The sequence below is a fragment of the Parabacteroides sp. AF39-10AC genome (genome assembly GCF_003635405.1).
In the GTDB taxonomy this organism is placed as follows: Bacteria; Bacteroidota; Bacteroidia; order Bacteroidales; family Tannerellaceae; genus Parabacteroides; species Parabacteroides distasonis.
Genome location: NZ_QTLP01000004.1, coordinates 115343 through 173013, shown reverse-complemented (window position 1 = coordinate 173013; position 57671 = coordinate 115343). Strand labels below are relative to the sequence as shown.

The window sequence follows — 57671 nt, the reverse complement described above, 5'->3', positions numbered from 1 at the left end:
AGGCTTGACTTTCGAACATGCCATCATCGACGCATCCGCCGCCTTCTCACACGGACAAGTCTACGTTGCCTTGAGCCGTTGCAAGACATTGGAAGGAATGGTATTGAGTAGCCCGATCACTCGAAACGCCATGATTAGCGATGAGAAGATATTAAGTTATACCTCTTCCCTCTCGGAGCGTCAACCGTGTGAAGACCAACTGCGTCAAGCCCAACAACAGTATTATTTGAGATTGGCAACCGAGCTATTCGACTTCAATCCCGTACAACAAAAGTTGCAATATACATCTTACGCAGCATACACCCATCTGCAAAAACTATACCCGGAATTAAGCAACCAATATCCCCGGGTACGGGATTATTTCCGTTCGGATATAGTAGAAGTAGGCGAACGTTTCTGCCAGCAACTCACCCGTATGATCTCCAGCACGAATCTCTATGATACGGACGAGCATATACAAGACCGCATCCGAAAAGGTTGCGCTTACTTTCTGGAAAAGATCGAGACCTATTGCCTCCCTTTGATAGAGGCTTCCGACGTGGAGATCGACAATAAAGAGGCCCGTAAGGCATTTACATCCGCATTAAAAGCTTTCAGCGATGAGCTTACGATCAAGGTCGCTACATTAAAAGCCTGCCAAGATGGTTTTCGTCTCATCGACTATCTATCCGCCAAGGCTAAAGCGAACATTGAGGAGTCGGCTGTTGCCAGCAAGCGGAAATCGACGCGGAAATCGACGGAAGCGGAAAAGATCCCCGTCTCCACGGATGTCTTACATCCTGAGCTATATGCCCGTTTGAAACAATGGAGATACGAGCTTGCCGTAGAAAAGGAGTTGCCTCCTTACACGATCTTGCAACAGAAAGCCTTAATTGGCGTTTGCAACACTTTGCCCACGAACTCGAAAGAACTGTTGAAGATACCCGGAATCGGCAAAAAGATCATAGAGAACTACGGTGAGACCCTATTAGAAATCGTATCTTCCTACTCACCTTCCACGCATGGGAACGGGCTGTGAGATACGGAGACAACTCACGATAGCGGCGACTAAAGCGAAACCGACCGCTACATACATACAAACCGGCATACTATCGGTCGCAGAGGTAACACTAAAGATCAAAGCGACAAATGTCGTCCCCAGCGTTTGCCCCAACAGTCGTGCCGTACCTTGCATACCGTTCGCCCCACCACTCCGGGAACGAGGGGCGGCCGATATCATCGTACTATTATTCGGGGTCTGGAACAGGCCGAAACCCATACCGCAAAGCATCAATCGCCAAGCGATATCCATATTGGTGGGTTGCTCCGGCAATAAAGCCAATAGAAGAAGTCCGGTCGCATACACCACCATCCCGATACCGCCTAACAATCCGGGATGATATTTCTCGATCAGCCTCCCGGCCACCGGAGCGATCAAGATCGTCGCTACCGGCCAAGGAGTCAACAGCAGCCCCGTCTCCACCTCATTTCTTCCGGCTACATTTTGCAAATAAAAAGGTAATGATACCATCGCCAACAACTGTGCCGTAAATGAAGTAATCGAGGATAATACGGACAAGGCGAATATCGGAATCCGCATCAAGTCCAATGGCAATATCGGAACCTCCTGCCGTAGTTGCCTGCGGATAAAAAATGTTCCGATCACCAATAGAAGAAGAACCTGTAAAGCGATCATTCTCCAGTTCTCATGATGGGCGATGCCTTCCAACGAATAAATCAGCAATCCGAAAGTCAAGGCATTCGAGATTCCACCGATCTTATCAAACTTTCGTTTCGGCCCATCCTTGCAAGGATTTTGAGGCAAAAGAAAATAACCCGTTATAATCGCGCAAATCCCTAAAGGTACGTTGATAGCGAACAACCAATTCCAAGAAGCGACTGATAAAATAGCGCCCGCCAACGACGGCCCGGCAGCAATCGATACCGCCACGACCATGGCATTGATACTCATTCCCCGCCCTATATATTGAGGAGGATAAATAATACGAAGTAAAGCGGTCGTCACGCTCATGATAGCCGAGGCTCCGATCCCTTGCAATATTCTCGCGACCGTCAACATGGCGAAAGACGAGGATAAGGCACAGAATAATGACGTTGAGCAGAATATTGTCGTCCCGATCAAGAAAATCCGCTTATATCCATAAATATCTCCCAAAGCGGAGAATGATAAAAGAGACATCGTAATCGTCAGCTGATAAGCGTTGACAATCCAGATCGTGGAGGAAGGGGATGTCCCGAATTCACGGGACAAGGTAGGAAGCGCCACGTTGACAATCGTACCGTCCAACACGGACATGGTCAATGCCAACGCAACCGCTATTACTGCCCAATAACGCCTCGGTATAAATCGTATCATATTACATTATTTCTTCAAATCGAAACCCAGCATCATGCCATCGTACTCACTCGCCAACTTATTGATGGCTTTCAAGGTCGTATTGCTAGATATAGAAGAAACCGTGCTCAAGAACTTCAGTAATTTATCCGCGTTAAAAAGCAATGTCAACTCATTACCAGAAAGGATGACATGGGCGGTAAGCGTAGAAACGGTCAGCTTCTTATTACCCACCGTATACCGTAACGTCACCGTTTTATCTTCCGGACTCACCGAGTAAGTACCTTTCAGGCTTCCCCTTTTCAATGCGCTCGTAAACGTACTATCCGAATTAAAGACATAATTAAATACACCTTCCACGATACCTACTTTCTCGCAATATTCCTTCATTTTCTTCTCTGCCTCGGTAGCCGCCAAGCTTCCCGCTACATTCTTCAAGGCATTATCACCTTCCAGTCGCAAGGCAGGATTCACATACATCCAAGTTCCCTGTAAATTCTCGAAAGTCACGGCTTTCCCTCCGGTGACAGAAGTCACGGCGTTCTTTACGGCAGATGAATTTAAGATATCTTTCAAGGACTGTCCCTTCATGTTTCCGGGAATCAACAAAAGGCCGCATACGGCCATCCACATACATAGTAACTTTTTCATCTCTTTGTTTTTTACTCAATTAGAAAAATCGGCCAAAGATACGAATATTATTCATACATTTGTTTTAAATAACTTTATACAAACATACCATGAGAAAGCAAGTCGTACGTATTTGTATGTTACTGGCCTGCGCCTTTGGCTTTATGCAAGGGCAAGCCAGCATCCAGCCTTCTATCGTAAAAGCTACGATAGACGAGCTAATAGCCAAGGACGCTAAGAATCAAGCAGGAATCACGAAGGGTGTCGAGCAAGTAGCCCGCCTCTGGCAAACCTCCGATGGGGATGAGCAAGCGTTTCAAACCTTCTGCCGGGAGAATTATCTATCCGATCCCGCCGAAAAAGACCAAGTTTTCCTCAAGATCAGCGAGTATCTTGAAGGTATCAATGGCAATTTCAACGAGATGGTACTCTGTCTGCAACGAAATTTGAACCTAGATACCGGACCTCTACACGCCATCGACGAGAAATTCGGGTCCTACAGCCCCAGTTCCCACCTAATGGACGATCTATACGCCAACAAGATCGGCTTCATCATCGCCCTCAACTTTCCCCAACTTACTCTCAAGGAGAAAGAGGCGTTAGGTGATGACCGTAAAGCATGGGCCTACGCCCGTCTGGGCGATATGTTTACGGAACGGATACCGGCGGAAGTAAAGCAAGCCGCCGCCGATACGGAAAGTGACGCAGATATTTACATCGCGGATTATAATATCTATATGGGGCATTTACTAACTCCTAAAGGAAAAACCATTTTCCCCTCCGACATGCGCTTACTTTGCCATTGGAACCTTCGCGACGAGATCAAGGCCAATTATAACAAAGGAAAAGAGGGATTGGAAAAACAACGGATGGTATATGAGGTCATGAAGCGAATCATCTCGCAAGAAATCCCGAAAGAGGTGATCAACTCGGATCGTTACGAATGGAACCCGTACGCCAATACGTTATCCCAAGCTGGAAATGAACTAGAAGGTACCCCTGAAAGCCCGGCCCGCTATCAGAAAATGTTGAATAATTTCAACGCCATGCAGCGTATAGACAAATATACGGGAAACACTTATATAGACCGTAAGTTCACGGAAGATATGGAAATAGATGTCAACGATGTAGAAGCCCTGTTCGATCAGTTCCTTTCCGCCCCCGAACTAAAGGAAGTGGGGAAAATCATCACCAAACGCCTCGGACGCAAACTGGAAGCCTACGATATATGGTACGATGGCTTCAAGGCCCGTAGCAATCTGGACGAGAACAAGCTAAACGAGCAAACCCGTACCCTGTATCCCGATGCGGTAACGATGGAAAAGAAGCTACCGGAAATCTTACAGAAACTAGGATTCAGCCCCGATCGTGCCCAATATCTGGCGGATAAGATCGCAGTCGATCCCGCCCGTGGTTCCGGTCATGCGTGGGGAGCCTCCATGAAAGGCCAGCGTTCCCGTTTACGTACCCGTATTCCTTCACAAGGGATGGATTACAAAGGATATAATATCGCCATCCATGAGTTTGGGCACAACGTAGAGCAAACGATCTCATTATATGATGTCGATTATTATATGCTCAACGGAGTTCCCAATACGGCTTTCACCGAAGCGCTGGCCTTTGTCTTCCAGAAAAGAGACCTTGAGTTACTGGGCATAAAAGACGAGAATCCGGAAAAAGAAAAGATGGATATCTTGGATAAGATATGGAGCATGTATGAGATTTGCGGTGTTTCCATGCTGGATATCTCCGTATGGAAATGGATGTACGCACATCCTAACGCTACCGCCGGGGAATTGCAGGAGGCCGTGATCCGTCTTTCCAAGGAAATCTGGAATAAGTATTACGCTCCGGTATTCGGTGTGAAAGACGAGACCGTTCTAGCGATTTACTCCCATATGATCGGTTATCCGCTCTACCTTTCCGCCTACGCTTTCGGACAGATTATCGAGTTCCAACTTGAGAACTACCTCAACGGCAAGGATTTCGCGAATGAGGTTAGCCGTATCTTCAAGCAAGGCCGCCTCACCCCGAATGTGTGGATCAAGCAAGCTACCGGCAACGATCTTACCGTAGATCCGATGTTGGAAGCACTCCGTAAGGTATTAAAAGACTAAACTACAGACTAAAAGAAAAGCCATCCCGATACCGAGATGGCTTTCTTTATTTATATCAAGAAACTTCCGATTATAACTTGTCGTTAGAACCAAGAACGTTGATAATCTTGTGTTTGTAAAGTTTCTCCATGTTATCACGAGCCGGGCCCAGATATTTACGAGGATCGAATTCAGCCGGTTTCTCAGCGAAAGTCTTGCGGATAGCGGCAGTCATCGCCAAACGAGAGTCTGAGTCGATATTGATCTTACATACAGAAGATTTAGCAGCCTTACGCAACCACTCTTCAGGAATACCGATAGCAGCCTTCAAAGCGCCACCGAATTTGTTGATAGTCTCAACCTCTTCCTGAGGAACAGAAGAAGAACCGTGAAGAACGATAGGGAATCCCGGAAGTTTCTCCATAACAGCGTCCAAAACATCGAATGCCAATGGAGGAGGAACCATCTTACCTGTAACAGGGTCGATCGTACATTGCTCCGGAGTGAACTTATAAGCACCGTGAGAAGTACCGATTGAGATAGCCAAAGAATCGCAGCCCGTACGAGTAGCGAAGTCGATAACTTCCTCAGGATTGGTATAAGTGTGGTGGTCTGAAGAAACCTCATCCTCAACACCTGCCAATACACCAAGCTCGCCTTCTACAGTTACATCGAATTGATGAGCGTACTCAACAACTTTCTTAGTCAAAGCGATGTTCTCTTCATAAGGAAGGTGAGAACCGTCGATCATTACAGATGAGAAGCCAGAGTCGATACAGCTCTTGCAAGTCTCAAACGTATCACCATGGTCTAAGTGAAGAACGATCTGAGGATTCGGGCAACCTAATTCCTTAGCATATTCAACAGCACCCTGTGCCATGTAACGAAGCAAAGTAGCGTTTGCGTACTGGCGAGCGCCCTTTGAAACTTGCAAAATAACCGGAGATTTTGTCTCTACAGCAGCCTTGATGATAGCCTGCATCTGTTCCATGTTATTGAAGTTGAAAGCAGGAATAGCATATCCGCCCTTGATAGCCTTAGCGAACATTTCTTTTGTGTTCACCAAGCCCAAATCTTTGTAATTTACCATAGTTGTTATTATGTTATTACGTTAATGATTAAAAACTTGCACAAAGATAATCAAGATTCACGACAAATGATGCTTCAAAGCATATAAAATAACACAAAATCAACGCTCTTGAAAAAAATAATACGATTTTCTTTGTTTGTTTGTGGCAAACCCTTACCTTTGCAAGCCAAAATACCGGTTACCAAATATATACAGAGTATAAATTAAAATAGATAATAAAGCAATGAAAAAAGGTATTCATCCTGAAAATTATCGTCCTGTAGTATTTAAGGACATGTCAAACGATGATGTATTCATCACTCGTTCTACTATTAACGCTAAAGAGACGATCGAGATCGACGGCGTAACTTATCCGTTGGTAAAGGTCGAGATCTCTAACACTTCTCACCCGTTCTACACTGGTAAGTCTAAGTTGGTCGATACAGCCGGACGTGTTGATAAGTTCATGAGCCGTTATGGTAACCGTAACAAGAAATAAGATTTCTTTCTTTAAGAAATAAAAAAAGGTCACGATTTGTATCGTGGCCTTTTTTTGTATCTTTGCCGGAGTTAACATATGAAATATCATGGCAAAAACGAAAGAACAATTACTAAACATCTTGGCCCAGTTCCAGTTGGACGAGAAAGTAGTTTCCGCTGAACCATTCGGAAACGGACACATTAATGATACATTGAAAGTGACCAACGAGAAAGGGGAGATCAAATACGTGCTACAGCGTATCAACCATTTAATCTTCACCAATGTGGATATGCTGCAAAATAACATCCATGTGGTTACCACTCATATCCGCAAGAAGCTGGAGGAAAAAGGTGAAACGGATATCGACCGTAAGGTATTAACCTTCTTGCCGACTAAAGACGGGAAAAAATATTATTTCGACGGAGATAGTTATTGGCGGGTATGCCTATTCATCCCTCGCAGCAAAAGCTATGAGGAAGTAACTCCTGAGCTTTCTTATGAGGCTGGCAAAGCGTTCGGTGATTTCCAGACCATGTTGTCCGATATACCCGAGGGTACGCTGGGCGAGACCATCCCGGATTTCCATAATATGGAGTTCCGCTTGCGACAATTCCATGAGGCTGTAGCCGCTAATCCGGCAGGCCGGTTGGAAGAGGTGAAAGATTTGGTAGAGGAGATCGAGAAACGTGCCGAAGCGATGTGCATTCAAGAACGCCTGTACCGTGAGGGCCAATTGAAGAAACGCACGAACCATTGCGATACAAAAGTTAACAATATGATGTTTGACGCTGATAACGACAAGGTGCTTTGCGTGATCGACTTGGACACCGTGATGCCGGGTTTCGTCCTTTCCGATATCGGCGACTTTATCCGTACCGGAGCCAATACGGGTGCCGAGGACGATGAGAATCTGGATAACGTAAACGTTAATATGGAGATATTCAAAGCCTATACCCGTGGATATATGGAAAAAGCCAAGGCGTTCTTAACTCCTACCGAGATCAAATTGCTACCTTACGGTGGACGCTTATTGACTTATATGCAGACCGTTCGTTTCTTAACCGATTATATCAACGGCGATACCTATTACAAGATCCATAGCCCGAAACATAACTTAATCCGTACAAAAGCCCAATTCAAGCTACTTCAAAGCCTAGAAGCCCATGCGGAAGAGATGGATCAGTTCATGAATCAATGGTTATAATATAAAGTAACTGAGAAATATAAAAACGGGCGGGGTGACTCATCGATTCATCCCGCCCATTCTTTTTATTTCGTCCAATAATCCAACACCGTAACCGCCGATGCCTTCCCTCCTAACACCTTGCCAAACGCTTTATGCGCCGGATGTACCAAATAGGCGTCCCGATCCGCATCCGAATGAAAAGTCAAGAAAAAGCAATGAGTCAAGCCCTGTTGCAATCCCTCCGGACTACAATCTGTTCCCCACTCATATCCTTTGATCAAATCGATTTGAGAAGGCAACTTACTAAAGGCATCCTCAACCTCTTTCACCTGCGCCTCAGACACATCCGGCTTAAAACCGAACATAACAACATGGCGAAGAACTTTCTCCGGCTTTTGATCACTCGAATAGCTTACCATTAATACAGAAAATACGATAATCGCAAGGATAAATAATACAGATACTACTTTCTTCATGATATTCAAGATTAGATTTCTATTGCTTTGTTATACGGCCCAAAGATAGTATAAAATCCAGTACAGCTTGCCCAAAACCTCCGTATCCTTTAGTCCTTTCCATCCCTATCTTTAGACTTTTCCTCTAGAGACATCCATCATCTATCAACTGTTGGACGATCATGCAACGGCTGGTAGAAGATCGTGCAACAGTTGGTAGATGATCATGCAACGGCTGTTGCATGATGAATACAAGCAGACAAAAAGGCTAACACCTGTAAGGATACAGCCTTAGCCTACAAGGGAAAAACCTCAAACCATAAAGGGATTATTTCAACTAAACCAAATCTTAAACCTTGTCAATCCATCCGCGTAAGAGCGGAGAGAGAATCGGCAATCATGTTTTAACAGTACCTCACGGATAAAGATCAAGCCGATACCTTGTCCGTTCGGTTTCGTAGAGAAGAACGGACTGAATAGTTTAGTTTCCGTTTCCTTGTCGATGCCCTTGCCCGTATCGGCTATCTCCAAGCAGGTGGGACGCACAGTCGTCCGGATATAAATCTTTCCATCCCGCTCGATGGATTCGGCGGCATTCTTGATAATATTGACCAAGACTTGCTCGAATAATGAATTATCCAAATTCACGACTGGAGATTCCTCGCTCAGATCCATAACAATCTCGATATTCCGGTTCTGGCAAACCGTCTCCATAAAGCGTTTACAAGCGGACACCACTTGGTTCAATTCTTGCGGACGACTTTGGGGTTCGGGTATACGCACCACATCTGCGAAATTGGTGATGAAATGGCTCATGCTATAGCAGCGTTCTATGGAGACCCGCAAAACCTCGCAGACATCCTCCATATCTTCCATCCCGCTGAAAGTAGACTCCAACGTATCCAAGGTAGAGGTGATACCCGCGGTCGTATTATTCACCTCATGAGAGATCATACGTATCACTTTCTCATACGCTTTCTTCTCGGCCTTGAACACCTCTTGGGTCAACGTCTCTATCAAATAAAACTGGTGGTGAAAGCCCCGGTCCACGAATGAAGAATGCGTACATTTATAAATATTAGCGTCGTTCAACCGGACGGTTTGCGCTTGATACATCGGAACCCGTACCAATTCTTCCGCCAAGGGAGAATCTAGTTGAAGAAAACGTTTTCCCACCATATCCTCCGAGCTTTGCGCGCCAAACAATTTACATGCGGCCGGGTTCATGGATAGAATCTCCTCATCCAAGTTCAAGATGATCACTCCCATCGGAGAGGCGTTGACCAGCAAGTCCAAGAAATGGTTTTGCTCCCGGAGGTGCAAACGCTCATTCTTCAACTGCTCCATCATCTTATTAAACACATCGACCACCCGGTCCGCCTCCGTTTGCCCGACCTTTCCCAAGCGGGAACTAAAGTCTTGCTCTTTCAACAACTCCATACCGTTACCGATGATATGCAAGGGCTTTATGATACGGCGATAAAAGACAAATAAATAGATGATCGTAAGCAAGACCAAGGCTTCTACCGCGAAAAACATCCGGATAGAAGACGTATAAAAGACATAATAAGTCACCACCGCCAATATAGTCAACAGCAGCGTCGTCAATATCCAGAATAGTCCTTTCAGCCTCATCCTCGCCTCTTCTTATTTATCGATCGGGATTCCGTATTTCTCTAATCTCCGGTACAAGGCGGCACGACTGATTCCCAGCGCCGTAGCGACATGCGATAAATTCCCTCCATGCGCTTCCAAGGAGCGTAAGATGGTTTGCTTCTCCAACTCATCCAAGGTCAAGCCCTCCAAAGAAGACGGAATCGTTGATTTAGAGCCGGATGTATTCATGCAATGAACCTCGAAATCAGCGGCATCCAAAAGCGTCTTACCCGACACAAGGATCGTCCGCTCCACCAAGTTCTTCAACTCACGGATATTACCGAGAAAAGGAAGACGGCTTAAATAGGTCTGGGCATCCGATGAGAACTCCACCCTCGGTAGCCCATTGACCTCCGATTGCTTATCCGCGAAATATCGGGCCAGCAATGGGATATCCTCCCTTCGCTCACGCAAGGCGGGTAAATGCACCGTGATCAAATTGATCCGGTAAAAAAGATCCTCACGGAACGTACGGTCCGCCACCATCGATCGTAAATCCCGGTTCGTAGCGCTTACGACCCGTATATCCACCTTCCGGGGGCGGCTATCCCCCAAGACCTCAAAGGTCTGGTCTTGCAATACCCGAAGCAGCTTTACTTGGCAAGACAGTTCCAAATCGCCGATCTCATCCAAGAAGATCGTGCCTTTGTTCGCCATCTCGAAACGCCCTACCCGATCCATGTACGCGTCCGTAAAAGCCCCCTTCTTATGTCCGAACATCTCGCTCTCAAAAAGACTTTGGGAAAGTCCGCCTAGGTTTACCTTTACGAAAGCCTCTTTCGACCGGGGGCTATTCGCATGGATCGCTTCCGCTATCAGCTCTTTACCCGTACCGCTCTCGCCGGTAATCAAAACAGAGGCGTTTGTCGGGGCGATACGCGAGACCGTCCCCAATACATCCATCAAAGCGGCACTTTGCCCCACGATCTTATCAAAATGAAATTTATGGTCGGCATCCGAACGGTTCAAGGGAGCGTTTGTCTCTTTCTTCTGCTCGCTCAATTCCAAGGCGGTCCGGATCGATTTCAATAATACCAAGTTATTCCAAGGCTTCGTGATAAAATCGAAGGCTCCGGCTTGCATTCCCTGCACTGCCAAAGAGATCGATCCCCAAGCGGTCATCAAGATCACAGGTACATCGGGACGAAAGATCTTCACCTGTCTCAATAATTGAATCCCCTCCTCGCCCGTGGTAGTCAGCGTGAAGTTCATATCCATCAAGATCAGCTCCGGCGCCGTGGCACGGACCACCTCCAAGGCCTCCTTCGGCCCCGGAACCGCCTCCGACCGGAAACCCGCACGTTTTAGCAGGAATGTAAGCGAGGAACGAACAGCCGCATCATCATCTATTATCAGTATCATATAATCAATTTATCGTTTCACGATTTCCTCGAAATCGGCATCTAATGTACGATTATTCAAGAAATCATACAATGTTATACTACGGATGTTATAAAAATAACGCCAGTAATAATACAGTTCTTGGATATGCTTTTGCTTCGCATCATCCTTCGAACTCTGGGCGTCATTCAAGTCTAGGATATCGATCTTTCCGATCATGAAAGTCTCGATCGAGGTCTTGTAGCGCTTTTCCGCCAACGTGTCCACCTCGGCGGCTATCTCCAATTGAGCGGCCTGATTGTTGAAATTCTCCACCAAGAGGAAGATATCTTGATTAAAATCCATTTGCTCCTGACGGATCTTGGAAAGTACGACATCCCGATTCGATTCGGCTACTTTTACCTTACCTTTTCGTTTTCCCCAGTCCAAGATAGGAATCGAAAGCCCGACCTCTACGATCTGGTTATCTTTCAATGGATTGTAAGCTCCTCGCATGGACATATCCTTACCGGTATAACCCACGGAGGCAAACAGGTTAATACTTCGACGGTTTCCCTTGGCGGTCGCCACATCATAATCCGCTTCCAACTGGCGGCGCATGATATTCTTTGAGAACGAGTTATTTTCTTGAGCCTTCTCCAATACCGCCTGATAATCCATACGGACCCCTTCTATCGCCTCGGGAAGAACAGGCTCGATCACGTCTTGCTCGCTCATCCCTAAAAAGGAACGGAGCTTGAACATCATCGCGTTATAATTGGATTGAGCCTCGGTTAGCTTACCTTTCGCTTGCAAGGCCGACTGTTTCAAACGCATCAACTCGCTCTCCGAGATATGCCCGATCTTACGCTTCGCTACCGCTATGTCATAGAGTTTATTGGCGTTCAGCAAGTTCTGATTACAGATATCCAGATTATCTTCCGCCAACAGTAAGTTGAAGTAATTCGTGATGGTAGCGATCGTTACATTCTCCACGTTCTCCATATAAGCGGCCTTAGCCTCTTGGTAACGAACAGGCTCGATACGACGTTTCCATTTTTGGTCATTCACGCCGAAGATCGGTTGCGTCAATGTCAAACTAACAGGTACGCTCATAAACTCGTTGTAAGCGCCACTACCTAGCTGACGGGTAAAATCCAAAGAGGTATTCAAGGCGATCTTACCTCCGGTCAAGGCTATGTTCTGGGCGATAGAGATCTCTCCATTTAAGCCTAAGGCATTGTTTTGCACATAGGTATAAGAACCATCCGATTGCTGGTACTTCGAGTATTGCTTGCTATATGAAGGCAGAGTCCCCGTAAATATCACTTCCGGCAACTGATCCGCCCGATGCGTACGGAATTCCCAATAGGCCGTTCGCAACTCATTGAGCGCCACGGCAGCGTCTACGGATTGAAGCTGTGCGATCTGGATCGCTTGCCGCAGGGTTATTCGAACTTTATTCGTATTGTCTTGGGCACATACTCCCGAAATCCCCGCCCACAGACAACACATCGCTATATAGATCCTTCTCATCTTAGTATAAGTTTTTTTATCCTGCCTAAGGCAAAAGGCATGCCAAAAACATATACTATTGATAATCCGACAAATAGAAATATTTAAAGTGTTCGATAATGAACAGTGTGTCCGTTTTTGGATACTTATCTTTGAATGAGTTGATTATTGACGATCGATTTATAGACCTCTTCCCGTAAAGGGCGCGACACCGGTATTTTATGCTCCCCAATGATTAATAGATTTCCTTCTATCGCTTGTACATAAGAAAGATTCACGATGAAAGAGCGGTGCACTTGCATAAAAATTTGTGCCGGCAACGTTTCCAATATACTCTTTTTTGTCCGGTCAATTCCGGGTCAAAGGACTCCTCGAACTGTAAGCGTTTCGTCATACGAAGTCGCTGGAATTGAATATATGTTCGCAAATAATCAATCTCCTCTTCGATCGTCACTTTCGTATTTATATCATATAATTGATAACGGAGTAAGTCCGAAAGTAACTCTACAGCCTCAATCGCTTCCTCATTTTCCTCATCAATCAAGAAATAGATCGTATTCAAGGCATTAAACAGGAAATGGGGATGGTATTGCATCTTCAGCAGCTTCAATTGCGTTTCCAATTGATCTACTTTCATTTTCTCCAATTGGACGATTTTCTCCGAATAGCGTTTGGCTAATATATTATTACGGATCAAGAAATAGTATAGGAGAAAGATCGGCACAGCTACCGCATTGATCATTAACGCCTCTCCCCACCGATAGGTCGTTCCATTTATAGAATAGATCACGATATATAAGCCGATATTGAGCACGACTAAATTAAACAAGACCACCCATAGATATTCCCGGAACACCGGGCGGGACCTCCGCTCTTTATTCCTATCTAAAAAAGTATTAGCCAAGTAATTAAAAAACAAATAAGATAAGCTAACGCCGATCAATATAATAGTAAGGGCCTTGATACGCCCGATCCACGCATCCACTCCCAGTTCCCACATGCGAACACCATAAGCGACATCCGTAACAATCCACAGGCAACAGATCGCCAATATCGCCATTAGCAACGGACTTAGAAAGTTATATTTTATCTTCATATCTGATTTCAAGCCATAAATTTATTCTTTTACTTTGATCTATGCTCGTATCACGGGCACTTTTTTAATCAACGAAGTTATCGTTCCAGATAAAAACCAACAAGTAATCTTGACGAATTGCGGAATATGAAAGGTGAATATCCTGTTTGTTCGTCAGGATATGCGATAAAGGCAAAAAATACCTATATTTGCCCTCCTCAATAAGAGATGCTATAAAAATGAAGAATGACGGTTTCACATTTCGAAAGAGAGCCAGAAGCTTTAAATTCGCTTTCAACGGAATCAAGCTATTGATCACGAAGGAGCATAACGCTTGGATCCATTGTTTCGCGGCAGTTTGTGTACTTATAGCCGGGGTGGTATTCGGACTTTCCCGCATGGAATGGATCGCAGTAACGATCGTGATCGGAGCGGTATTAGCTGCCGAGGCGGTCAATTCATCCATCGAGGCCCTAGCAGATTTGGTCTCCCCTGAGTATAATGAGGCTATCAAGCGAACGAAAGACTTGGCGGCGGGAGCTGTATTATTGATGGCGATAGCGGCAGCGATCGTCGGGTTTATCATTTTTATACCTAAAATAGCAACTATATTTTAAATCTATGAGACATATCCTTTTCGCAATTACAATGCTCATGCTGTGCCTGTCCGTTAACGGACAAGAATTGAAGGTGACCGGTAGCCGGAAAGCCATACGGACCTCGGGAGACGTATTGGTGTTTATCACTCCGGTGGCGAGTTTGGCGACAGTATTGGCAACCCAAGATTGGCAAGGGCTGAAACAAGGCGTATTCACCGGGGTTACGACATTGGGCGTAACCTATGCGCTGAAATACCTAGTGAAGAAAGAGCGGCCCGACTTCAGCGATAATCATTCGTTCCCATCCATGCATACCTCCGTATCCTTCGCGGGAGCTGCTTTTATCCAAAGGCGTTATGGATGGAAATGGGGTATTCCGGCTTATGCGGTATCTACCTACGTGGGTTGGAGCCGGGTCTATGGGAAGAAGCATGATTGGTGGGACGTGGCGGCGGGAGCCGTTATCGGCGCCGGTAGCGCCTATATCTTTACCCGCCCGTTCGCAAAGAAACATAACCTGTCTATCAGCCCGGTAGCGGGAGACGGGCATTATGGGGTATATGCGTCAATGACGTTTTAACTCGCAGATTTTTGCCAAGCACGAAAACAGCCCGGCCATGTATCACTACAAGACCGGGCTTTCAATTGTGTGTAAGTGTATATGTTAAACAAAAAAGTCATTCATACCGTAAGGCATCCGCAGGCTCCAACCGGACCATTTGGTGAGCCGGATACCATATCCCCAAGATGATCATCACCGCCATGACCAAGTAGGTTATAAAGAAACCCGCCACGAAACGGGCTATCGTATAATCCATATAGAATCCTTTCGTCAATTCCGACACATGAAGATTAAAACAGATCAATAAGGCCGGGATCGCGATCAATGTCAACAATAATAACCCCTCGGCAATCATGATCCCCTTTAAGCTGAAACGGGTGGAACCCAAAGCGGTCCGCAAACCCATCTCCCCTTTCCGTTGTTCCGTGCGGAACCAGAACGTACCGATGATCCCCAAGAATATATTGAACAGCAAGAAGCCCATCACGGCGATCTGGTTCTGCAACTCGGATTTTACGCCGTTTCTCAATTCCATGCTATATCTCAAGTCCGAGTATGGGATGACATCCAGCAAATACAAACGATCTATGGAGAGTTGCTTCTCCATTTGCTTCACGAAGAACTCCGGGAAATCATGATCCGCGGAAGGGTTTACCCGGACGGCGATCTTCACATGGAAATCGGTATCGTCCTCGGCGATCTCCTCATCCGTCAAAGGCATGAACAGCCAGCTACAGCTTTTCGTGAAACGGTCGGCACGGAAATCGGCGGTAACCCCACCGATCGATCGCCTATCCCCCCAGAAGGAAATCCCCTCATCCCGTTTGCCGCCTTTCTCCTGAAATTCCCTAAACAGGCCGGCGGAAAGAACAACCTGACGCCCGTTCAGCATCTCTTCCCAATCCTTCTTCTCGCCTTCCATGGGACGAAAATTAAACACCTCCAGAAAACCGGGTGTCACTTCCAGTAGCTTCACGTACTCAACATTTATAGAATCGTTCACGTCTACCTGCATGTACCGGTTCTCTCCCGTATGCGGCATGGACATCAGCCCCACGCCCACCGCCTCTACGCCCGGGCAGGTCTTGATACGGTCGATCGCCGTCAGCATGCTGCGTCCGGAAGTGACGTATCGATAGGTAGAATCCATCTCGTTCCGGTCTACCTCCTCCACACCCATCGAAATCCAATAGACATGGTCGATATCCCATCCCATCGGGGCGAAGAAGACTTTCCCAACCGCCATTAGCGAATCGATTATGTACCACAGAACCACGAATACCAACAGGATCTCGGCGGCAATCCACCCATTGCGCCTACGTTGGTTCCAGATGATCTTTACTAGATGCTTTATCATTTCAGTGACGAATTATAGAATTAACAAAACCGGTTATTACTTATCATTCAATGAATCCACTATATTCCCATTAGAGGCATTCCACGCCGGGATCGCCGCACTCAGCAGATTCAGCAATAAACAGAACAGGAAAGCAAAGAAGAATATAGCCGGACGGATCAACATCCCCGCGCTCAACGTCAGGCCGCTATTCAAGGAAGCCAGCTCGAACGAGCCTAACAGCCAATCCTTAAGCAAGAAGATCGCCACATAGGAGAACAGCAATCCCAACACCCCGCCCAATAACGTCACGGCGAGATTCTCCGCCAGTACCTGCCGTATCAACGTGCCACGGTTCGCGCCAAACGCTTTCCGTACCCCCAGCTCCCCCATGCGTTTCTGCATCCTTGACGCAGTAAGCCCGCTGAGGTTCATAGCCGGGACCAGAAGCAAGACGATCAAGACCAACGCATACTGCCCCAACATTCTCGGCACGTCGGGTACGACATTACTCCACAAGCGAAGGCGGCTCTCCATCTGCGTATCCGGCTGCTTCATCAAGTCAATCTTGAGTTCTTGCAAGGAATTATTAAACCGGGCTACGTTTTGCTCCACCTCGGTCTTGATCTTGTCGAAGTCACCGCTTGAGCGAGCCAATATCAAGACCCTATAACTACCGATCAGCCCCTCCAATGTCTCCTCGTTTATCAGCCGATCCACATCGGATTGAGCATAGGGAATCCAGATCTGGGCATACGCATGGTTGGCGAGGGGAGATACGTCCTCCACAATACCGCCAACCACGTACGGACGGCGTGCCACCAATATCGTTTGCCCTATCACGCTCTCATCGGCCAATCCAAACATACGGAACGACAAACCACGGCTGATCACCGCTTTCTTGATATTACTCTCCACATCGCTCCGCAGGAATGGTTTTCCCGCCAAGAACTCGAAATCGAAGATCTTCCAGAAGCCCTCGTCGGTCCGTATCTGATCGCATTTCATCCGTCTCGTTTGATCCGTGGAAGTGACCAGCGTTTGCATCCGCATCAATTGCATGCTGACGGCCTCCGGGGTTTTCAGCGTAAAGAAGCACTCCTTAGCCACACGGCCACCGACAAGGGAATAGTTCATACCGCCATCCTCCTCATTCTTATGCGTGATCGCCACGTCCTTCACATAAAGCGTCCGATCCCGGTTCAACTCCGGCTTGAAGCCTTTATTTTGTATCTCGAAGACAATGACCATCACCATGATCATGCAGATCGCCAAGGCCGTGCCCAGAATAGTAATCACACTGAAGAAAGGGCTTTCTTTCAGCATCTGTAGAGCTTGTCTAAAATATTGCCTATACATAAAGTGTTCGTTTTTATGACTGTTATCTATCTATTAGCAAATGCTGTGCCAAAGACGTAAACAACTGTATATCAACAGACATATCATAAAAAAGTGTCCGATAACGAACATCTGGCTCGTTATCGGACACTCCCGAAAGCAGGCTACGCTACCCTGATCACTCGTAATGCAGAGCCTCCGCCGGCTCCAAGCGAGCTGTCGAGCGGGCGGGATACCATACGCCACAGATGATCATGAGGACGATCAAGACAAACGTAATCCCTCCACAAATCGCGAAGCGCAGCCACGTGAACGGAAGCTGATAGGTATCTATCAAATCCATATGGGCGATGTTGAAGCTGATGACTAAGGACGGGATAAACGCCAAGACCAGCAATAGGACACCCTCTCCCACCATGATCGAGTTCAACTGACGGCGGGTAGAGCCTAAGGCCATCCTAAGCCCCATCTCGCCTTTGCGATATTCCGTACGGAACCAGAAGGTACCGATGATGCCGAGGAATATATTCGCCAATAGGAAGCAGGCTACCGCCACACGGGTTTTCACCTCGTTCTCTACGCCGATCGAACGGATATAACCGTCGCGAATATATGACAAGGGCTGTACGTCTAGCAGATAGAGGTTGCCTAGCCGAAGCTGTTCGGCCATATCCTTGCGGAAGCGTGCGGGGAAATCAGCATTATCGACATCCGGACGGACACGTACGCAGAGTCGCACGGCATCTATCATCCCCTCATAGTATCCTTCCTCCATCCGGCTTAGCCGCAGGGCCCTATAGACGTTGGGTTCCGCCTTGGTGTACTCATGACGGCGGATGGGGACGCTGATACCACGGATCGTCTCCTCGATCTCGTCGGTCACATTCCCCCGGTACGCCTTTTGCCCGAGTAGGGAAAGGCCGGGATTCATCGTCTCCACGTCGGCGGAGATTACGATGGAGTTGTTATCCTCGATGGCCCGTTTCAAGGAAGCCGTCTTGCCGTCCTTATCATAGATACGGAACACGTCGAAGAACTCCGGGGTGACGAAAGCATAGCGGCAGGGCACCTGCAACGTATCAATCCGCCAAACGAGGTTACGGCTTCCCATATAATAAGGCATCCCCCCATCCGTAAGGCAGGCCGATTCCACGCCGGGATAGGTGCGGATGCGATCCAACGCCGTCAGCAGATGAACACCATCCGGCCGCTCCCGCTTCTCCTTCGGGATATAATCCGGGCTTCTTTCCGAGAGGCTGCTGATCACGATGCTGTACGTATGCCGGATATCGAAGCCCAGAGGAGCCGTATACGTGCGCCCCATCACATACAGGTAGTCCACAAGGAACCAAAGGAAGACCGAGACCAGCAATAACTCAGCCCACAACCAAGCGTTTTGCTTGCGCTGGTTCCAGATCAATTGTAATAAATGTCGTATCATATCTTTCTATTATTTTAGTATAGCTATCATCCAACGCGGGAGATTAATGAACATTCTCGTTGAGAGCCGAGATGATACGCATCCTTGAGGCTCGCCAAGCCGGGATGCCGGCGCTCAGCAGGTTCAACGCAAGACAAGCAAGGAACGCATAAAGGAAGATCAATGGATTGAACATCATCTCCGCATTGACGAAGGTGCGACCGATACCCATCGATGCCGTGCCCGTATCCAGCAACCAATCGGACAAGAGCAGTACGGAGGCGTATGAGAAAAACAGACCTAACACACCTCCCAGCAAGGTCTGCAACAGATTCTCGTAGAGTACCTGCGTCAGTAATTCCGAGCGTGTCGCCCCGAACGCCTTCCTCACCCCGATCTCCGCCATACGTTTACGCATCTGGCTTTGCGTGATACCGCTCATGTTGATGGCAGGGATCAGCAAAAGGACAAGAACGATGATAACATATTTCATGACCAGTTCCCGTACATTCGGCTCAGAGAAAGCGTCCTCGCGAGCCAAATCGCCCAAATGGGTATCGGGTCCTCCTCCAATTTTCAGCAGGTGCGTGCTTTGTGATTCGTTAAGGCGAGCGATATTCGCCTCGGCCTCGGAGTGGATCGCATCAAAGTCGGCGGACGAACTTGCGAGGATATAACAACAGAAGCCCCCGACGAGACGGTCGGAACCATTATCATACAGGGAATTGTCGGTGGTATAAGGCAACCAGACATCGCCATAGGCAGACTCGGCTAGCAGGGAGACATCCCGCACGACGGCACGGATGGTATAGGGCACGTAGCTGATCTCGACGGTACGGCCTACAACCTCGGTCGTGCCATACAACCGGCGTGCCACGGACTCGCTTACCACAGCATCCATGATGCCACTTTGTACTTCTTCCTCGCCATAAGGCTTACCGGAGAGGAAGCGAAAGTTGAAGATATTCCAAAACGCCGCGTCCGTAAAGGTCACGTCGCACTTGAACTCCACCGTATGATCCGCCACTGCCGCCAAGCGTTGCACGCCATGATAGGCCATGCCGACCTTCTCGGCAGAGCGCAAGGGATAGAAACAATCTTTCACTACCCGGGAAGCGAGAAGGTAGCAATCGTTATAAGATTCGTTCTCTTTGTAGGAGGCACGGGTATCACTGACGTACATCATCCGGTCCCGATAGTCTTCCGGAGCGTAATTGGCGGTACGCATCTGCCATACGATCACGATCACCATGATCATGCAAATCGCCAAGGCCGTACCGAAGATAGAGACTCCGGAAAGGAGCTTGTTCTCTTTCAATAAGGCCCAGGCTTGTTTTAGATAGATCTTGTACATATTCATTTGATTTAATTATACGATTCAGTCGGTGGGAGACGGGGCATTATATGTTATCCGTCATACCGCAGCGCCTCGGCCGGCTCCATCTCGGCGGCCTTGCTGGCGGGGAGCCAGACGGCGAGCAGGATGACGACAGCCAGCAGTATCCATGTCAGGATATTCACCAGCAAGAAACGGAGCGGCAGGATCGCCGGCCAGTAATGCTCCGGCAAGGTCCCTTTGGGGATGTCCAAGAAGCCGACCATCACGAATTGAGCCTCTATCAACAAGGCGAGCGGGGTAGCCATGAGTAACAGGCATATGCCCTCACGAGCCATCTGGCTACGTATCTCTTCGCGGGGCGAACCGATCGCCATGCGCAACCCGATCTCTCCTCGGCGCATCCGCACCCGGTACCAGAACGTACCCATCACGCAAAGCAGGATATTCAGTCCCAAGAAGGCCATCAACGCCATACGGACCCGGTAATCGTAGGTAACGCCAAAGGAATAATCGGTATCGGCCTTGATCCGGTCATAGGAAGTCAGGCGTTTCAGGTAGAAGTTCCCCACCCGAAGCTCACGGTTCATCTTCTCCCGGAACGTATCGGCGAAACGAGGACCAGCCACGGCAGGATCGATCCGTATGAAATAATTCATCTCGGGGATCTCCTCCACCGAGGGACGGATCGCGAAGAATGCGGCACCTTGGGGTAGGCTATTGTCAAAACGCTTGATATCCTCTAATACGCCCTTTACGATATAAGTCGGGCCCTCCTCGTCGAAAGGGTCTTTCACCTCACGCCCAACGGCGGATGCCTCTCCAAATACCTTTCGCTCCACCATCCGGGTGGTTACTATAGCGCGGGGGTCTCCCCAATCAAAATCGGATGTAGATACCGGACGGCCGTCTTTGGCGTACGAATGGTTGAAGACCGACAGGAAATCCGTGGTAGGATCCATCTCATACCTCATGACCGCTTCCCGCTTGCTCGTATCGGCCGCGTTCGCCAAACCGATACCGTAATAACAGCCCGTATAAGGCATGGAGTAACAGCCCGAGGCCGCGCCCATCGCCTTCACCCCCGGATAATCGCGCAGGCGGTCTTTTATCCGCTCATAATTTTCCAGCATGGCGATCGAGTCACTCTCGGCGGCTCGATAGTCGGGGGAGGTTTCCGGCAAGAGGCCCATTTCTACCTGCCAGACATTCGCATAGTCACGTCCGGAGGGGAGACTACGGTTATAGATCTCCACGAAGAAGTAATCCACCATGTACCACGCCAGACAAAAGGCGAGCAGCAACTCCACGCACACCCACACGTTGCTACGCCAGCGGTTCATCAATTGTATCCAAGTCATTTTCCACATATCTTTCTTCCCTCCATTTAAGCGTTCAACGAATCAACGATAGGTCGCCTTGACGCACGCCAAGCGGGCCACAACGCCGACATCAGGTTTAACAGGAAACATACGCACAAAGCGATCAAGAAGACCCACGGGTTTAACAGCATCCCCATGGAAAGCGATACGTCCACGCCATCCGGGGCGGCCTCCGAAAACCCCTTGCCGATCTTGAAGACCCACGAACTGGCGAACGTCACCAGCAGGAAGGAGAACAGCAGTCCCACCAAGCCGCCCAGCAGCGTATACAGGAAGTTCTCTATCAAGACCTGTCCGATCAACGATCCCTTGGGCGCCCCGAAAGCACGCCGCACGCCCAGCTCGCCCAGACGCCGTTCCATGCGGGAATCGGCCATGCCCGAGAGGCTGACGGCGGGGACGAGCAGCAGGAGCAGGAAAATCACCCCATAACGGCTCAAGTCTCCCACGATATCCGGCTCCACGTTCGACCAATACCGGAAGATACTCTCCCAATGGCGATCCGGCTGCCCAAGAAGGGAGAACTCACGTTTGCCATCCACGTCCAACGATTGGTTGAAGCGACGCACGTTATCCGCCACCGCCTCCCGCACCTTGCCGATGTCCGCCTTATCCTTCACGAGCATATAGACCCTCAAGGGCCCCAGCCCGGGCATATGCGCCTCCGAGTATCGGACCCGCTCCTCGAAGTCGGGCGCTTGGGTATACGGATACCAGACCTGCGAGAAAACCCGATCCATCAGGAAAGATACATCGTCCACCACGCCCACCACACGAAATGAGGTAAAGTCGAGGCTCAAGGTCTGCCCCACGGCACTACCTTCTCCATAAAGCCGCTTGGCCAGTGAGCGGGCGATTACCGCCACGGGCATCCCCGACCGGAAATCGGCCTCGGTGAAAGGCTTACCCTCCAAGAAACGGAAGGAGAATACTTTCCAGAACCCATCGTTCACCCCCATCTTCATGACCGGTACCTGCACGGGACTGCCCACCGGCTGCACGAAAGCGGAAGTGGCATCATCATAACGTAACGCCAACGCCTCCAAACCGGGTACGCCCGCAAGGCACTCTTCCACGAAGCGGGGCGATACCGGGCTACTGCTCGTTCCCCCTTTCTCATTCTTCAGCGTGGCGCTCTTCACGGTCAGCAACCGGTCCCGGTCCATCTCCGGATAAATAGAGGCCATTTTCACGTAAAACACGATGGACAACACCATCACCAGCGAGATCGCCAATCCCGTCCCCACGATATAGACCGAGCTGAACAGCCGTTCTTGCCGGATCAGGGCCCATGCTTGTTTTAAGTAGATCTTGTACATATTCATTCGATTTAAATATTCTATCAGTCGGTGGGAGACGGGGCACGCCCCGTCTCTACAACCGGGTGTTACCTGTTTTCTATTATCCGTCATACCGTAATGCGTCAGCCGGTTCCTGCCGGGCCGCCTTACGGGCCGGGTACCAGATAGCCAAGAAGACGACGAACGCCAAGACACCCCCTGTCAGCAGGCTAATGGCCGTGAAGCGGATCACGCCGCAGGGCACGATATCGGCCACCGCCAGATTCAGGCAGATCAGCAAGCCCGGCACGGAAGCGATCGCCAGCAGCAACAAGCCCTCGCCGATCATCAGCCCCTCTATACCCTTGCGGGTGGAGCCCATCGCCATACGTAGCCCCAACTCCGAACGGCGACGGCTCACGTGAAACCAGAACGTACCGATCACCGCCAGAAACACGTTCACCAAGAAGAACAATCCCATGGCCGATACCAGCCGATGGGCGCTTGTCCGCTCCGAGTTCTCGAGATAAAAGGCCCGTATCCCTTCGTAGTCTCTCACTTCCGATACCCAGTAATTACCCACCATCAAGGATCTACTCATTTCCTTCCGGAACTTGGCGGCGTAGTTGGAGGTAGAGACCTCCGGACGGGTGCGGAACGTGATCTGCACTCGCATGAGTCCCTTCTCGTCCAACTGGCCCTTGCCGAACATCCCCCGCAAGTCCAGTGGAGAGAAGACACTATGCTGATTCCGGGAATCGTACTCGGAGTTTCGTACCGGCTCCGTAACCGCTATCACGTGACAGGGCAGGGTATCGTTGTAATTATAGATCTCGGCCCCGATCACGTCGGTATGGCCGTATAGCTTGCTCGCCAGATCGGCGGAGAGGATCATCTCCCGCCCCTCCCGAAGCCCCGACAGGGTCTGCCCCAGTCTCTCCGGGCTTTCTCCCGTAGCGGAGCGGATGCCGAACACCCGGAAATACCCCGGCGAGACGGTCATTGCCCGCACCCGCTGGTTGATCGAGTCTTTCAAGACTCTGCTGCCGATGTTCGAGTCGGTATAAGGCAGCGAATAGTACGAGAGCCCTACCACCTCCACGTCGGGATGCCGCTCGATACGCTCCACGATACGCTCGATATTCCGCACCGGCTCCTCGCTTCCCTCCTCGTAGGCGATGAACGAGGGACTGTCGGACGGCCGTATGGCGAGCGTCACGTTGTACACGTGATCCAGCTTGAAGCCCACCGGCATCCGCGTCAGCATCCCTTGCGCCACGAAGTAGTACATCATGAACCACAGGATCACGAATACGACCAGCAGTTCCACCAGTATCCAGCAGCTTCCTCCCAAACGGGACCTTATCAACTTTAATAGATGTGTTACCATAGCCGTATCCTATTTATCGTTCAACGCGTCCGTTATACTCACCCGCACGGTACGCCAAGCGGGTATCATCGAAGAGAGCAGGTTCAGCGCCACGCAGACAGCGAACGCGTAGGCGAACACCTCCATATTCAGCAGCATCCCCGGCGAGAGGAAGATATCGTTACCCGCCCCGGAGCCCATGCTATGCAAACCGGGGGAAAGAAGGATGCCCCGGAATACGGACACCAGCACGTACGAGAACAGCAATCCCGCCATGCCCCCGGGCAACATCAGCAGCATGTTCTCCCAGAAGACCTGCCCCATCAACGTCTTCCGCGACGCCCCGAAGGCCTTGCGTACGCCTAGCTCAGACACCCGGTCTTGCATCCTCGAGGCGTTCAGGCCCGAGAGGTTCAGCGCCGGGACTAGCAGGAAGAGGAAGAGGGCGACGCCCAAGACGATATACGTCTCCGGCCCGAACAACCGCGACAATAACCGGTCGCCGAACGAGCAGGGCGGCTCCACTCTCACCTGTCCCTCCCGCAAGCCGCTGTTGTAGCGTCTTACTCCCTTCTCCAACTCGGCGGAGAGGGCCGGAAGGTCCGAGGCGTCACGCAGCAGGCAGTTGGCGAGCAGCAGTCCCACCGAGCCTTCCCGCTCCTCCAAGGCGGTATCCATGATACTTGCCATCGAGGTGTAGGGTACCCACGCCTCGGCGCAAACGTCGGAAGCGACGGCGGATATATCCTCCACCACGCCGCTAATCGTATATTCTATATCGTTGATCAAGACGGTCTGACCGGCTACCTCAGTACGCCCGAGCAGGCGGCGTGCCAAGGAACGGTCGAGCACCATGCGGGGCATCCCGGAAAGGAACTCGGCACTGGCGAACGGCTTCCCGTCCAAGAAGCTGAAACGGTAGACTTGCCAGAACGCGTCGTCGCATCCCATCAATTGTACTTTCGGCGACTCGTCGCTACCCGGCGCTTGGATGAAGATGTCCCCCACCTCATAAGGCATGATGGCGGCGTTGGTGGTGACCGCCACTTTCTCGGGTGTCTCGAGGCCGTAGAGGACCTCCTTCACGAACCGGGGCCCGCAACCGCTGTTCAACGAGCCTTTGCCCCCGTTGAACTCATACGATACGTTCAATACGTAGCCCATCCGGTCCCTGCTCACCTCCGGGGCGATATTCGCCGTCCGGATATGGTAGACCACCGCTATGGCCATCACCATCGAGATCGCCAAGCCCGTACCGATGATATAAACGGCGGTGAAGAAGCGATTCTGCCCCATCAAGGCCCAAGCTTGTTTAAGGTATACCTTGTACATCGTTCATTATTTGTTAGTTCGTTTTATGGGTATCTGCCGCCTGCTTTCCGTAATTATTATACGCTTGGCATGTATTTCCAAATACTATTCATGTTATCTTTCTTATCTTTGCCACTCAATCATTCATTAAACCACGAGATCATGGATGAAGAAATACCTAAGTCGGAGCTGCCCAAGCCGTTTCGCAAGCTGAGCATCCGCGTCAACAAGAGCCACCTGCCCGGTAACGCAAGCTATAAGGGAAGCGTCGTATGGCAACGTACGCTCAGCATCGATGACATCGCCGCCCGTGTCGTAGACAAACGGAGCGAGTTCCGCAAGGAGACGCTCGTCAACAGCGGGCAGCGGCTCTGCTTCGTCCCCGGCTTCGCTTTCGGGGCAGGCGAGTGGGAAGCCATCGTCTGCACCCAGTTCACCCCTACTTATCACCTTTATAAAGAGCCCCGGTATGGTACGCTTACCTTCACCGTGATGTGAGGTATCGAGACACCGCAGGTGATACCTTGCCTCATACGTTTGAGGTATCGTACCTCATAGCTATGAGGCAAGGTGTCACCCGTGGTGCCTCACACATGGAGATCCCCCCTATGCGGCTCCCTTACTGCACCTGCCTTCCATCGAAGAAGCGCACGGTGCGGCTGGTTTGCTTGGCCTGCGCCTCGTTGTGGGTTACCATTACGATGGTGCGGCCGTCCTCCTTGTTGAGTTGGTGAAGCAGGTCCATGACCTCGATACCCATCTTGGAGTCCAAGTTACCGGTCGGCTCATCGGCGAGGATGATGTCGGGGTTACCTACGATCGCACGGGCGATGGCCACGCGCTGGCACTGGCCGCCGGAGAGCTGCGTCGGGAAATGGCGCATACGGTGGCTGAGGCCGACCTTCTCCAGCACGGCCTCGGCCAGCTTGCGGCGCTCCGAGGAAGAGACCTTGCGGTAGAGCAAGGGAAGCTCCACGTTGTCCAGCACGTTCAAGGAATTGATCAAGTGGAAGCTCTGGAACACGAAACCTAGTTGCTTGTTACGGAAAGCGGCCAACTCCTTGTCGCTCATGCCCACCGTGTTCACGCCGTTGATCTCAACCGTACCGGAGGTAGGCAAGTCCAGCAGGCCCATGATATTCAACAAGGTGGACTTCCCGCATCCGGAGGGTCCCATGATGCTGAGAAACTCGCCTTGCTGTACCTCTAGGTTCACGTTTTCCAACGCGACTGTCTCTATCTCTTTCGTACGGTAAATCTTCTGTAAATTCGTTAGTTTGATCATGACTGTAATATTTTAATTGTTATTGTTTGACTCTTGTTATTGTTAAACTCTTGCTATCGCTAGGCTTTGCCACCTAAAAGCAAATTACGTGCCAGAAACGTATCTCATTGATTCCATGACATCTCCATAAAAAAGTACTGTCCGTTATCGAACAGTCGATTCATTTCCGAACAGTCGGTTCGTTTCCGGACACGGATGCCCGTGCCATCCGTGCCGTCCGTGTCCGATCATTCCTGTCGCAAGGCGTCCGCCGGATGCATCCGCATGGCCCGGTAAGACGGGAAACTGATTCCTACGACAATCATCGCAGCCATCACCGCATACGAGAACACGAAGCCGAACAACAGGCGTGAGGCCATGTCGGGCGGTATCTCCGAGCCTTGCGTCACCTCCATATACAGCAGGTTGGCGAAGATGGCGGCAGAGGGGATGAAAGCGATGGTGAGTAGCGCCAAGCCCTCCTTCACCAATTGCCAGAATATGCCCTTGCGGGTGGCTCCCATCGCCATGCGGAGGCCGATCTCTGCGCTCCTTTGTTGCGTGCGGTACCAGAAGGTTCCCACCACGCCGAGCAGGACATTCAGCAGGAAGAAGGCGATGCCCGCCACGTAAAGGCGGACTTGATCCAACCAACGCTCAAGGAACTGGTCCCGGTAATGGGACATCGGGAAAACATCCTTCAAATAGATATTACCCACGCGCAATTGCTGCTCCATCTCCTTCCGGAAATCGGCGGCGAAAGCGGCGCCGTCCGCGCCGGGCTTCACCCGGATGAAGGTGTTCAAGCCCTCTCCGACCCAATCGCCCTCCTCGGCCACCTTGTTCTCGTCCACCAGCTTATAGTAAGCGTAATCATAGCCGGTGAACTCGCAGTAACGTTGTTTCTCGCAGACACCACCGATACGGTAGGCCACGCTATCACGAGAGCCTTGGTCGGTGATATAGATCTCTTGGCGCACGGCCGCCGCAGGATCGCCGAAGAAGCTGTCGGCGACCGTACCCGTCACCACCACTTGGTTGTCACGCAGGGCGTCCACCAACTCCGAGGGGGACCCGCCTTGTGCCGTCTTTACGTCGAACACCTCGAAATAGGTGGGCGATACGTAACGCACGAAGCCATTACGGATCAACGAGTCCTTCCGGAACGTGGCGTATTGATTCGATCCTCGGTAATGGAAATGCACGCCGGTGGTGAAACAGATTGATTCCACGGAGGGGTTCCGGCGGATGCGGTCCATCAAGGTCAGGTAATCCCCGCCTCCCCGCTCGCTATGCACGGAGGTCGTGTCATAGTCGGGACTTTCCTCCGGGATCACGCCGAAGCTCACGTGATACGTATGTTCGATATTGAAACCTAATGATCGCGAGTAGAGCTTATACATCACGAACAAGGCGTCCGCCGCGTACCAAAGGAAGATAGAGACCACGAGCATTTCCAACCAGATAAACAAGTTCCCCTTGCGCTCGTTCCAGAGTTGTTTTAGAATCATCTTATACATAGCGTCAACCATTTATAGAGTCCGTAATATTCAATCTTGACATTCGCCAAGCCGGGAGGCCGGCGGAAAACAGGTTCAGCACGAGGCAGAACAGGAAGGCGGCGATAAAGACCGCCCCGTTAAACATCCCGGTGGAAAGCCCCGTCTTCCCCAGCGAGGTGACCAGCAACCAGTCCCTCAGCAACAACATGGCGCCGTACGACATCGCCAATCCCAGCAGTCCGCCGAGCAGGGTCAAGACCATGTTCTCGGACAGCACTTGCCAGAGGATGGTGCCTTGCGTGGCCCCGAAAGCCCGGCGTACGCCAAGCTCGGCCATCCGGCGGCGCATCCTCGACAGGGTGATGCCCGATAGGTTCAAGGCCGGAACCAGCAGGAGGATGAAAAGGATGATGCCGTAACGTACGTAGAGGTAGAAGAGGTTCGCCCCGAACTCGCTACCGCCGCCGATCCATTCCTCGATCTGGGTGGAGGGCTGGTGAAGGATATCGGCCTTGACATCCCGGGTCTTGGCGTTGAACTCCTCGACCTTCCGCAGCGCCTCGGTCCTCAACTCCTCCCTCGTGACGCCCGGTTTCAGCAGGACGCAACAGCTATACGAGCCGTTGATGCCCTCTTGGTATCCCCCGTCGTCCCGCACCGTGTAAGGGATCCAGACCTCCGCCCACGCTTTCGAGGCGAACCGGGATACGTCCTTCACGACCCCGCAGATATTGTAGACGATGAAATCGAGCTTCATCTCCCGCCCCACGACTTGGTCCGTGCCGAAAAGGGCCAAGGCCACGCTCTCGCTGATCACGGCGTTGCGGATACCGCTCGTGAAAGCCGCTGGGCTGAAGGGGCCTCCTTGCAGGAAATCGAACTGGAAGATCTTCCAGAAGGCGGTATCCGTATAAGAGATGTAACTCGTCCGGTTCTTAAGCCCGTCCATGGACGAGGCGGTCAACGGCCTGTAGCGATCCATGTTGATGGCGGTAACGGCCTCCGCCCCTTCCAGCGGATAGCAGCATTCCTTCACCAAGGGCAGTCCCAACGACGAGTAGGAGATGCGCCGGTTATCATCCTTGCCATTGCTCATGACGGTCATTATGTAGCAGGTGCGGCCACGGTTTACCTCCGGCTTGAAACTCGCCGTATTCACGACATACAGGATGACGATCACCATGATCATGCAAATGGCCAAGGCGGTACCGAGTATCGAGATCACGCTCAACAGCTTGTTCTCCCCGATCATCCTCAACGCTTGTTTAATGTATTGCTTTATCATAAACCTTTGTATTATAAATTATCTATTACCCGACTAAAACAGTGATTGTTTGTTATCGTCCGACTTTGTGCCCCTACGGAGGCAAATAACGTGCCAAAAACGTAACCGCCTGATTCCTAACATCACCCCGTAAAAAAAGCTGTCCGATAACGAACACTTGATTCGTTATCGGACAGCGATTATGGACAGTTTCAGATTTTATAATTCCCAACGTAAGGATCTCAGCAGTTCATCGATCTCGGCTGCCGAAATGGAGTCACGGTCGGCCTTATCGTAGATCGTGAGGAGAATAACCGTACCCTCATTATCTGCGCAGACAATGGCCTCCGTGCAAGTAATCACTCTCGCCCCATGGCTCTTTCCTTTTCCCTTGGAGGCGATGGCCATGCGTACCTTGCGAACGCCTTTGCCTAAGCTCGTCCCTTGATCGGGGTTCTCGCTCAAAGACTTACCCAAAGCCGATAAATCAGCCTTCAATGAGCTATACTTCTTACAGAGACGTTTGAACTCTTTATCGAAGTCTTGATGGGTTTTTATCCTATACCTCATTGAGCAACTCACTTAAGTCTCTAAACTTATGCCCCACATCCTTGCCCTCACGCAAATCCTTCACGTCTTGCAGGGCATTCCTTAGCCCCGCCAAGATCTCCTCCTTGGTAGGCTCCACGTAATCGTCTGCCGGCTTCTCTACCGGGGTTGCCTTACCGAAGGCAGCCATCTTCATACGGCGGACACTGTCGAGGGCCTTCTTGATCAACTGTTCATCCTCCAAAGACATCACCTCTTGCAGTAACGACATTTTTAATTCTATAGCTGTCATAAGCTTGCTCCTTTCTCATTAATAAATTGACAGACGCAAAGATAGACAATTTATTCGTAATGCAACGCCTCCGCCGGAGCCATCTTTACCGCCTTGCGGACAGGGAACCAGATTCCCATGCAGATCATGCCGGCCATCAGGAGGTAGGAGACGCTGAGGGTTACTAGAAAGCGGAGGATGGAGAGGGGCTCGCGGTAGGAATCCAGCTTATCCAAAAAGGCCATATTGAAGACGAAGACCAGTAGGATCGGAACAGTGATCGCCAAGAGACCCAGACCTTCCAGATACATGTACTCGCCCAGCCTGCCCCGGCTGGAACCGATCGCCATGCGGAGACCGATCTCGCTACGCCGCCGCTCGGTACGCAACCAGAACGTGCCTACGATACCGAAGAATACGTTCACGAGCAGGAAGGCCATCATGGAGAGTTTCTTGCTGTTCTCGTTCTTGGTAAACCGGAGTTGGTCATCACGCTGGTCGGCAAGGAGGGTGACACCGTGGACGAAGGTGTTATTTACCGTCATCCGATCCGCTGTTTTCTCCAAGAAAGCGTACATCTCATCCTCGGTCATCGGGCGTTTCGTACGTACCGATAGTTCAGCGCTCCTTACGCCGAAATTCTTCACGAACTCCCGCAAGGACTCACCTTTCAATATCGTGAAAGCGCAGTTCTCCGGACGGTCGAAGTCATTGCTACGGAAGGTAGGAAGGACAGCGGCGATCGTGAAAGGCTCGGAAAGGTCGTCATTCTCCGAGATCTGCCGGCCTATGGCGGACTGCCCCCCGAAGAAGAAATCCTCCGCCTCCGCCGTCACGACGAGCGGGCGGTAAGCGTTCTCCACCAGCGGGGTGATGGCACGGCCCTCCTTATCCTTCATACGGAATACATCGAAATAAGAAGGAGATACTTTCAGCTTGTGGTAGTTCTGTCCTACCGCCTTCGAGGTATCAGCGCCCAAGGGAAGGAGCGTACCCCACGAACTTCCGTTTGAATAAGGCATGGACCAATACGTAACACATACTTCCTCGACCTCCTGCTCTTGGCGGATACGTTCCATAAGCTTCAACAAATCCTGTGTCGCATTCGAGTCGTAAAGTGAGTCGGGCACATAACCCGGGGCGTTCGACGAGAGCGTGGAAAGCTTGAAACGCCACGTATTCGAGATATCATATCCCATCGGGGCGTTATAGCAGCGCACATCCACCCATAACTTATCCATCATAAACCAAAGGGCGCACATCACGATAACCAACTCGCCCAGTATCCAGCCGTTGCTCTTGCGCTGGGCCCATATTATTTTAAATATATGCTTAATCATAATTTGATAGTTGATAGTTGACAATTGACAACTCATTGTTCATTATTCATTGGATTCACTCATTCCCCTTTAACGCTTCTACGATCGGTTGCCGTGTCGTACGCCATGCCGGTATCCCGGCGCTTAATATATTCAGCAAGAACGTAAAGATAAGGGCGGAGATAAATAAGCCCGGTTTAATAAGCATAGGCGCCGTAAGGCTCACGTTCTCGCTCAACATGAAAGGCTTCCCTACCACCAGCAACACCATCGAGAGACCGATACCGATCACGCCACCGATCAAGGTCAGCACAAAGTTCTCCGATAAGATCTGCATCAAAAGATTCTGCCCCGTAGCCCCGAAAGCCTTACGTAAACCGATCTCTTCTTTCCGCTTCTGCACGGACGATTGGATCACGCCCGTTAAGTTCAGCGCCGGGACCAAGAGCAAAAAGAATAGGAAAGCGCCCGATCCGGCCAAGAAGGTAGGCCAGTCCACCTTTTGAAAAGCGCCGCTTCCCATGGCCGTATCCAACTGGGAAAGTAGCCCGGAAGGGAAACCTACGTTATAATCGGTCTTGCTGTCATTGTAGCAACGGACCTGTTGGTCTAGCTCCGAGCGTATGGCATCGAAGTCGGAAGAGGAACGAGCCAATAAGGCCACGCTGAAATAACCGGCCATATTCTCCCCATACTCCCCATTTACACGGGTCAGGGCCTCATTGCTGCTATAAGGTATCCATACCTGAGCGTAGGAGCTCATCAATGAAGAAGGTACGTCACGCACCACACCGCAGACGGTGAAAGTGATAAAATCCATCACGACCTGCCGCCCGACGGCCTGTCCCGTTCCGAACAAATCGGTCGCCACTTGTTCCGACAGCACCATCTTCGGTATACCGGATTGAAAATCAGCCTCGCTAAAGGGGCCCCCTTCCAAGAAAGGATGGTTGAATATTTTCCAATGGCCCGCGTCCGTATAACAAATCTCATACTCCTTGAAGAGCCGTCTATTGGGCAATGACAAGGAATGGCTATCACTACAATAGCCGGATACGGCCTCTGGTTTCCGCAAGGTGTAGAAACATTCCTTCACGACCTCGCTGGACATACCTCCACGGTTATACTCCGGGTCATTGGAATTTTTCGTACCGACTTCCGTACCCCAGACATACATAAACCTAGACCGATTGGACTCAGGGGCATATCCCGTGGATTTAATCTGGAACACCAATACCATCACCAACACCATGGCGATCGCAAGGGCCGTTCCCGAAATAGAGATTACGCTTACGAGCGTATTTTCACGCAGCATTTGAACCGCTTGTTTGATGTACTGCTTATACATAAATCTAATCGTTTGTTATTATTCTACATATTATTCGTAATGCAACGCCTCCGCCGGGACCATTCGGGTAACCTTGCGCACAGGCAACCAGATACCGAGGCAGATCATGCCGCTCATCATTAAATAAGTTATACCGAAAGAGATAGCGAAACGCCCCGTCGTAAACGGCAGGCGATAGGTATCTATAGCATCCGTCGCCACCATATTGATAGCGAAGAGGGCGATAAACGGAAGGGTTAACGCCAATAGGCAAAGACCTTCCAGATACAGATACCGCCGTAACGTGCCATCGTAAGCACCCAGCGCCATCCTCAAGCCGATCTCTCCCCGGCGGTTCTGCGCACGGAGCCAGAACGTACCGATAATGCCGAAAAAGACGTTTACCAGCATGAAGGCCATCAAGGAGAACTTATTGCTCATCTCACGCCCCTTGCCATCCAGATGAATATCCCGGAACTCCCTGATATTGCTGATGCCATAGACAAATAGATTGTCCGCCGCCAACCGGTCTCCCATCTCATTCAGAAAACGATTCATGTCGTCCCGTGTATAGTTTCTTTTCATCCGGACGCAAAGCTCCGCGTTCCGGGCTCCAAACTGATTGACAGTCTCGTTAAACAATTCCCCCTCAAGGCTCTGGAAAAAACATGGCTCCGCAGATTTATACTCGTCGGTCCGGATAGAGGTTGATACGGAGGCGACCGTAAAGGTATTATCCAATTTACTATGCCTCACCTTCCTTCCACGAGCCAGCCGGCCATGATAAAACACGTCTGCCATCTCCTTGGACAAGACCAAGGCGTTATGTATCCCGGCGATCTCGTCCGCTACAGGTTTCCCCTCCGGAGTCTTGATCCGGAAAAGCTTGAAATATTCCGGGGTGACATTCCGGATCTGGAAATTCTCCCCGGATGTTAAGCTCGTGTCACCATCCAGAGGCTCTATCTCCCTCCAAGAATTTCCCATCGAGTAGGGACAGGAGTAATAAGTAGCGCAAACTTCCTCCACCTCGGACCATTGGCGTATTTGCGACATCAAGCGGGTCAGCTTCTCCGGCTCGGATAGCCCGGGAAGCGAATCCGAAGGGTTCCGTTCCTGCTCGCTTAACTTGAAACGCCATACGTTCGTGATATCGAATCCGAGGGGAGAGTAATAGGTTCGCGTGTCCACATAAAACATATCGACCATCAGCCAGAACACACCGGCCACCACCAACAACTCCGCAAATATCCAACCGTTACTTCGGCGCTGGTTCCATATTATACTTAGTATATGCTTGATCATATCATTCCTTTTCAGTAGTTATTTTTCACACGTTCGCATCCTTCAACGATTCCACGATCCGCTCCCTCGCTATCCGGAATGCGGGTAATCCCGAGCTTAGTACATTCAATACCAACGTAAAGAACAGGGCCGCCACAAACAACAAGGGCTGGAAAAGCATGCCAAAAGTTATCACCGTATCTTTTGTCAGCAAGAACGACCGGCCTACATAGAGCAATACGACCGACAAACCTACCCCCAAAACACCTCCTATCAACGTAATGATCAGGTTCTCGCAAACAACCTGCGTAAACAGACGTTCACCGGTAGCCCCAAAAGCCTTGCGAAGCCCCATCTCCGGCCGCCTTTTCTGTACGGCGGATTGTACGATCCCTGTCAGATTCAAGGTCGGTACCAGCAGCAGGAACAGAAGCACCCAGCCAGTTGTCTTCAGGTATTCGCCCCAACCTACCCGGTTATAGCCATACCGACTACCGGAACCTAAGGCCAGTTCCAGATGGGTGAAAGGCTTGGGAATCGTCAAGATGAAATCCGCTTTGCCGGCGTTGTAGCGGGCTACCCCTTGCTGGATCTCCGCATATATGGAATCGATGTCCGAGAGCTTATGCGCCAAGATCTCCGCCCCGAAAGGGCCACACATCCCGTCGCAACCTCCGCTATTGGTGTACAGGGTATTCGCCGTATAAGGCATCCATACATCGGCGAATGCCTCGCTGGCCGCTTTCGACGGGCGCTTTACCACTCCCGCGATCGTGCAAGGCATCACGTTATTTACCAAGATATCACGACCGACCACGTCTTGGGTACCGAACAGGATACCCGCCAACTTATCGGAAATAACCACATGAGGCAGACCGGAATTGAAATCGGCCTCCGTAAAAGGCTTGCCGGAAAGGAACTTGAAGTCAAATACTTTCCAAAAGGCGGGATCGGTATAATAGACAGTATATTCCTCGAACAATCGTTTACCCGGAATGGAGATAACGTGGCTATTCTGTGCCGTCACGGTTACGGCCTCGGGCTTTTTCAGCGTATAGAGGCATTCACGTATCGTCTCGGCGGAAAGGCCCGTATTGTTATTCTCGCTCCCATCCTTCGATTTAGTGTTCACGGAGTAGATATAAAGCATCCGGTCTCGCTTCGATACGGGGCTATAACCTACCAGCTTGATTTGGAATTGCAACACGACAACCAAGATCATGGCCACCGACAGCATCGTACCCAAGATAGAAACCACGCTTGTAAGACGATTCTCTCTCAGCGCATGGATGGCTTGTTTAAAGTATTGCTTGAACATCCTTTATTTCAATTTCAGTTTATTCTTTTCCTTGAAGCTTGTCATATCGGAAACGACTACCTCGTCGCCCGGTTCCAAGCCATTGACTACTTCGACATACTCAAAGTTGCTGTCTCCCAGCTGTACCTTCCGCTTGATCAATTGGTTTCCGTTGACAACAAACAACTCATACTCTCCTTTCCCGACGTAGAACGAGGCGTTGGAAATACGCAGCACATCGTCCTTGATGGCATTCATCACGTATACATCGGTCTTCAAACCGGAGCGCAAGCGGCGATGATTATCCTCCTCCAACTGTACCGTGAAAGAGATTACACCGTTCTTCGATAAGGGGGTAACATCGCTAACCACCCCATCCAGTTTATCGTTGCCGATCTTTACAACGGCTTTGCTACCGGCGGCGATCCGGTCACCATAGGTATCGGCGATCTCCCCCTCTATCTTGAAATGGGACAAGTCGGAGACGATAGCGACACGACTACCTTGAGAGACTTGGGCACCTACCTCGTTGTTCACGTAGGTCAGGATCGCCTTGCGGGGAGAGCGTATCTGGGCGTCTTCCAAGGTACGCTTCGTCTCGGCTAGGCTCTTTCGGAAGATGTTCAGGTCGAGTTCTTTCACTTTATAATCGGCATCCGTCAAGGATTTCTCGTTCTCATATTTTTGCTCATCCTCTTTCAGTTTCAAGACGCTAACGTTATAGTCCAGTTCCACTTGACGGACCTTATCGGTCGTTCCGGCGCCTAGGCTATCCAGATAACGCTCGTTGCGCAACTCCACTTCCTTTCGGTTCAGTTCCATGCGAGAGACTTTCAATTGCATCTCCATCTCGGAAAGCTTATTGCGGTTTTGGATACGGAGTTGATCCAATTGGAGGCGTTTCATTTGCTCCTCGTCCAATTGTTTCTTATAATCCGTCTCGGCGCTGAGCAAGTCCAGTTTCAAGATCGGAGTACCTACATCCACGGAATCGCCTCCCTTTTTATAAATCTCGACGATACGGGAGTTGATCGGTGAGTTGATGATTTCCTCGAAAGCAGGAACCACCTTGCCTGACGCGCTAACGGAAACCTCGATCACTCCTTTATCTACCGTTGAAAAAACCAAGTCCTTCCGTTGCAGGCTGGTTTGCATGAAACCGATCACCCCGCCTATTAAGACAACGGCAATACCAATCCCCGCCCCCAGCTTTATAAACTGTTTACGCTGCTCCTTCTGCCGAACCTCTTTTGATATCTCTCTGTCCATATTTCGTTTGTTTTTATTTTCCACCCTCCAAAGAGCAAACCCCGTGCCAAAAACGTAAGTAACTGATTCTATGAGAATATCCATTTTTAGTACTGTTCGATTTCGGACACTGTGTTCGGTTTCGCTCAAAACTTTTCCGATAGGCCTGTTGTTCTATGCCCAAAACTTATAAACGCAAAATGTATGAACACAAGACTTATCCTATTCACATGTATAGCCGGTCTGACTCTCTTTTTCTCTGGCTGTAGCAAAAATGATGATGATCATCAAGGTATTATCCCTCTCCCCCCGGTAGAGAACGCTTTTCAAGAGAAATATCCCGATGCCAAGAACCCTGTTTTTGAGATCGAAGGTAACTATTATGTGGTAGATTTCAATAATGAAGGTTCCGAGACAACCGCTTGGTTCACGGATCAAGGCGTATGGATGATGGAGAAGATAGACATCTCTTTCGCCCAATTACCGGCAGCGGTATCCACCGCCTTTAAACAAGGCTTTTACTCAAATTGGACCGTGGATGATACGTATGCCATCAATCGCCTGAATATGGGAATCGTTTACAAAATCGAGGCGGAGCAGTCCAATAGCGAAGTAGACCTGTATTATTCACAGTATGGAAACCTGATCAAAGCCGTGGACGATGAGATCAATAATGACGCGCCGATCGTTATCCCGAAAGAGGTCAGCAACCTGATGGAGATCACTTTCGCCAACGCCGAGTTGCTGGATATCCAACAGAACAGCCTAGGTTACGAGCTGGATATGATCGATAACCAGATTTATAAAGTGGCGCAATTGAATAAGGATTACAGGTGGCAAAGTACCACATGGGCCATGTCCGAGCAAGAGGTTCCGCAGATCGTGATGCAAGGCTTCGAATCCTCCGCTTACGCTAGCGACAAGGTACAGTCAATATATACGTTATTGAATGCCAATGGCACCTTCTACCTATTCAAGGTTTCACATAACGGGCAGGACGAGACGATTACCTTTGATGTATTCGGGAATATCGTGAAGCCTGAATAAAGAGCGGAAACAACATCCAACTGATAACAAACCGCGCGATTCACAGCCGTCTCCGGACTTGAATCGCGCGGTTTGCGTTATATGATAATCAAGCTTATTTACTGATCAATTCCAAGGTCGCCCCTTTTACTCCCGGCGCGGAAGCCTCGAAATAGATCGTTCCCGGTTCCTCGGCCGTCTGCACGATAGCGGTAAGTTGCCCGCTAAACAGTTTCATTTCCGGAAGATGGAAGAGTTCCAGACTGGCGCTATTTCCATTTGCCGCCGCACGGTAGGCTCCGGCACCACGAACCTTAAACTGGATCTGTCGGGTATCATCCGGACAAAGGTTCCCGTTCTTGTCTACGACTCTAACATTGATGAAAGAAAGGTCTTTTCCGTCAGCCGTCAATTGGTTACGATCGGCGGATAACTCAATATGATGCGGCTTCCCTGCGGTATGAACCTCCTCCTCGGCCACAGCGTTACCCTCCTTGTCATAAGCGACCACCTTCAAAGTTCCCGGCTCGTATTTGGTATCCATCCACATCAAACGATATCGTTTCTGGCGCTCGAAACTCTTTTGAGCCGCTTCGGTATAACTACTATCGATACCGATGCTTAGATCTTTCGTACGTTTCCCTTGGCTCTTTCCGTTGATAAACAATTCGGCGGAAGGATAATTGGTATAAACGAATACGGGTGTCACCTCGCCCTCACGTCCCGGCCATGTCCAATGCGGCAGGATATGCAATGTCTTGGCGCTTTTGTTCCAATGACTACGGTATAGATAGTAACGATCCTTGGGGATACCCGCCAAATCGATAATACCGAACAAGGAGCTATGGCTTGGCCAATTCGTATAATAAGGAGTAGGCTCGCCCAGATAATCAAATCCTGTCCATACGAATTCCCCGATACAATACGGAAGGTCCTCATGCTGGATAAAATCGTCTTCCGGCAGATTAGACCAGTTGCAATGCTCCACGTCGTACGAGGAACTTTGGTGATCCTCATAGACAGCCATCGCCTTACGCTCCACCGGGAATTTATACACCCCTCGTGAGCTAACCGTGGAGGCAGTCTCGCTTCCCAAGATTATCCCTTGGGGTAATTTCTGGTAATTCACCTGATACCGGAACGGACGATAATTAAATCCCGCCACATCCATTACCGCCGCCATATTATTATTCACGACGGCATCCGGGGCATCCATACCTTGCGTCACCGGACGAGTCGGGTCTTCCCGATGGCAGATATCCTGTAAAAACTTGGAGATCTTACAACCGCTCTCATCCCATTGGTTAGGCACCTCGTTACCGACGCACCACATCACGACGCTCGGGTTATTCCGGTAATGATGTACCAAATTCACGAGGTCTTTCTCCACCCATTCGTCGAAAATCAAATTATAGCCGTTCGCACATTTCGCCTTGTTCCATTCGTCGAAGCTCTCTGCCATCAACATCATACCCATCTCATCGCAAGCCTTTACCAACTCGGGAGCCGGCATATTATGGGAAGTACGGATAGCGTTGCATCCCATGTCCTTCAATATCCGGATCTGACGACGGATAGCGGCATCATTGACGGCAGCCCCTAACGGGCCTAAGTCATGGTGATTACAAACGCCTTTGAATACCGTCTTCTCACCATTCAAGAAAAAGCCTTTATTCGGAATGATCTCGATCGAACGGATACCGAACGAGGTCGTATAGAGATCTTTCAGTTGATCGCCCTCATATAAACGAGTCTCCGCAGAATACAAGGCAGGCATATCCGGCGACCATAAAGTCGGGGTCTGGATGATAAACTCTTGGGAGAGGCTATTATCATTGTACTTAATCTGTGAGAGAGGCGTAGTCTGCTCCGTCAACTTCTGCCCGTTCGGATTCCATACACTGGTTTTCACGCTATACTTGCTGGCATCGGCCCCTTCCGGCAGTACGATTTTCGTCTGTACATTGACTTTCGCAAATTCCTTCGTGGCGGTCGGGGTCGTAATATAAGTTCCCCAGACCGGGATATAGGCGTTTTCCGTCACGATTACATGTACATTCCTATATAATCCCGCTCCCGGATACCAACGGGAGGATTCCGGCAAGTTCTCAAGGCGAACCGCCAAGGTGTTCTTTTTCCCCGGGATGAGCTGTTTCGTGATATCGAAATAGAAAGAATTATAGCCATACGGCCAATATCCAACCTCTTGCCCGTTCACGTAGACCTTGGCATGGCTCATCGCACCGTCGAACAGGATCGTGGCACGCTTCCCATCCGTAAATTGAGGAACCTCAAACTCGGTCCGGTACCAGCCGACTCCCACGAAAGGCAAACCTCCGGTTCGGCCGGCATGTTCCATGGCCTCCGTTTGTCCGTCTTGGGCGATAGCGACCTCTTGCTTATCATTCTGAGAGCTGAAAGGGCCGTAAATCGCCCAATCATGCGGAACGGTCACGGATTGCCACTTACTATCATTGAAAGTAGGATTGATAAACTCCGGGCGGTCTTCCCGGGTGAACTTCCAATTCTTTTCCAACAGGAACTCACTGCGTACTTGCGAGAAAAGCGCAGGGAAAAGGCAAAACAAACCGATCAAAATAGCGAAACTTGTTCTTTTCATTCGTTTTTTGTGTTTTTGTTATTCATAGCGGAACAAAAATAAGTATTTTTGTCTCCAATACAAACTAAATCAAAAGAATTGCACAGCATGTTGTTACAATTAGCTTTCGTTTTAATAGCCATTATTATAGGTGCCCGTATCGGTGGTATCGGATTAGGCGTGTTAGGAGGTCTCGGACTCGGTATACTCACCTTTGGATTCGGGCTCCAGCCCACTTCCCCTCCTATCGATGTCATGCTTATGATCGTTGCCGTAATAGCGGCAGCTAGTTGTATGCAAGCCGCTGGCGGACTTGATCTGATGGTTAAGTGGGCGGAGAAATTGCTTCGCAAGAATCCTCAACGAATCACGATATTAAGCCCGTTCGTCACCTATTTGTTTACCTTCATAGCCGGAACGGGGCATGTGGCTTATTCGGTCCTTCCGGTAATCGCCGAGGTCGCTACGGAAACGAAGATCCGTCCCGAACGTCCGATGGCGATCGCCGTGATCGCTTCCCAGCAGGCTATTACGGCCAGTCCGATATCGGCGGCTACGGTAGCCATGCTTAGTATGTTATCCGGATATCATATTTCCTTGATGAATATCCTTATGATATCAGTTCCTTGTACCTTATTGGGGGTATTGGCGGGAGCGATCTATTCTTTAAGGGTTGGTAAAGAATTGGATCAAGATCCGGAATACTTAAAGCGGGTAGCGAACCATGAGTTCAGCACGAAGCATTACGAGGCGAAAGGCGTTGAAAACCAAATGAAAGCGGCCTTATCGGTCTCTATATTTGTTCTCGCTACGATAGCGATCGTTATTTTTGGTTCTATGGAGTCCCTACGTCCGGTCTTTACCGTCGGCACGGAAAAGGTCTCGATGCAGATGTCACATATTATTGAGGTATTAATGTTGACAGCCTCCGCTTTCATCTTATTATTTACAAAAACAGATGGTATCAAGGCCGCACAGGGTTCCGTTTTTTCCGCAGGCATGCAAGCGGTGGTAGCGATCTTCGGTATCGCTTGGATGGGAGATACATTTATCGCCGGCAATATGACTGAATTAAAGGGATCTATCGAGCATATAGTTACACAGATGCCTTGGTTATTCGGATTGGCCCTTTTCGTAATGTCCATTTTATTATTTAGCCAAGCGGCTACCATTCGTGCGTTATTGCCGCTAGGGATCGCATTGGGAATCTCACCCTATATGTTGATCGCTTTATTCCCCGCCGTAAACGGTTATTTCTTCATCCCAAACTACCCGACAGTCGTAGCCGCCATCAACTTCGATCGTACAGGCACGACCCGCATCGGTAAATACATCTTGAACCATTCTTTCATGATGCCGGGATTGATAGCGACCGGGGTTTCTGTAGGATTGGGGTTACTATTCATTCAATTCATATAATAAGAAAGCAAAAATAGAGACGCAGCATACACGCTACGTCTCTACACCCCACACCATATATCATATTATATTACTTCAACAATTTTTCCTGAATCAACTGCTTTAACTCCAGTTTTCCCATCGTGCCGATCATCATCTCACGGGGGCCGTCTAGCGGGCAAAACATCAAAGTGGGAATCGTTCGGATATTAAAGGCTGTCTCGAGTGCCTCCTCTTGATCTACATCCACCTTATAAATATAAATCTTCCCATCAAATTCTTTGGCAAACTCATCCAATATAGGGCTTAAGCGTTTGCAATAACCGCACCAAGGAGCGTGAAAATCTATGAGGCAAGGACGACTTCCTATATATTTCCAATCTTTGGGATTCGCCTCAAAATCACCGACATTGGCGATAAAACCATCTTTCGTTAAATCGATCACTACCATACTTCTCTATATTTTGATTTATAATATAACAAAGATAAGTATGAATAGGTTGCGGTATTTTTTATACTTTCGCGGCATCGTTTTAACAACAGACAGAATGCTCACACTTGATAAAATTTATCAGGCATCATATGCCTTGAAGACAGTCATCAGACGCACTGATTTAATCAGCGCTCCCAATATCAATCCGGAATCCCATATTTTTCTAAAACCAGAGAACTTACAAGTAACCGGATCGTTTAAAGTGCGCGGCGCTTGTTTCAAGATCGCCCAGCTTACGGAAGAAGAGAAATCGCATGGCGTAGTGGCTTGCTCGGCGGGAAACCATGCCCAAGGTGTGGCATTAGCGGCTACCGCTCATGGTATCAAGTCCTTAATCTGCTTGCCCGATAACGCTCCTATCTCTAAAGTCGAGGCTACTAAATCTTATGGGGCAGATGTATGCCTTGTCGAAGGTGTTTACGATGACGCCTATAACAAGGCTTTACAATTGAAGGATGAGAAAGGATACACATTTATCCATCCGTTTGATGATGAGGATGTGATCGCCGGACAAGGGACCATCGGTTTGGAGTTATTGGAACAACTCCCGGAAGTAGAGGCCGTAATCATTCCGATCGGAGGGGGTGGGCTGATCTCCGGAGTCGCCTATGCCATCAAGAACTTGAACCCGAATATCAGAGTTTACGGAGTGCAAGCCAAAGGAGCGCCCAGCATGTTAAACTCTATCGAGCATGGGAAAATCGAACGCCTCGAAGGTGTACGTACCATAGCCGACGGTATCGCCGTAAAAGAACCGGGAATACATACTTTCGATCTTTGCCAGCAATATGTGGACGAGATCGTATCCGTGACAGACGATGAGATTTCCACCGCTATCCTCGCGTTGATCGAGCAACATAAATTAATCGCCGAAGGGGCGGGTGCCGTAGCCGTGGCCGCCGCCATGTTTAATAAAGTACCCATCAAAGGGAAAAAAGTAATCTGTTTGATTTCCGGCGGAAATATCGACGTGAATATCCTTTCCCGGGTAATCGGACGTGGTTTGCAGAAATCCGGCCGCTCTTGTTCCATGACGATCGAATTGGTAGACAAACCCGGACAACTACAGCACGTATCTGAAATCATTGCCTCTACCGGCGCTAACGTAGTATCCGTATATCACGAGCGTGTCAGCCATACGGCTGATATCAATGGCTGTTATCTGCGGTTGGAGATGGAAACAAGGAATCAACAGCAGATTAATGAGATCCGGCAATTACTCACCGTTTCGGGATATAAGATAGTGGAAGGATAAACAATTCGCCCCTAAGCATACAATTGATTGGCAAACCATTACTGTGCCACTACTTTCCATAGGCGTGGCACAGCCGTGCCATCCTAGTGGCACACTTGTGCCATCCTTATGGCATAGCTGTGCCATCACGGTGGCACAAGCGTGCCCTAAGAATGGCACAAGCTAAATATTAATATATTGTCTTAATGTATTCACATACTCCTCCATCGCCAAGCGTCCTTTATCTGTGATCCGGCAAACCGTTCGGGGCTTCTTCCCGGCAAACCCCTTCTCGATCTCGATATAACCAGCTTCATTAAGTTTGTCCAATTGGACGCTGAGATTTCCTGCGGTAGCGCTCGTCTTCTCCTTGATATAGACAAACTCCGCCTCCTCCACCGATAGTAAAATGGACATCACCGCTAACCGGAGTTGGGAATGCAATAAAGGATCTAATTCTTTAAACATTGTTTTTTAGCTTTATTATTAAGAATATGCCCGGGAATAATCATCATTACCACAAATGAAAGGCCAAAATACAAATACCATAAAACCGTGACAGGATCATGATTTATCAAACTCATCAGCATGTGGATAACTAAAACGAAAGCAACCACCGGAGAGTAAATCATCCATTTCTCCCGCAAGATAATACCATTTATAGATACCCCTAATCCACAATATAATAACGATAAAGGAAGCATCAATATAAAATTGACGGATTGCCCATAAAGCGCACAAAATACCGAGATCAAGACGAACGTCAGTCCAAACATACAGCCAAACACTTGCCATACCTTGGAGATCGTCTTGTCCGTATAAGTCACCACGGCCGGCTCACAACCTCTTTGCTTATATGAAATAACTGGTCCGACAGCAAACATGAGCATCCATCCCCAAGACCAAATATAATTTTGAGTACACAATATCAAGGAGGATATCACGACCGATAAGAGGACGGTAAAATATCCCCAATAAAGTAACACATTGCCACTCCCTACTTTCATGTTTCGCTTACTGGAGTTAATCATCTGAGTGATAATATCCAGACTTTCTTTTTCTGATAATTTTCTATCTTCCATAATTGTATTTATTTTATGTTATTTTTCATTCAGGCGACTCCGTTCGGAACCGGAACCTATCTCAATCTTACTCTTCCTTACTTTCTTTCCGCTATTGAAATTCCATGTCAACGCAACCTTAAAGACCCTTCCAGTAAGTCCGTTTTCATAACGGGATGATGTTCGATAAACATCCAACGTACTGGCGTACTCATTGGCTTGGTTAAAGATATTATCGACTGAAACTGCCAACAATAGCTTATCATTCAAGAGTTTCTTCCTCGCCATTACTCCAACCGTATGCCGGGGGGCGACCTCGCTATTACCGGAATATAGCTGGCTCGTTCCACTATACCGGGCCTCCACCGTAAAACCTGCCGGCAACGTAAAGGTAGCGATCACATTGGCAAACCCTAAATAATGAGACAAGAAAGAAGACAATTCCGTCATCCGGATATCCTGCCGTACGCCTATGAAATTCCCTGTCAAGTTACACCAAGTAAAGGGTTGATACGGCAAGCTGACCGCTACAAACCAATGGTTTTCCCGATCGTGATTTTCATACGTGATATAGGATACATCGGGATTCGCCACATCTTGTTTACAGAACTCCCGGATCAAGTCGTGGTGCAAGTTTCCTCCTACAGTCACCGTATAACGATAATTATAAACCAACGTTACACTGAAACGATTGATATAAGTAGGACGCAGATAGGGATTCCCGATCTGGTAGCTATAGTCCGAACTCTGTATACGATTCGGATTCAAGGTATAGAACGGAGGACGTTCGATATTACGAGCATATTGCCCGACCAGCATCCATCTCTTGATGGGATCGAACGCATAGGTCACGTTCAAGTTCGGAAAAAGATCCAGATAATCCCGACTAAAATCCTCACTTCTATCCGACGTCTTGGAATATTCCGCACGTACCCCCGCAGCAAACGACCAGTTCTTGATCTCCGCAGAGAAAGAGGCGTAAGCTCCTACTATATTTTCATTATATCTCAAGGTATATCCATATTCCTCATTTGGAATCCAGCTACCACTAGAGGTTACCCCCTCATACAAGGAATGATCATCCATCAATGTATAGGCATATTTGGTCCCGATTTTCAAAGACATTTTTTCACGCAAATTCTTTTGGAAAGAAATATCGGTTGTCGCCATATCATAATCCGCCGCCGCATGACTCCGGTAAACCGTGTCATAGCTCCAACTAGACTGTTCATAACAGATCGTATGGAAATTATCCCCGGTTGATCGCTTACTTACGTAATCGGCTATGACCTTAAATACCGAGCCTCGATCATCCATTTCGCGTAAGTAATTGACCGTAGCGGAAAACGTGTTATAATCATCCTTCTGTCGATAATTCCCCGTACTCTTCATAGGATAAGAGTTCTTTACTAAATCCGTTTGACTCCAAGATGTTCCATCCGAAGCTTGATTGATATATTCGATCTCAGCTCCGACACTATTCAGCGAATCGATCTCGAAAATAGCCCCGACACGTCCATTCCCATATTTGGAATCCGTATCATACAAAGATTGAGACACAAACTTATTCCCCACCGTTCCGTATTCCCTGTTGGAGTTCATCTCTCCTTTATCCCGGGGAGTAAAAGTACCCGATACCGCTCCATTCAAGCTCCATTTCCCGACACGTGCATTTACGGACGCCGATGGAATATACCCTTGTAAAGATGGAGACAATGACGTACCTAAAGATACATATCCTTGCATACCGTTATCCGGACGTCGCCGCAATGAGATCTTGATCACTCCACCCTTAGTTGAGGCCTCATACTCAACTCCCGCGATCGGTATTACCTCAATCCTTTTTATATCCTCCGATTTCAAAGACCGCAAATAAGCCAGTAGTTCCTCTCCCGTTAAACGAATCTCACGATCATCCACAAACACCTTCGTTCCTTGCGCCCCGTTTATCGAGATAGTTTCATCCGAGAGCCAGACACCCGGTGCCTGTGACAATAATTCCGTACCATCCTTTCCGGCAGATGGCATGACCGACATGATAAAGCGGTCCGCCTTCCGCTCGATATTCTTCGCTTGAACAACGACTTCCCTCAGAACATGGTTCGATAGATCTAGAATCAAGGAATCCCGCCGTTTTATCGGCAAGATCAGCTCTTTCCGTAAAGGCTCGTATCCGAGGCATTGAACAACAAGCCTATACTTCCCAGCCTCCGCCTCCATGCTAAAATCGCCATCACTATTGGCCACGGTACCCTCTACCTGTTTTTCTCCCGATAAAAGCACAGCGGTCGCATATTCCACGGCATTTCCCTCCGCATCGGAAACATGGGCTTTATAAACCGTTTGTCCCGAGATCTTTTGGGCACTACTCCCGCCTATCGCCAAAATCCAGAGCCATAGTAGTAAAAACCGTACCATGGCTCTATTGATTTACCGGATAATACAGTTTTAATTTGAAAGTCGCTTCCTCATCCTTCACCTCGCAACTTTTCAACACATATCCTTCCGCAGGCCCTTTTCCTTCCAGCATATCCATTTGCCAATTCTCGTTCTCGTCATGGAATACGGACAGATCAAACTTTTCCCAATCCACGTTTTCCAGCCGGATCGTAACCTTTCCTTTCTCAGACTTCGCCATGCCATAAACAGGCTTGGTATCTTTTCCTGACTGAGCCATAACTAGGATATTCCCATGGTTATCACGTATATTTCCAATCTCTACAATAATAGTACGTGCCTCTATGCAACCACATACCAACATGAATAAAGATAATATGAATAAAACTCGTCTCATTTTAGTATCCTCCTCTTAATTATTATCACTGTTACTGCAAACAAGTTTATTTTATAAACCATCCATGGATAAAAAAATGCAAAGGAGCTGCGCATCACTCTTTGCACATCACAAATATAGATAAGTTTATTTTATAAACCAAATAATATTATAAAATATTCCAATAAAAATTTGACTCTGCAAAATACAGCCAAAATCCCCCACTAACCCTCCTAGAAAACACGTACATGCTTTCAAAACAACTATTTTAAGTTTGAAACAAAGCAACTTTTTCGCTATATTGCGCACATTTAGAATATATATGAACAGGACCAACATACAAATAACTAAAGATATGAACGAACGAATAATTGCTATACAAGCAGATATTACGACATTGGATGTAGACGCCATCGTAAATGCCGCGAACAATAGCTTATTGGGAGGTGGCGGCGTAGACGGTGCCATCCATTGGGCCGCCGGTCCGGAACTCCTTGACGAATGCCGGACTTTACAAGGATGCCCGACCGGAGAGGCGAAGATAACGAAAGGTTATCGATTGAAAGCCCGTCATGTCATACACACCGTCGGTCCCATCTACCGAAACGGACAACACGGAGAGCCGGAGCTACTGGAAAATTGTTATCGAAACTCCTTGCGATTGGCGAAAGAGAACAGACTGAGAACAATCGCTTTCCCATCAATAAGCACCGGCGTATATGGCTATCCTATCGAGGAGGCGGCACGGATAGCGATCCGCACGATCGATACCTTCCTAAAAGAGAATCCGGAAATCCAGCAAGTCACGATGTGCTGTTTCTCCGGATACGACAAATCGGTTTATACGAAAGCGCTGGAACAAATTACAACTCACGAGCCGTAATGTGGAAACACCCTTGCTTGCGTTCGTGCTTGATATAGCAACGATCCGCCCTGCGCAAATCACGAAGCACGGAGGCAAGCACCATTTTCAAGCGGTCCTTATCAATATTTAAGGTATCTTTCTCATCTATCTTAGTATAGCGTACCCATGATACATCGAACGTAGTTCCGTATTGGTGGGCAGAGTTGAGAGAAGAGTTCGTATTCCTTTTTCTCAATTTCTTGACATCGGCAACCGTACGGGTTACACTGGTTACCTTTATTTTATAGATGGAAGCATTCAAGTTTTTCAATGAGTCTTGGAAGTTTTTCCCGATATCCTCCAGCAGATTAGCGGCTTCCGGCACCAAATACGGAATAGAGTGCGTCAACTCCTCTACCTCGTAATAGTCATTCGTCTTGATCTCCACCATATCCCGGGAGGCGTGCTCCGCTCCTTCCCTCGAAGAGACAGGCTCTATGCCGATCTTCTTCGCAACGGACAAATGAACGTCATTCAAATCATTAAAATCACGATTATAGCTTCCATTGTACCAAATCTTCTTCAATTCACCTCTTTTCTCCTTACAAGAAGAAAAAGCCGTCGCCGACACGATCACGACCAGCAACAACATCACATTAAACACAGTCTTCATCTTCATTTCCTTCGTTTTGCCTGACAAACATACGGAAAAATCCGAAATTCCCCCTTAACTCCAATTAGTTTTTCTCTAAATGGTAGACGAACGGCTGAAAGATGTGTTCCCGTGAAATAAAACTTCTCCCTTTGCATCAATGGATAAAGAATATTACTAATTTTGTAACTTGATTCGAATAATAAAAAATAGCACATCTTTTTGAAGCGTAATTTAATAAAAGGAATAGCGGATGATTGAAAGAATTTATATTCTTGAAAGCGTAGACCCGGTAATTTTCTACGGTGTGAATAACTCTAATATGCAATTGATCAAGACATTGTTTCCGAAATTGCGTATCGTTGCCCGTGGAAATGTGATGAAAGTGATTGGAGATGAAGATGAGTCCGAGCTTTTTCTCAAGAAAATCCGTGAGGTGGAAAAATACTGTGAGGAGTTTAACTCGCTCTCCGAAGACGTGATTCTGGATATTATAAAAGGGAAAGGCCCCACGGTCGTGAAGCAGGAGAACCTGATCATCCACGGCATGAATGGCAAGCCGATTACCGCACGTACCGAGAATCAACAGTTATTGGTAAAGGCTTTCGAGAACAACGATCTGGTTTTCGCCACAGGACCCGCCGGTTCGGGCAAAACATTCGTCGCTATCGCCCTAGCCGTAAAAGCATTAAAGAATAAGGAAGTACGGAAGATCATCTTAAGCCGTCCCGCCGTGGAAGCCGGAGAAAAACTGGGTTTCTTGCCGGGTGAGATGAAGGATAAGCTAGATCCCTATCTGCAACCGCTTTACGATGCCTTGCAGGATATGATACCGGCAGCCAAGCTGAAGGAATATATGGAGAATAACGTGATACAGATCGCCCCGCTAGCGTTTATGCGCGGTCGTACCTTGAACGACGCCGTCATTATATTGGACGAGGCGCAAAACACGACGACGCATCAAATCAAGATGTTCTTGACCCGCTTGGGTATGAACGCCAAGATGATCGTCACCGGAGATGTCACGCAGATAGACCTTCCGCCTTCTACCACGTCCGGATTGATACAGGCCATGCAAATATTGAAGGGCGTAAACGGGATCGGTAAGATCGAGTTCACCAAGAAAGATATTGTCCGGCATAAACTTGTCCAACGAATCGTAGAGGCTTATGATAAGTTCGATGATAAACGGAAGAAAGAGATCAAAGAGGCAAAAGAGAAGAAAACGAATATAGACAACAACTAAAAGTAAGAGTCATGAAGAAGGCATTAGTTAAAACAGACTTCAATTTCCCGCGACAAAAGAGCGTATACCATGGGAAAGTACGCGACGTGTACAACATCAATGACGAGGTATTGGTAATGGTCGCTACAGACCGTATTTCCGCTTTCGATGTTATCTTGCCGGAAGGTATTCCTTACAAGGGACAAATGTTAAACCAGATCGCCGCCAAGTTCCTTGACGCTACGACTGATATTTGTCCGAACTGGAAAATGGCGACTCCGGACCCGATGGTAACGGTTGGCGTTCAATGCCAAGGTTTCCCGGTTGAGATGATCGTACGCGGTTATCTGTGCGGAAGCGCATGGCGTGCTTATAAGAGCGGCGTGCGTGAGATCTGCGGCGTGAAACTACCGGAGGGTATGCGTGAAAACCAACGTTTCCCCGAACCCATCATCACCCCGACCACAAAGGCTGAGATCGGAGAGCATGATCAAGATATCTCTAAAGAGGAGATTCTCGCTAAAGGTTTGGTCTCTAAAGAGGACTACGAGGTTCTTGAGAAATATACGATGGCCTTGTTTAAACGCGGTACCGAGATCGCTAAGGAACGTGGCTTGATCTTGGTTGACACGAAATATGAGTTCGGTCATCGTGACGGCAAGATCTATTTGATCGACGAGATCCATACTCCGGATTCCTCCCGTTATTTCTACTCAGAAGGATACGAGGATCGTTTCGCCAAAGGGGAACCGCAGAAGCAACTTTCCAAGGAGTTCGTCCGCGAATGGTTGATGGAAAATGGCTTCCAAGGTAAATCCGGACAGAAAGTTCCTGAAATGACACCGGAGATCGTAGAAGGAATCAGCAACCGATATATCGAATTGTTCGAGCATATCACAGGGGAGACTTTTGTAAAAGGCGAGACTGATAACTTGCTGAACCGCATCGAGAAAAACGTTACCGAATATTTACAGAATAAATAAGATACCGCACATGACACAGTATGGTTCAGAGACAATACTTCCTTATAACAAAGAGGAACAAAAGGGTACGCAAGTCAAACGTATGTTCGACTCGATAGCCGAAACGTATGATCAACTCAACCATACTCTCTCATTTGGTATCGACAAGATATGGCGCAGGAAAGGGATCGCTTTCCTGCGTCCTTTCTCTCCTAAAACGATACTGGATATCGCTACCGGTACCGGAGACTTGGCTATCTCCATGTACAAAAAGCTGCGACCCGACCATATCGTCGGTGCCGACATCTCGTTAGGCATGATGGAAGTGGGACGGAAAAAAGTAGCTGCCGCCGGTTATTCGGAGTATATATCCTTCGAGCAACAGGACTGTACGGCCTTGACCTACGAGGAAAACTCGTTCGATGCCGTAACCGCCGCTTTCGGGGTTCGTAATTTTGAGAACATAGAGCAAGGTATCTCAGAGATGTACCGGGTGCTGAAACCCGGTGGGCATATCATGATCTTGGAACTTTCCACACCGGAACATTTTCCCATGAGACAACTCTACCAGATCTATTCAAAGACCGTCATCCCCTTTATCGGACGTCTACTCTCTAAAGAAAAAGTCGCGTATAATTATTTGCCGGCTTCCATCAAGGTAGTTCCTCAGGGAAAGGTCATGACGGATTTACTCACCCGCCAAGGCTTCAAGCAGGCCCGTGTACGGACCTTTACCTTCGGGATCTGTTCATTATATACAGGATCTAAAGAATAAACAATAAAAAGGTTATGCAGAAATATGGCTTACTGGGATATCCCCTCGGACATTCGTTTTCTAAAACGTATTTCAACCAGAAGTTTGAGGCGGAGAAGATCGACGCTGAGTACTTGAATTTCGAGATTCCCTCTATCAAGGAGATTAAGAACGTAATCAAAGAAAACCCTGAACTTAACGGTTTAAACGTGACCATTCCTTATAAGGAACAAGTAATCCCATATTTAGACGATTTGGATGACGATGCCCGTCAGATCGGAGCGGTAAATGTCATCAAGTTCACAAAAGGTCTTTTCGGCAAACTTAAACTGAAAGGATATAACTCGGATATTATCGGATTCAAGCAATCGATTGATCCTTTATTGAAAGAAACGCACCGGAAAGCGTTGATCCTTGGTACGGGAGGGGCGTCGAAGGCAGTCTTCCACGGACTGAAACAGCTAGGCGTTGGTGCCACGCTGGTTTCTCGCAAACCGAAAGAATTTTGTATCACGTACGATGAGATTACTCCGAAAACCATGGAGCAATATACGGTGATCGTAAACACGACTCCCTTAGGTATGTTCCCGAATATAGACTCATGTCCGGATATCCCGTACGATTTACTTACGCCGAATCATCTATTGTATGATTTACTTTACAATCCGGATGAGACCCTTTTCATGAAGAAAGGAAAAGAAAAAGGCGCCGTCGTGAAAAATGGTCTGGAAATGCTTCTATTACAGGCTTTCGCCGCTTGGGAGATCTGGCAGAAATAGATCGAACGATATCTTTCCAACCACATGATTTGATGAAGCTAGCTTCGTGAGCCAATGAAGTTAGCTTCGTTAGTCAATGAAGTTAACTTCACAAGCGTATGAAGTTAACTTACTTCAACCAAGTCAATACATAGTCCGGTGTAACTTGATATGCCAACTCATATTCCCGACATGCCTCGGTCCGGGTTTCTCGTCCCTTAAACGTCCCACTCGATAAATAAGGAAAAGGATTCACGTGAAGATGCTTTTGAAAGTCCACTCCTTCCTGCCCGATTATCTTGAACAAGGTTTCTTTGGCGCACCAATGGATTAATAGATGCTCGACCTCATGCTCCAGATCGATACCCGCCTCTTCCTCCGGATTCATAAAGCGACTTCGTATTTTCAAGATCCGGTCCGAACGATACTCGATATCGATCCCTGTCGGACGCTTATCCAAGATTACCGCCACATAATCTTTCGTATGAGATATACTTATATATAAAGGTACGCACGCGAGGAACGGGGCACCCGTAGAATGATAGTCAACCCTTACCTCCTCTCCTAAAAGCTCTTTTAAAAGCACCCGGCTGGCGAAACGTTCCTGCCTCCGCTTCTCTGCCGATACCCGCTCCAAAAAAGAAGAATAGTCCGCTTTATGCTCAAGCATCCCCAAAAGCTCATCAGAACTTTCTTCCATTTTCCAGACTCCATGCAGCGGCGAGAGTTGTTTATATAGCAAGGCCATATTATTCTTTCCAACTAAAAGTTTGTATAAGTTCTATGATATCTTCCCGGATATATTGGATAGCGGGAGCTAATGAATCCGCATTGGGTTTACAGTCAAAATACAAGGCTCCCCGGAAGAAATTCGATACACTATCTGTCAACAGGAATTGTATGGGAGAAGCCGATTCTCCATCCAGAAGAAACAGTGAGCCATAAACGTTTGCGGCAGGGTTGGAATACGCTTTCTCCGATATCCGACTCTCCGACTTTATTTGGCGGGCGACGAAAGAGCGGCTTTCCGTCTCCACCGTCACCAAGGACGCGGGAGTAATTGGCAAATAGCTGCAATAAAGCTTAGCCTCTAACTCCGGATACGAGATATTCAAGCCCGTAACACCCTTCTTTTGATCCGGCACCTCTATGACCGCAGTCTGAGAGACATCAAAATTAAAAGGCAGGTAACTGAGATCAAGCGGTTTATATTGTGCCTTCGAAGGTTCGATACGAACATAGCCCCGTGGCTTCGGCGTATATTCCACACACGAAATACAGCATATCCCTAAAAACAGAGAACCTCCTATGACAGCAGCTATCCATTTCATAAACATTTACTTCGTATCTTTCCCATTCTCATCATTCCCTGTACCTTCAGGGATACGGTTAAATTTAACCTTTAATATCCTCCTGTTATCCACTTCCAGCACTTGGAAACGATATTCCTTAAAATCTATAATCTCCCTACGGCGTGGAAAATCCCCTTTTATCTCCAACAAAAGACCGGCCAAAGTTTCCACTTCTTCCGTCAATTTACCAAAATCTGAGGGATCGGCATCGATAACCCGGAAGAAATCCGTCAATAATATCTTTGCCTCAAAGATCAAGCTACCGTCTGCTAAACGGATGAATTGTTGCTCATCCTCATCATACTCATCGGAGATCTCTCCGACAATTTCCTCTAGGATATCTTCCATCGTCACGATACCGGAGGTACCGCCAAACTCATCGACCACGATCGCCATATGAATTTTATTGGTACGGAACTCTTCCAGCAAATCATCGATCTTCTTGGTTTCCGGCACGAAATAGGCCGGTCGGATCAAACTCTGCCAACGGAATGTATCGGGCTTGTCAATATAGGGCAATAAGTCCTTGATATATAAGATACCTTTTATATTATCCTCAGTCTCGGAATATACCGGAATACGCGAATAGCCGGATTTGATAATAAAATCAACCACCTCACGGAAACTGATCTTGATCTCGATATCTTCCATATCCAGACGAGGAGTCATGATCTCATCAGCGGTCTTATTATAAAACTTGATAATCTCCGCCAGCATCTCCTTCTCCTCCGGGATCTCGGTAGAGGTTAGCTCTAACGCTTTAGAAAGCTCATCTACAGAGATATCATATTTCTTTTTCGCTAACGCTTTATTGATGACCGATGTGGAATTAACCAAGATTTTCGAGAATGGGCGGCAGAAGCGTTCCAAACCACTTAATACAGAGGCTGAAAAACGAACAAAACGCAAAGAATTCTTCTGTGCGTAAATCTTAGGCATGATCTCCCCAAAAAGTAAAAGCAAGAAAGTCAGTAGAATCGTCTCAAGCACAAAGCCTAGAAGAGGAGCGGCCGAGAAATTAATCCAAGCGTTAATCGCATAGGTACACAACATAACGACCGCCACATTTACGAAATTATTAGCGATCAATATAGATGCCAATAGATACTCCGAACGTTCAAGGAGACGTTTGATAACAGGATCTGCCGGGCGATTCTCTTCCCCGATCTCATTTAGGTCGCCCGGGGTTAGAGAAAAGAATGCCACTTCAGAGGCCGACACGAAGCCGGAAACAAACAGCAGTAAAAAAGCGAGGCTTAATGCGATCACAGGACCCGCTGTCAGCGCCTGCACCGTTACGTTTTCAAATAAGCCCGATAAATAATAGTCCGAGTCCAAGGGAAACAGTATTAGTTAAACAATATCAGAACGGGAGATCATCCGCGTCACTGGATTCTGAGAATGCGCTAGGCTGCGAGGCGGCTGGCTGTTGATAAGCGGTATTTGGCGCCGTAGTCGGTTGAGCCGATTGTCCTTGCCCCACATTGGGCTGCATACTACCGCCTTGTGCAGTCGTATTTCCACCATCGGCCGGACGGGAACCCGTACTGTAAAACTCGATACGATCCGCATGGATCTCCGTAACATATCGTTTCACGCCGCTTTGGTCATCATAATTACGAGTACGAATCTTGCCTTCCACATATACACCGGAACCTTTACGTACCCATTTTTCCACGAAAGGAACCAAATCCCGACGAACTACGATATTATGCCACTCCGTACGTTCCGGAACCACCGTTCCATTTGCCAACGTATACCCACGTTCCGAGGTTGCCAGCGGGAAATTAGCGACAGCGGCACCACTGTCAAAATAGCGAACGTCAGGATCTTTGCCTACGTTGCCGATCAATATAACCTTATTCAATGACATAATTCAAATTCTTAATAACCATACAAAGAAACACAAATTCAATCATTCTCACAAGTTTCCGTTTAATTTCTCTAAATAAATATGTATCAGCCGGGGAACGGCATACTTCTCAATATCCCGGCAAGGCAAAGAGAGATAATTCCCCAAGGATTCCGGAACCAGCTCTATCTCTATTTGATAGAAAGAAGCGTATAAAATTTGATGGGAGAGCGTATGCTTTACATTCGATAACCCTTGGGTGATACTCAATTTTCCAGCATCTCCCAATAGGTTACGGAAGGCTTGCGTCTCACACAAACCGGAAAAATCCATCGCATGATCCGTCTCGATCAAAGGAAATTCATACAAGCCGGTCCAGATATCCTTCCCCGCCCGTCTGTTCATCCAAGTTTGTCCTTTATATATAATGTATAGATAGTGGAAATAACGATCCCTTGTCTTCGTCTTATTTTGTTTCACCGGATAAGCTTGCACATTGCCGGAAGCGAACGCCATGCATTTATCTTTTAGCGGGCACACCCCGCAGTCCGGGTTTTGAGGAACACATTGCAAAGCACCCAATTCCATGATCGCCTGATTATGCGTCCCTGCGTTCTTAGGGTCCAAGATCATTCCGGCCAGTTCCGCGAATTGCTTTTTACCCTTCGTGGTGTCGATCGGCGTATCTACGGCAAACAAACGGGAAAGTACCCGGTACACATTTCCATCCACGACCGGACACGGTTGGTTCCAAGCAAAGGAGACGATCGCCGCCGCCGTATACTCCCCGATACCTTTCAAGGATAATACCTCTTTATAATTCTCCGGGAAAACCCCGTTAAACCGCTCCATGATAGATTTAGCCGCCGCATGTAAGTTACGAGCCCGGCTATAATACCCCAAGCCCTGCCAATATTTCAGCACCTCATCCTCTTCCGCCGCCGCTAGAGATGCCACATCCGGGAAACGTTCGGTGAAACGCAAAAAATACTCCAATCCCTGTACAACCCGGGTTTGTTGCAATATAATCTCCGATATCCAGATGATATAAGGGTCTCTCGTTTCCCTCCAAGGAAGCTCTCTTTTATAGGTTTCATACCACTCAACCAATATCCGGCTGATTTCTAACTCACTTTCATACTGTAACATAACTGCTCCCTTTCTCTCTTTTCAACATCATAACTATTTGATTACCGCAAACATACATATATATTACGAATCGAGAAGAATCTTTTTATTTAAAAATTGAAGCTCAATTCTTTTTCCACTTAAATAAAAAGCTATATATTTGCATTCCAAAAAATTAATAGGTCAAAATCAATTAATTAATTTATAGACATGACTAAAGCAGATATTGTTAGCGAGATTTCAAAAAGCACTGGTATCGACAAACAGACAGTGCTAGCAAGCGTTGAGTCCTTCATGGATATCGTAAAAAGTTCTTTAGCCCAAGGCGAAAACGTTTACTTGAGAGGTTTCGGAAGTTTCGTTATTAAGAAGAGAGCTCAAAAGACAGCTCGTAATATTTCAAAAAATACTACGATCATCATCCCGGAACACAACATTCCGTCATTCAAGCCGGCTAAGACTTTTATTGGTGAAGTTAAGTAAT

55 protein-coding genes (1 of these 55 cut by a window edge) are annotated in these 57671 nt (G+C 48.4%); 16 read left to right on the top strand and 39 right to left on the bottom strand.

The features are described from left to right. On the top strand, positions 1-1018 hold the 3' portion of the coding sequence (locus DW033_RS05295; protein WP_122297560.1) for an HRDC domain-containing protein. The gene continues 1127 nt to the left of window position 1, outside the view; the window shows 1018 of its 2145 coding nt (coding positions 1128-2145); its start codon lies off the left edge, out of view; it ends in the stop codon at positions 1016-1018. On the opposite strand, the gene DW033_RS05290 is transcribed toward DW033_RS05295, so the two are convergent. Together DW033_RS05290 and DW033_RS05285 are read right to left on the bottom strand one after the other, a co-directional pair. Continuing rightward, positions 989-2356, bottom strand: coding sequence for an MFS transporter (locus DW033_RS05290; RefSeq protein ID WP_036613045.1), 1368 nt, complete (start codon positions 2354-2356; stop codon positions 989-991). The genes DW033_RS05295 and DW033_RS05290 overlap by 30 nt on opposite strands. A gap of 6 nt (positions 2357-2362) precedes the next feature. Further along, on the bottom strand, positions 2363-2986 hold the full coding sequence (locus DW033_RS05285; RefSeq protein ID WP_122297561.1) for a DUF4923 family protein: 624 nt from the start codon (positions 2984-2986) through the stop codon (positions 2363-2365). A gap of 89 nt (positions 2987-3075) precedes the next feature. On the opposite strand from DW033_RS05285, the gene DW033_RS05280 reads away from it, so the two are divergent. Further along, positions 3076-5082, top strand: a complete 2007-nt coding sequence (locus DW033_RS05280) for a hypothetical protein (protein WP_057329011.1) — start codon at positions 3076-3078, stop codon at positions 5080-5082. Positions 5083-5152: 70 nt separating this feature from the next. Here the strand turns inward: DW033_RS05280 and DW033_RS05275 are convergent, their stop codons facing one another. Beyond that, positions 5153-6151 carry a class II fructose-bisphosphate aldolase gene (locus tag DW033_RS05275; protein WP_005854709.1) on the bottom strand — a complete coding sequence of 333 codons (999 nt, stop codon included), beginning with the start codon at positions 6149-6151 and terminating at the stop codon, positions 5153-5155. A gap of 223 nt (positions 6152-6374) precedes the next feature. On the opposite strand from DW033_RS05275, the gene DW033_RS05270 reads away from it, so the two are divergent. Then, positions 6375-6629, top strand: a complete 255-nt coding sequence (locus tag DW033_RS05270) for a type B 50S ribosomal protein L31 (protein WP_005854707.1) — start codon at positions 6375-6377, stop codon at positions 6627-6629. An 88-nt stretch (positions 6630-6717) separates the two neighbouring features. Further along, positions 6718-7815 carry a phosphotransferase enzyme family protein gene (locus DW033_RS05265; RefSeq protein WP_122382516.1) on the top strand — a complete coding sequence of 366 codons (1098 nt, stop codon included), beginning with the start codon at positions 6718-6720 and terminating at the stop codon, positions 7813-7815. 65 nt (positions 7816-7880) lie between these two features. On the opposite strand, the gene DW033_RS05260 is transcribed toward DW033_RS05265, so the two are convergent. From DW033_RS05260 to DW033_RS05235, 6 genes are all read right to left on the bottom strand, one after another. Then, positions 7881-8273: a Dabb family protein gene (locus DW033_RS05260; RefSeq protein WP_122382515.1), complete on the bottom strand. Its 393-nt coding sequence runs from the start codon at positions 8271-8273 to the stop codon at positions 7881-7883. Between the two features lie 312 nt (positions 8274-8585). Next, a complete protein-coding gene (locus DW033_RS05255; protein ID WP_005864800.1) occupies positions 8586-9887 on the bottom strand; it encodes a PAS domain-containing sensor histidine kinase in 1302 nt (433 codons plus the stop codon). A 12-nt stretch (positions 9888-9899) separates the two neighbouring features. After that, positions 9900-11270 carry a sigma-54 dependent transcriptional regulator gene (locus tag DW033_RS05250; RefSeq protein WP_122144334.1) on the bottom strand — a complete coding sequence of 457 codons (1371 nt, stop codon included), beginning with the start codon at positions 11268-11270 and terminating at the stop codon, positions 9900-9902. Positions 11271-11279: 9 nt separating this feature from the next. Beyond that, on the bottom strand, positions 11280-12764 hold the full coding sequence (locus DW033_RS05245) for a TolC family protein (RefSeq protein ID WP_005854697.1): 1485 nt from the start codon (positions 12762-12764) through the stop codon (positions 11280-11282). Positions 12765-12889: 125 nt separating this feature from the next. Then, positions 12890-13045 carry a LytTR family transcriptional regulator DNA-binding domain-containing protein gene (locus DW033_RS05240; RefSeq protein ID WP_122382514.1) on the bottom strand — a complete coding sequence of 52 codons (156 nt, stop codon included), beginning with the start codon at positions 13043-13045 and terminating at the stop codon, positions 12890-12892. Next, entirely contained in the window at positions 13018-13839 is an 822-nt protein-coding gene (locus DW033_RS05235; protein ID WP_233554133.1) for a sensor histidine kinase, read from the bottom strand. Before DW033_RS05235 ends, DW033_RS05240 begins: the two co-directional genes overlap by 28 nt. Before the next feature lie 218 nt (positions 13840-14057). Here DW033_RS05235 and DW033_RS05230 point away from each other — a divergent pair, with 218 nt between their 5' ends. Continuing rightward, the gene (locus DW033_RS05230; RefSeq protein ID WP_005854690.1) at positions 14058-14435 is read left to right on the top strand and encodes a diacylglycerol kinase family protein; all 378 of its coding nucleotides are present in this window, start codon (positions 14058-14060) and stop codon (positions 14433-14435) included. Positions 14436-14439: 4 nt separating this feature from the next. Beyond that, positions 14440-14997 carry a phosphatase PAP2 family protein gene (locus DW033_RS05225; protein WP_008773430.1) on the top strand — a complete coding sequence of 186 codons (558 nt, stop codon included), beginning with the start codon at positions 14440-14442 and terminating at the stop codon, positions 14995-14997. Positions 14998-15094: 97 nt separating this feature from the next. On the opposite strand, the gene DW033_RS05220 is transcribed toward DW033_RS05225, so the two are convergent. The 8 genes from DW033_RS05220 to DW033_RS05185 all read right to left on the bottom strand — a co-directional run bounded on the left by DW033_RS05220 (position 15095) and on the right by DW033_RS05185 (position 25772). Further along, a complete protein-coding gene (locus DW033_RS05220; protein WP_057326914.1) occupies positions 15095-16336 on the bottom strand; it encodes an ABC transporter permease in 1242 nt (413 codons plus the stop codon). Positions 16337-16372: 36 nt separating this feature from the next. Next, positions 16373-17674: an ABC transporter permease gene (locus DW033_RS05215; RefSeq protein ID WP_057326915.1), complete on the bottom strand. Its 1302-nt coding sequence runs from the start codon at positions 17672-17674 to the stop codon at positions 16373-16375. Between the two features lie 157 nt (positions 17675-17831). Further along, positions 17832-19094, bottom strand: a complete 1263-nt coding sequence (locus DW033_RS05210) for an ABC transporter permease (protein WP_022192049.1) — start codon at positions 19092-19094, stop codon at positions 17832-17834. A 43-nt stretch (positions 19095-19137) separates the two neighbouring features. After that, positions 19138-20427 (bottom strand): ABC transporter permease, encoded by a 1290-nt coding sequence (locus tag DW033_RS05205; RefSeq protein WP_122144379.1) that lies wholly within the window; start codon positions 20425-20427, stop codon positions 19138-19140. 53 nt (positions 20428-20480) lie between these two features. After that, positions 20481-21779, bottom strand: a complete 1299-nt coding sequence (locus DW033_RS05200) for an ABC transporter permease (RefSeq protein ID WP_122144336.1) — start codon at positions 21777-21779, stop codon at positions 20481-20483. Positions 21780-21796: 17 nt separating this feature from the next. Continuing rightward, a complete protein-coding gene (locus tag DW033_RS05195; protein WP_122144337.1) occupies positions 21797-23116 on the bottom strand; it encodes an ABC transporter permease in 1320 nt (439 codons plus the stop codon). A gap of 76 nt (positions 23117-23192) precedes the next feature. Beyond that, a complete protein-coding gene (locus DW033_RS05190) occupies positions 23193-24461 on the bottom strand; it encodes an ABC transporter permease (RefSeq protein ID WP_122382513.1) in 1269 nt (422 codons plus the stop codon). A gap of 9 nt (positions 24462-24470) precedes the next feature. Continuing rightward, complete coding sequence (locus tag DW033_RS05185; RefSeq protein WP_122382512.1) at positions 24471-25772, bottom strand: ABC transporter permease; 1302 nt, start codon at positions 25770-25772, stop codon at positions 24471-24473. A 141-nt stretch (positions 25773-25913) separates the two neighbouring features. Here DW033_RS05185 and DW033_RS05180 point away from each other — a divergent pair, with 141 nt between their 5' ends. Continuing rightward, positions 25914-26249: a DNA-binding domain-containing protein gene (locus DW033_RS05180; RefSeq protein WP_070104341.1), complete on the top strand. Its 336-nt coding sequence runs from the start codon at positions 25914-25916 to the stop codon at positions 26247-26249. Positions 26250-26370: 121 nt separating this feature from the next. On the opposite strand, the gene DW033_RS05175 is transcribed toward DW033_RS05180, so the two are convergent. The 10 genes from DW033_RS05175 to DW033_RS05130 all read right to left on the bottom strand — a co-directional run bounded on the left by DW033_RS05175 (position 26371) and on the right by DW033_RS05130 (position 37097). Next, positions 26371-27036, bottom strand: a complete 666-nt coding sequence (locus tag DW033_RS05175; protein WP_005854666.1) for an ABC transporter ATP-binding protein — start codon at positions 27034-27036, stop codon at positions 26371-26373. Between the two features lie 227 nt (positions 27037-27263). Next, positions 27264-28535, bottom strand: a complete 1272-nt coding sequence (locus DW033_RS05170; RefSeq protein ID WP_122382528.1) for an ABC transporter permease — start codon at positions 28533-28535, stop codon at positions 27264-27266. 4 nt (positions 28536-28539) lie between these two features. After that, positions 28540-29802, bottom strand: coding sequence for an ABC transporter permease (locus DW033_RS05165; protein ID WP_057326922.1), 1263 nt, complete (start codon positions 29800-29802; stop codon positions 28540-28542). Positions 29803-30000: 198 nt separating this feature from the next. Further along, positions 30001-30351 carry a hypothetical protein gene (locus DW033_RS05160; RefSeq protein WP_057326923.1) on the bottom strand — a complete coding sequence of 117 codons (351 nt, stop codon included), beginning with the start codon at positions 30349-30351 and terminating at the stop codon, positions 30001-30003. After that, positions 30341-30622, bottom strand: a complete 282-nt coding sequence (locus DW033_RS05155) for a hypothetical protein (protein WP_005864759.1) — start codon at positions 30620-30622, stop codon at positions 30341-30343. The genes DW033_RS05160 and DW033_RS05155 overlap by 11 nt, the downstream gene beginning before the upstream one ends. A gap of 50 nt (positions 30623-30672) precedes the next feature. Beyond that, on the bottom strand, positions 30673-31941 hold the full coding sequence (locus tag DW033_RS05150) for an ABC transporter permease (RefSeq protein WP_057326952.1): 1269 nt from the start codon (positions 31939-31941) through the stop codon (positions 30673-30675). A 55-nt stretch (positions 31942-31996) separates the two neighbouring features. Then, the gene (locus DW033_RS05145) at positions 31997-33268 is read right to left on the bottom strand and encodes an ABC transporter permease (protein WP_122382511.1); all 1272 of its coding nucleotides are present in this window, start codon (positions 33266-33268) and stop codon (positions 31997-31999) included. Between the two features lie 30 nt (positions 33269-33298). Further along, positions 33299-34552, bottom strand: a complete 1254-nt coding sequence (locus DW033_RS05140; RefSeq protein WP_057326925.1) for an ABC transporter permease — start codon at positions 34550-34552, stop codon at positions 33299-33301. A gap of 25 nt (positions 34553-34577) precedes the next feature. Beyond that, complete coding sequence (locus tag DW033_RS05135) at positions 34578-35849, bottom strand: ABC transporter permease (protein ID WP_005864750.1); 1272 nt, start codon at positions 35847-35849, stop codon at positions 34578-34580. A gap of 3 nt (positions 35850-35852) precedes the next feature. After that, a complete protein-coding gene (locus DW033_RS05130) occupies positions 35853-37097 on the bottom strand; it encodes an efflux RND transporter periplasmic adaptor subunit (protein ID WP_005864748.1) in 1245 nt (414 codons plus the stop codon). Positions 37098-37280: 183 nt separating this feature from the next. Between DW033_RS05130 and DW033_RS05125 the strand changes: the two genes are divergently transcribed. Beyond that, on the top strand, positions 37281-38123 hold the full coding sequence (locus DW033_RS05125) for a PepSY-like domain-containing protein (RefSeq protein ID WP_005864747.1): 843 nt from the start codon (positions 37281-37283) through the stop codon (positions 38121-38123). Between the two features lie 94 nt (positions 38124-38217). Here the strand turns inward: DW033_RS05125 and galB are convergent, their stop codons facing one another. Beyond that, positions 38218-40722: a beta-galactosidase GalB gene (gene galB / locus DW033_RS05120; protein WP_057326928.1), complete on the bottom strand. Its 2505-nt coding sequence runs from the start codon at positions 40720-40722 to the stop codon at positions 38218-38220. A gap of 87 nt (positions 40723-40809) precedes the next feature. Between galB and DW033_RS05115 the strand changes: the two genes are divergently transcribed. Then, entirely contained in the window at positions 40810-42120 is a 1311-nt protein-coding gene (locus tag DW033_RS05115; protein WP_008773446.1) for an anaerobic C4-dicarboxylate transporter family protein, read from the top strand. Between the two features lie 70 nt (positions 42121-42190). On the opposite strand, the gene DW033_RS05110 is transcribed toward DW033_RS05115, so the two are convergent. Continuing rightward, on the bottom strand, positions 42191-42550 hold the full coding sequence (locus tag DW033_RS05110) for a thioredoxin domain-containing protein (RefSeq protein WP_005854641.1): 360 nt from the start codon (positions 42548-42550) through the stop codon (positions 42191-42193). Positions 42551-42647: 97 nt separating this feature from the next. Between DW033_RS05110 and ilvA the strand changes: the two genes are divergently transcribed. Then, a complete protein-coding gene (ilvA, locus tag DW033_RS05105; protein ID WP_008773447.1) occupies positions 42648-43847 on the top strand; it encodes a threonine ammonia-lyase in 1200 nt (399 codons plus the stop codon). A gap of 162 nt (positions 43848-44009) precedes the next feature. On the opposite strand, the gene DW033_RS05100 is transcribed toward ilvA, so the two are convergent. From DW033_RS05100 to DW033_RS05085, 4 genes are read right to left on the bottom strand one after another with little or no spacing between them, the layout of a single operon-like run. Next, positions 44010-44294 (bottom strand): transcriptional regulator, encoded by a 285-nt coding sequence (locus DW033_RS05100; protein ID WP_005864739.1) that lies wholly within the window; start codon positions 44292-44294, stop codon positions 44010-44012. Beyond that, on the bottom strand, positions 44279-44908 hold the full coding sequence (locus tag DW033_RS05095) for a hypothetical protein (protein WP_036613131.1): 630 nt from the start codon (positions 44906-44908) through the stop codon (positions 44279-44281). The genes DW033_RS05100 and DW033_RS05095 overlap by 16 nt, the downstream gene beginning before the upstream one ends. An 18-nt stretch (positions 44909-44926) precedes the next feature. After that, the gene (locus DW033_RS05090) at positions 44927-47305 is read right to left on the bottom strand and encodes an outer membrane beta-barrel protein (protein WP_057326929.1); all 2379 of its coding nucleotides are present in this window, start codon (positions 47303-47305) and stop codon (positions 44927-44929) included. 4 nt (positions 47306-47309) lie between these two features. Then, entirely contained in the window at positions 47310-47681 is a 372-nt protein-coding gene (locus DW033_RS05085; RefSeq protein WP_005864733.1) for a DUF2141 domain-containing protein, read from the bottom strand. Positions 47682-48015: 334 nt separating this feature from the next. On the opposite strand from DW033_RS05085, the gene DW033_RS05080 reads away from it, so the two are divergent. Beyond that, complete coding sequence (locus DW033_RS05080; RefSeq protein ID WP_005854629.1) at positions 48016-48543, top strand: O-acetyl-ADP-ribose deacetylase; 528 nt, start codon at positions 48016-48018, stop codon at positions 48541-48543. Here the strand turns inward: DW033_RS05080 and DW033_RS05075 are convergent. Next, positions 48524-49183 (bottom strand): DUF5715 family protein, encoded by a 660-nt coding sequence (locus DW033_RS05075; protein WP_008773450.1) that lies wholly within the window; start codon positions 49181-49183, stop codon positions 48524-48526. The genes DW033_RS05080 and DW033_RS05075 overlap by 20 nt on opposite strands. A 226-nt stretch (positions 49184-49409) precedes the next feature. On the opposite strand from DW033_RS05075, the gene DW033_RS05070 reads away from it, so the two are divergent. Genes DW033_RS05070 through DW033_RS05055 form a run of 4 tightly spaced genes read left to right on the top strand, consistent with a single transcriptional unit; the run spans position 49410 to position 52876 of the window. After that, a complete protein-coding gene (locus tag DW033_RS05070) occupies positions 49410-50402 on the top strand; it encodes a PhoH family protein (RefSeq protein WP_005854625.1) in 993 nt (330 codons plus the stop codon). An 11-nt stretch (positions 50403-50413) separates the two neighbouring features. Further along, positions 50414-51364 carry a phosphoribosylaminoimidazolesuccinocarboxamide synthase gene (locus DW033_RS05065; RefSeq protein ID WP_005864727.1) on the top strand — a complete coding sequence of 317 codons (951 nt, stop codon included), beginning with the start codon at positions 50414-50416 and terminating at the stop codon, positions 51362-51364. 10 nt (positions 51365-51374) lie between these two features. Next, positions 51375-52118: a bifunctional demethylmenaquinone methyltransferase/2-methoxy-6-polyprenyl-1,4-benzoquinol methylase UbiE gene (gene ubiE / locus DW033_RS05060; RefSeq protein ID WP_008773451.1), complete on the top strand. Its 744-nt coding sequence runs from the start codon at positions 51375-51377 to the stop codon at positions 52116-52118. 14 nt (positions 52119-52132) lie between these two features. Continuing rightward, positions 52133-52876 carry a shikimate dehydrogenase gene (locus DW033_RS05055; protein WP_005854619.1) on the top strand — a complete coding sequence of 248 codons (744 nt, stop codon included), beginning with the start codon at positions 52133-52135 and terminating at the stop codon, positions 52874-52876. A gap of 109 nt (positions 52877-52985) precedes the next feature. Here the strand turns inward: DW033_RS05055 and DW033_RS05050 are convergent, their stop codons facing one another. Genes DW033_RS05050 through mutY form a run of 5 tightly spaced genes read right to left on the bottom strand, consistent with a single transcriptional unit; the run spans position 52986 to position 57208 of the window. Next, positions 52986-53603 carry a 4'-phosphopantetheinyl transferase superfamily protein gene (locus DW033_RS05050; protein WP_005864721.1) on the bottom strand — a complete coding sequence of 206 codons (618 nt, stop codon included), beginning with the start codon at positions 53601-53603 and terminating at the stop codon, positions 52986-52988. Position 53604: 1 nt separating this feature from the next. After that, positions 53605-54186 (bottom strand): gliding motility protein GldD, encoded by a 582-nt coding sequence (locus tag DW033_RS05045; RefSeq protein ID WP_121772326.1) that lies wholly within the window; start codon positions 54184-54186, stop codon positions 53605-53607. Between the two features lie 6 nt (positions 54187-54192). After that, entirely contained in the window at positions 54193-55545 is a 1353-nt protein-coding gene (gene gldE / locus DW033_RS05040) for a gliding motility-associated protein GldE (protein ID WP_008773452.1), read from the bottom strand. Between the two features lie 25 nt (positions 55546-55570). Then, positions 55571-56080 (bottom strand): single-stranded DNA-binding protein, encoded by a 510-nt coding sequence (locus DW033_RS05035; protein ID WP_005864715.1) that lies wholly within the window; start codon positions 56078-56080, stop codon positions 55571-55573. Between the two features lie 48 nt (positions 56081-56128). Further along, positions 56129-57208 carry an A/G-specific adenine glycosylase gene (gene mutY / locus DW033_RS05030; protein ID WP_005864713.1) on the bottom strand — a complete coding sequence of 360 codons (1080 nt, stop codon included), beginning with the start codon at positions 57206-57208 and terminating at the stop codon, positions 56129-56131. Between the two features lie 189 nt (positions 57209-57397). Between mutY and DW033_RS05025 the strand changes: the two genes are divergently transcribed. After that, complete coding sequence (locus DW033_RS05025) at positions 57398-57670, top strand: HU family DNA-binding protein (protein WP_005854607.1); 273 nt, start codon at positions 57398-57400, stop codon at positions 57668-57670. Position 57671 lies beyond the last annotated feature (1 nt).

What these genes read in the sequence shown, in the direction of transcription:
- DW033_RS05290 (WP_036613045.1), bottom strand. Translation starts at nt 2,356, where the DNA reads ATGATACGATTTATACCGAGGCGTTATTGGGCAGTAATAGCGGTTGCG.
- DW033_RS05285 (WP_122297561.1), bottom strand. Translation starts at nt 2,986, where the DNA reads ATGAAAAAGTTACTATGTATGTGGATGGCCGTATGCGGCCTTTTGTTG.
- DW033_RS05280 (WP_057329011.1), top strand. Translation starts at nt 3,076, where the DNA reads ATGAGAAAGCAAGTCGTACGTATTTGTATGTTACTGGCCTGCGCCTTT.
- DW033_RS05275 (WP_005854709.1), bottom strand. Translation starts at nt 6,151, where the DNA reads ATGGTAAATTACAAAGATTTGGGCTTGGTGAACACAAAAGAAATGTTC.
- DW033_RS05270 (WP_005854707.1), top strand. Translation starts at nt 6,375, where the DNA reads ATGAAAAAAGGTATTCATCCTGAAAATTATCGTCCTGTAGTATTTAAG.
- DW033_RS05265 (WP_122382516.1), top strand. Translation starts at nt 6,718, where the DNA reads ATGGCAAAAACGAAAGAACAATTACTAAACATCTTGGCCCAGTTCCAG.
- DW033_RS05260 (WP_122382515.1), bottom strand. Translation starts at nt 8,273, where the DNA reads ATGAAGAAAGTAGTATCTGTATTATTTATCCTTGCGATTATCGTATTT.
- DW033_RS05255 (WP_005864800.1), bottom strand. Translation starts at nt 9,887, where the DNA reads ATGAGGCTGAAAGGACTATTCTGGATATTGACGACGCTGCTGTTGACT.
- DW033_RS05250 (WP_122144334.1), bottom strand. Translation starts at nt 11,270, where the DNA reads ATGATACTGATAATAGATGATGATGCGGCTGTTCGTTCCTCGCTTACA.
- DW033_RS05245 (WP_005854697.1), bottom strand. Translation starts at nt 12,764, where the DNA reads ATGAGAAGGATCTATATAGCGATGTGTTGTCTGTGGGCGGGGATTTCG.
- DW033_RS05240 (WP_122382514.1), bottom strand. Translation starts at nt 13,045, where the DNA reads ATGCAAGTGCACCGCTCTTTCATCGTGAATCTTTCTTATGTACAAGCG.
- DW033_RS05235 (WP_233554133.1), bottom strand. Translation starts at nt 13,839, where the DNA reads ATGAAGATAAAATATAACTTTCTAAGTCCGTTGCTAATGGCGATATTG.
- DW033_RS05230 (WP_005854690.1), top strand. Translation starts at nt 14,058, where the DNA reads ATGAAGAATGACGGTTTCACATTTCGAAAGAGAGCCAGAAGCTTTAAA.
- DW033_RS05225 (WP_008773430.1), top strand. Translation starts at nt 14,440, where the DNA reads ATGAGACATATCCTTTTCGCAATTACAATGCTCATGCTGTGCCTGTCC.
- DW033_RS05220 (WP_057326914.1), bottom strand. Translation starts at nt 16,336, where the DNA reads ATGATAAAGCATCTAGTAAAGATCATCTGGAACCAACGTAGGCGCAAT.
- DW033_RS05215 (WP_057326915.1), bottom strand. Translation starts at nt 17,674, where the DNA reads ATGTATAGGCAATATTTTAGACAAGCTCTACAGATGCTGAAAGAAAGC.
- DW033_RS05210 (WP_022192049.1), bottom strand. Translation starts at nt 19,094, where the DNA reads ATGATACGACATTTATTACAATTGATCTGGAACCAGCGCAAGCAAAAC.
- DW033_RS05205 (WP_122144379.1), bottom strand. Translation starts at nt 20,427, where the DNA reads ATGTACAAGATCTATCTAAAACAAGCCTGGGCCTTATTGAAAGAGAAC.
- DW033_RS05200 (WP_122144336.1), bottom strand. Translation starts at nt 21,779, where the DNA reads ATGTGGAAAATGACTTGGATACAATTGATGAACCGCTGGCGTAGCAAC.
- DW033_RS05195 (WP_122144337.1), bottom strand. Translation starts at nt 23,116, where the DNA reads ATGAATATGTACAAGATCTACTTAAAACAAGCATGGGCCCTGATCCGG.
- DW033_RS05190 (WP_122382513.1), bottom strand. Translation starts at nt 24,461, where the DNA reads ATGGTAACACATCTATTAAAGTTGATAAGGTCCCGTTTGGGAGGAAGC.
- DW033_RS05185 (WP_122382512.1), bottom strand. Translation starts at nt 25,772, where the DNA reads ATGTACAAGGTATACCTTAAACAAGCTTGGGCCTTGATGGGGCAGAAT.
- DW033_RS05180 (WP_070104341.1), top strand. Translation starts at nt 25,914, where the DNA reads ATGGATGAAGAAATACCTAAGTCGGAGCTGCCCAAGCCGTTTCGCAAG.
- DW033_RS05175 (WP_005854666.1), bottom strand. Translation starts at nt 27,036, where the DNA reads ATGATCAAACTAACGAATTTACAGAAGATTTACCGTACGAAAGAGATA.
- DW033_RS05170 (WP_122382528.1), bottom strand. Translation starts at nt 28,535, where the DNA reads ATGTATAAGATGATTCTAAAACAACTCTGGAACGAGCGCAAGGGGAAC.
- DW033_RS05165 (WP_057326922.1), bottom strand. Translation starts at nt 29,802, where the DNA reads ATGATAAAGCAATACATTAAACAAGCGTTGAGGATGATCGGGGAGAAC.
- DW033_RS05160 (WP_057326923.1), bottom strand. Translation starts at nt 30,351, where the DNA reads ATGAGGTATAGGATAAAAACCCATCAAGACTTCGATAAAGAGTTCAAA.
- DW033_RS05155 (WP_005864759.1), bottom strand. Translation starts at nt 30,622, where the DNA reads ATGACAGCTATAGAATTAAAAATGTCGTTACTGCAAGAGGTGATGTCT.
- DW033_RS05150 (WP_057326952.1), bottom strand. Translation starts at nt 31,941, where the DNA reads ATGATTAAGCATATATTTAAAATAATATGGGCCCAGCGCAAGAGCAAC.
- DW033_RS05145 (WP_122382511.1), bottom strand. Translation starts at nt 33,268, where the DNA reads ATGTATAAGCAGTACATCAAACAAGCGGTTCAAATGCTGCGTGAAAAT.
- DW033_RS05140 (WP_057326925.1), bottom strand. Translation starts at nt 34,552, where the DNA reads ATGATCAAGCATATACTAAGTATAATATGGAACCAGCGCCGAAGTAAC.
- DW033_RS05135 (WP_005864750.1), bottom strand. Translation starts at nt 35,849, where the DNA reads ATGTTCAAGCAATACTTTAAACAAGCCATCCATGCGCTGAGAGAGAAT.
- DW033_RS05130 (WP_005864748.1), bottom strand. Translation starts at nt 37,097, where the DNA reads ATGGACAGAGAGATATCAAAAGAGGTTCGGCAGAAGGAGCAGCGTAAA.
- DW033_RS05125 (WP_005864747.1), top strand. Translation starts at nt 37,281, where the DNA reads ATGAACACAAGACTTATCCTATTCACATGTATAGCCGGTCTGACTCTC.
- galB (WP_057326928.1), bottom strand. Translation starts at nt 40,722, where the DNA reads ATGAAAAGAACAAGTTTCGCTATTTTGATCGGTTTGTTTTGCCTTTTC.
- DW033_RS05115 (WP_008773446.1), top strand. Translation starts at nt 40,810, where the DNA reads ATGTTGTTACAATTAGCTTTCGTTTTAATAGCCATTATTATAGGTGCC.
- DW033_RS05110 (WP_005854641.1), bottom strand. Translation starts at nt 42,550, where the DNA reads ATGGTAGTGATCGATTTAACGAAAGATGGTTTTATCGCCAATGTCGGT.
- ilvA (WP_008773447.1), top strand. Translation starts at nt 42,648, where the DNA reads ATGCTCACACTTGATAAAATTTATCAGGCATCATATGCCTTGAAGACA.
- DW033_RS05100 (WP_005864739.1), bottom strand. Translation starts at nt 44,294, where the DNA reads ATGTTTAAAGAATTAGATCCTTTATTGCATTCCCAACTCCGGTTAGCG.
- DW033_RS05095 (WP_036613131.1), bottom strand. Translation starts at nt 44,908, where the DNA reads ATGGAAGATAGAAAATTATCAGAAAAAGAAAGTCTGGATATTATCACT.
- DW033_RS05090 (WP_057326929.1), bottom strand. Translation starts at nt 47,305, where the DNA reads ATGGTACGGTTTTTACTACTATGGCTCTGGATTTTGGCGATAGGCGGG.
- DW033_RS05085 (WP_005864733.1), bottom strand. Translation starts at nt 47,681, where the DNA reads ATGAGACGAGTTTTATTCATATTATCTTTATTCATGTTGGTATGTGGT.
- DW033_RS05080 (WP_005854629.1), top strand. Translation starts at nt 48,016, where the DNA reads ATGAACGAACGAATAATTGCTATACAAGCAGATATTACGACATTGGAT.
- DW033_RS05075 (WP_008773450.1), bottom strand. Translation starts at nt 49,183, where the DNA reads ATGAAGATGAAGACTGTGTTTAATGTGATGTTGTTGCTGGTCGTGATC.
- DW033_RS05070 (WP_005854625.1), top strand. Translation starts at nt 49,410, where the DNA reads ATGATTGAAAGAATTTATATTCTTGAAAGCGTAGACCCGGTAATTTTC.
- DW033_RS05065 (WP_005864727.1), top strand. Translation starts at nt 50,414, where the DNA reads ATGAAGAAGGCATTAGTTAAAACAGACTTCAATTTCCCGCGACAAAAG.
- ubiE (WP_008773451.1), top strand. Translation starts at nt 51,375, where the DNA reads ATGACACAGTATGGTTCAGAGACAATACTTCCTTATAACAAAGAGGAA.
- DW033_RS05055 (WP_005854619.1), top strand. Translation starts at nt 52,133, where the DNA reads ATGCAGAAATATGGCTTACTGGGATATCCCCTCGGACATTCGTTTTCT.
- DW033_RS05050 (WP_005864721.1), bottom strand. Translation starts at nt 53,603, where the DNA reads ATGGCCTTGCTATATAAACAACTCTCGCCGCTGCATGGAGTCTGGAAA.
- DW033_RS05045 (WP_121772326.1), bottom strand. Translation starts at nt 54,186, where the DNA reads ATGAAATGGATAGCTGCTGTCATAGGAGGTTCTCTGTTTTTAGGGATA.
- DW033_RS05035 (WP_005864715.1), bottom strand. Translation starts at nt 56,080, where the DNA reads ATGTCATTGAATAAGGTTATATTGATCGGCAACGTAGGCAAAGATCCT.
- mutY (WP_005864713.1), bottom strand. Translation starts at nt 57,208, where the DNA reads ATGTTACAGTATGAAAGTGAGTTAGAAATCAGCCGGATATTGGTTGAG.
- DW033_RS05025 (WP_005854607.1), top strand. Translation starts at nt 57,398, where the DNA reads ATGACTAAAGCAGATATTGTTAGCGAGATTTCAAAAAGCACTGGTATC.